Origin of the sequence: Solibacillus sp. FSL W7-1472 (genome assembly GCF_037969775.1) — a bacterium.
In the GTDB taxonomy this organism is placed as follows: domain Bacteria; phylum Bacillota; class Bacilli; order Bacillales_A; family Planococcaceae; genus Solibacillus; species Solibacillus silvestris.
Map to the genome: position 1 here is coordinate 3,632,501 of NZ_CP150208.1, position 57,671 is coordinate 3,690,171.

The 57,671-nt window shown below is 37.6% G+C and carries 58 protein-coding genes and 5 tRNA genes (2 of these 63 running past the window's edge); 10 read left to right on the plus strand and 53 right to left on the minus strand.

All coding sequences use genetic code 11. The annotated features are described in order from the left end of the window. The 17 genes from MKY07_RS18115 to acpS form a co-directional block, all read right to left on the minus strand. Positions 1-67, minus strand: a tRNA-Lys gene (locus MKY07_RS18115) (it extends 9 nt beyond the left edge of the window). Positions 68-71: 4 nt separating this feature from the next. Beyond that, positions 72-146: transfer RNA gene (locus MKY07_RS18120), tRNA-Gln, on the minus strand. Positions 147-150: 4 nt separating this feature from the next. Continuing rightward, positions 151-226, minus strand: a tRNA-Asp gene (locus MKY07_RS18125). Positions 227-256: 30 nt separating this feature from the next. Beyond that, positions 257-331, minus strand: a tRNA-Glu gene (locus MKY07_RS18130). Between the two features lie 5 nt (positions 332-336). Further along, positions 337-412, minus strand: a tRNA-Asn gene (locus MKY07_RS18135). Positions 413-606: 194 nt separating this feature from the next. After that, positions 607-1,074 (minus strand): SprT family protein, encoded by a 468-nt coding sequence (locus MKY07_RS18140; RefSeq protein ID WP_014822541.1) that lies wholly within the window; start codon positions 1,072-1,074, stop codon positions 607-609. A 74-nt stretch (positions 1,075-1,148) separates the two neighbouring features. Further along, positions 1,149-3,320 (minus strand): Tex family protein, encoded by a 2,172-nt coding sequence (locus MKY07_RS18145; protein WP_339263310.1) that lies wholly within the window; start codon positions 3,318-3,320, stop codon positions 1,149-1,151. Positions 3,321-3,447: 127 nt separating this feature from the next. Continuing rightward, a complete protein-coding gene (sigB, locus tag MKY07_RS18150; protein WP_008405769.1) occupies positions 3,448-4,233 on the minus strand; it encodes an RNA polymerase sigma factor SigB in 786 nt (261 codons plus the stop codon). After that, on the minus strand, positions 4,211-4,681 hold the full coding sequence (gene rsbW, locus MKY07_RS18155; RefSeq protein ID WP_014822539.1) for an anti-sigma B factor RsbW: 471 nt from the start codon (positions 4,679-4,681) through the stop codon (positions 4,211-4,213). Before rsbW ends, sigB begins: the two co-directional genes overlap by 23 nt. Next, complete coding sequence (locus MKY07_RS18160; RefSeq protein ID WP_014822538.1) at positions 4,681-5,013, minus strand: STAS domain-containing protein; 333 nt, start codon at positions 5,011-5,013, stop codon at positions 4,681-4,683. The genes rsbW and MKY07_RS18160 overlap by 1 nt, the downstream gene beginning before the upstream one ends. A 71-nt stretch (positions 5,014-5,084) precedes the next feature. Then, positions 5,085-6,080, minus strand: a complete 996-nt coding sequence (locus tag MKY07_RS18165) for a PP2C family protein-serine/threonine phosphatase (protein ID WP_339263311.1) — start codon at positions 6,078-6,080, stop codon at positions 5,085-5,087. Positions 6,081-6,093: 13 nt separating this feature from the next. Beyond that, positions 6,094-6,495, minus strand: coding sequence for an anti-sigma regulatory factor (locus MKY07_RS18170; protein ID WP_014822537.1), 402 nt, complete (start codon positions 6,493-6,495; stop codon positions 6,094-6,096). 274 nt (positions 6,496-6,769) lie between these two features. Continuing rightward, positions 6,770-7,120 (minus strand): type II toxin-antitoxin system PemK/MazF family toxin, encoded by a 351-nt coding sequence (locus MKY07_RS18175; RefSeq protein ID WP_008405778.1) that lies wholly within the window; start codon positions 7,118-7,120, stop codon positions 6,770-6,772. Between the two features lie 4 nt (positions 7,121-7,124). Next, entirely contained in the window at positions 7,125-7,412 is a 288-nt protein-coding gene (locus MKY07_RS18180; RefSeq protein ID WP_008405780.1) for a hypothetical protein, read from the minus strand. A 165-nt stretch (positions 7,413-7,577) separates the two neighbouring features. After that, positions 7,578-8,696, minus strand: a complete 1,119-nt coding sequence (alr, locus tag MKY07_RS18185; protein ID WP_014822536.1) for an alanine racemase — start codon at positions 8,694-8,696, stop codon at positions 7,578-7,580. A gap of 283 nt (positions 8,697-8,979) precedes the next feature. Further along, complete coding sequence (locus MKY07_RS18190; protein ID WP_339263312.1) at positions 8,980-9,972, minus strand: outer membrane lipoprotein carrier protein LolA; 993 nt, start codon at positions 9,970-9,972, stop codon at positions 8,980-8,982. A gap of 65 nt (positions 9,973-10,037) precedes the next feature. Continuing rightward, positions 10,038-10,391, minus strand: coding sequence for a holo-ACP synthase (acpS, locus tag MKY07_RS18195; RefSeq protein WP_008405783.1), 354 nt, complete (start codon positions 10,389-10,391; stop codon positions 10,038-10,040). A gap of 89 nt (positions 10,392-10,480) precedes the next feature. Here acpS and MKY07_RS18200 point away from each other — a divergent pair, with 89 nt between their 5' ends. Then, complete coding sequence (locus MKY07_RS18200; protein WP_008405784.1) at positions 10,481-11,104, plus strand: rhomboid family intramembrane serine protease; 624 nt, start codon at positions 10,481-10,483, stop codon at positions 11,102-11,104. Between the two features lie 40 nt (positions 11,105-11,144). Here the strand turns inward: MKY07_RS18200 and MKY07_RS18205 are convergent, their stop codons facing one another. From MKY07_RS18205 to MKY07_RS18235, 7 genes are all read right to left on the minus strand, one after another. Continuing rightward, on the minus strand, positions 11,145-12,629 hold the full coding sequence (locus tag MKY07_RS18205; RefSeq protein ID WP_339263313.1) for a PH domain-containing protein: 1,485 nt from the start codon (positions 12,627-12,629) through the stop codon (positions 11,145-11,147). Continuing rightward, on the minus strand, positions 12,622-13,101 hold the full coding sequence (locus MKY07_RS18210; RefSeq protein WP_008405786.1) for a PH domain-containing protein: 480 nt from the start codon (positions 13,099-13,101) through the stop codon (positions 12,622-12,624). Before MKY07_RS18210 ends, MKY07_RS18205 begins: the two co-directional genes overlap by 8 nt. A 227-nt stretch (positions 13,102-13,328) precedes the next feature. Continuing rightward, the gene (locus MKY07_RS18215) at positions 13,329-14,882 is read right to left on the minus strand and encodes a DEAD/DEAH box helicase (RefSeq protein ID WP_008405787.1); all 1,554 of its coding nucleotides are present in this window, start codon (positions 14,880-14,882) and stop codon (positions 13,329-13,331) included. 365 nt (positions 14,883-15,247) lie between these two features. Continuing rightward, entirely contained in the window at positions 15,248-15,943 is a 696-nt protein-coding gene (locus tag MKY07_RS18220; protein ID WP_014822533.1) for an alpha/beta fold hydrolase, read from the minus strand. A gap of 90 nt (positions 15,944-16,033) precedes the next feature. Then, positions 16,034-17,404, minus strand: a complete 1,371-nt coding sequence (gene murF, locus MKY07_RS18225; protein WP_014822532.1) for a UDP-N-acetylmuramoyl-tripeptide--D-alanyl-D-alanine ligase — start codon at positions 17,402-17,404, stop codon at positions 16,034-16,036. 12 nt (positions 17,405-17,416) lie between these two features. After that, complete coding sequence (locus MKY07_RS18230; RefSeq protein ID WP_014822531.1) at positions 17,417-18,490, minus strand: D-alanine--D-alanine ligase; 1,074 nt, start codon at positions 18,488-18,490, stop codon at positions 17,417-17,419. Between the two features lie 98 nt (positions 18,491-18,588). Continuing rightward, a complete protein-coding gene (locus tag MKY07_RS18235) occupies positions 18,589-19,338 on the minus strand; it encodes a hypothetical protein (protein WP_014822530.1) in 750 nt (249 codons plus the stop codon). 285 nt (positions 19,339-19,623) lie between these two features. Between MKY07_RS18235 and MKY07_RS18240 the strand changes: the two genes are divergently transcribed. Beyond that, a complete protein-coding gene (locus tag MKY07_RS18240; protein WP_014822529.1) occupies positions 19,624-20,814 on the plus strand; it encodes an FtsW/RodA/SpoVE family cell cycle protein in 1,191 nt (396 codons plus the stop codon). 94 nt (positions 20,815-20,908) lie between these two features. Here the strand turns inward: MKY07_RS18240 and MKY07_RS18245 are convergent, their stop codons facing one another. Next, a complete protein-coding gene (locus tag MKY07_RS18245) occupies positions 20,909-21,046 on the minus strand; it encodes an Lmo0850 family protein (protein ID WP_008405794.1) in 138 nt (45 codons plus the stop codon). A 481-nt stretch (positions 21,047-21,527) separates the two neighbouring features. Between MKY07_RS18245 and MKY07_RS18250 the strand changes: the two genes are divergently transcribed. Both MKY07_RS18250 and cls read left to right on the plus strand, forming a co-directional pair. Next, on the plus strand, positions 21,528-22,328 hold the full coding sequence (locus MKY07_RS18250) for a YwqG family protein (protein WP_339263314.1): 801 nt from the start codon (positions 21,528-21,530) through the stop codon (positions 22,326-22,328). An 81-nt stretch (positions 22,329-22,409) separates the two neighbouring features. Beyond that, complete coding sequence (cls, locus tag MKY07_RS18255; RefSeq protein WP_014822528.1) at positions 22,410-23,876, plus strand: cardiolipin synthase; 1,467 nt, start codon at positions 22,410-22,412, stop codon at positions 23,874-23,876. Positions 23,877-23,997: 121 nt separating this feature from the next. Here cls and MKY07_RS18260 read toward each other — a convergent pair whose 3' ends face one another. The 3 genes from MKY07_RS18260 to MKY07_RS18270 all read right to left on the minus strand — a co-directional run bounded on the left by MKY07_RS18260 (position 23,998) and on the right by MKY07_RS18270 (position 26,243). Beyond that, positions 23,998-24,879, minus strand: coding sequence for a M15 family metallopeptidase (locus tag MKY07_RS18260; RefSeq protein WP_339263315.1), 882 nt, complete (start codon positions 24,877-24,879; stop codon positions 23,998-24,000). A gap of 25 nt (positions 24,880-24,904) precedes the next feature. After that, positions 24,905-25,159 carry a hypothetical protein gene (locus tag MKY07_RS18265; RefSeq protein ID WP_008405800.1) on the minus strand — a complete coding sequence of 85 codons (255 nt, stop codon included), beginning with the start codon at positions 25,157-25,159 and terminating at the stop codon, positions 24,905-24,907. A gap of 289 nt (positions 25,160-25,448) precedes the next feature. Beyond that, on the minus strand, positions 25,449-26,243 hold the full coding sequence (locus MKY07_RS18270; protein WP_014822526.1) for a helix-turn-helix transcriptional regulator: 795 nt from the start codon (positions 26,241-26,243) through the stop codon (positions 25,449-25,451). Between the two features lie 588 nt (positions 26,244-26,831). Here MKY07_RS18270 and MKY07_RS18275 point away from each other — a divergent pair. Together MKY07_RS18275 and MKY07_RS18280 are read left to right on the plus strand one after the other, a co-directional pair. Continuing rightward, positions 26,832-27,482: a LytTR family DNA-binding domain-containing protein gene (locus MKY07_RS18275; RefSeq protein ID WP_008405802.1), complete on the plus strand. Its 651-nt coding sequence runs from the start codon at positions 26,832-26,834 to the stop codon at positions 27,480-27,482. Positions 27,483-27,815: 333 nt separating this feature from the next. After that, positions 27,816-29,336 (plus strand): succinate CoA transferase, encoded by a 1,521-nt coding sequence (locus tag MKY07_RS18280; RefSeq protein ID WP_339263316.1) that lies wholly within the window; start codon positions 27,816-27,818, stop codon positions 29,334-29,336. Positions 29,337-29,496: 160 nt separating this feature from the next. Here the strand turns inward: MKY07_RS18280 and MKY07_RS18285 are convergent, their stop codons facing one another. From MKY07_RS18285 to MKY07_RS18340, 12 genes are all read right to left on the minus strand, one after another. Next, positions 29,497-29,904 (minus strand): hypothetical protein, encoded by a 408-nt coding sequence (locus MKY07_RS18285; protein ID WP_008405804.1) that lies wholly within the window; start codon positions 29,902-29,904, stop codon positions 29,497-29,499. Positions 29,905-30,249: 345 nt separating this feature from the next. Continuing rightward, positions 30,250-30,531 carry a GNAT family N-acetyltransferase gene (locus tag MKY07_RS18290; protein WP_008405806.1) on the minus strand — a complete coding sequence of 94 codons (282 nt, stop codon included), beginning with the start codon at positions 30,529-30,531 and terminating at the stop codon, positions 30,250-30,252. Positions 30,532-30,627: 96 nt separating this feature from the next. Next, entirely contained in the window at positions 30,628-31,542 is a 915-nt protein-coding gene (locus MKY07_RS18295; RefSeq protein WP_008405807.1) for a DUF1002 domain-containing protein, read from the minus strand. A 119-nt stretch (positions 31,543-31,661) separates the two neighbouring features. Beyond that, positions 31,662-32,519: a S1-like domain-containing RNA-binding protein gene (locus MKY07_RS18300; RefSeq protein ID WP_014822524.1), complete on the minus strand. Its 858-nt coding sequence runs from the start codon at positions 32,517-32,519 to the stop codon at positions 31,662-31,664. A gap of 26 nt (positions 32,520-32,545) precedes the next feature. Beyond that, a complete protein-coding gene (gene mntR, locus MKY07_RS18305; protein WP_008405810.1) occupies positions 32,546-32,965 on the minus strand; it encodes a transcriptional regulator MntR in 420 nt (139 codons plus the stop codon). 307 nt (positions 32,966-33,272) lie between these two features. Next, the gene (locus MKY07_RS18310) at positions 33,273-33,554 is read right to left on the minus strand and encodes a late competence development ComFB family protein (RefSeq protein WP_014822522.1); all 282 of its coding nucleotides are present in this window, start codon (positions 33,552-33,554) and stop codon (positions 33,273-33,275) included. Between the two features lie 243 nt (positions 33,555-33,797). Then, positions 33,798-36,209 carry a penicillin acylase family protein gene (locus tag MKY07_RS18315; RefSeq protein WP_339263317.1) on the minus strand — a complete coding sequence of 804 codons (2,412 nt, stop codon included), beginning with the start codon at positions 36,207-36,209 and terminating at the stop codon, positions 33,798-33,800. Between the two features lie 74 nt (positions 36,210-36,283). Further along, positions 36,284-37,042 carry an exodeoxyribonuclease III gene (locus tag MKY07_RS18320; RefSeq protein WP_339263318.1) on the minus strand — a complete coding sequence of 253 codons (759 nt, stop codon included), beginning with the start codon at positions 37,040-37,042 and terminating at the stop codon, positions 36,284-36,286. A gap of 102 nt (positions 37,043-37,144) precedes the next feature. Next, complete coding sequence (gene murB, locus MKY07_RS18325) at positions 37,145-38,056, minus strand: UDP-N-acetylmuramate dehydrogenase (protein WP_014822519.1); 912 nt, start codon at positions 38,054-38,056, stop codon at positions 37,145-37,147. Positions 38,057-38,141: 85 nt separating this feature from the next. Continuing rightward, on the minus strand, positions 38,142-38,447 hold the full coding sequence (locus MKY07_RS18330; protein ID WP_008405817.1) for a helix-turn-helix domain-containing protein: 306 nt from the start codon (positions 38,445-38,447) through the stop codon (positions 38,142-38,144). Positions 38,448-38,645: 198 nt separating this feature from the next. After that, positions 38,646-39,284 carry an FMN-dependent NADH-azoreductase gene (locus MKY07_RS18335; protein ID WP_008405818.1) on the minus strand — a complete coding sequence of 213 codons (639 nt, stop codon included), beginning with the start codon at positions 39,282-39,284 and terminating at the stop codon, positions 38,646-38,648. A 202-nt stretch (positions 39,285-39,486) separates the two neighbouring features. After that, positions 39,487-40,191: a DsbA family oxidoreductase gene (locus MKY07_RS18340; RefSeq protein ID WP_339263319.1), complete on the minus strand. Its 705-nt coding sequence runs from the start codon at positions 40,189-40,191 to the stop codon at positions 39,487-39,489. 160 nt (positions 40,192-40,351) lie between these two features. Here MKY07_RS18340 and MKY07_RS18345 point away from each other — a divergent pair, with 160 nt between their 5' ends. Further along, entirely contained in the window at positions 40,352-41,728 is a 1,377-nt protein-coding gene (locus MKY07_RS18345) for an FAD-dependent oxidoreductase (RefSeq protein ID WP_339263320.1), read from the plus strand. Positions 41,729-41,749: 21 nt separating this feature from the next. On the opposite strand, the gene MKY07_RS18350 is transcribed toward MKY07_RS18345, so the two are convergent. From MKY07_RS18350 to MKY07_RS18360, 3 genes are all read right to left on the minus strand, one after another. Beyond that, a complete protein-coding gene (locus tag MKY07_RS18350) occupies positions 41,750-42,676 on the minus strand; it encodes a manganese-dependent inorganic pyrophosphatase (protein ID WP_008405822.1) in 927 nt (308 codons plus the stop codon). A 133-nt stretch (positions 42,677-42,809) separates the two neighbouring features. Beyond that, complete coding sequence (locus MKY07_RS18355) at positions 42,810-43,667, minus strand: MurR/RpiR family transcriptional regulator (RefSeq protein WP_339263321.1); 858 nt, start codon at positions 43,665-43,667, stop codon at positions 42,810-42,812. A 340-nt stretch (positions 43,668-44,007) separates the two neighbouring features. Then, entirely contained in the window at positions 44,008-45,240 is a 1,233-nt protein-coding gene (locus tag MKY07_RS18360) for an MFS transporter (RefSeq protein ID WP_008405826.1), read from the minus strand. A gap of 209 nt (positions 45,241-45,449) precedes the next feature. On the opposite strand from MKY07_RS18360, the gene thrC reads away from it, so the two are divergent. The 3 genes from thrC to MKY07_RS18375 all read left to right on the plus strand — a co-directional run bounded on the left by thrC (position 45,450) and on the right by MKY07_RS18375 (position 48,219). Next, positions 45,450-46,508, plus strand: coding sequence for a threonine synthase (gene thrC, locus MKY07_RS18365; protein ID WP_339263322.1), 1,059 nt, complete (start codon positions 45,450-45,452; stop codon positions 46,506-46,508). Further along, entirely contained in the window at positions 46,505-47,404 is a 900-nt protein-coding gene (gene thrB, locus MKY07_RS18370) for a homoserine kinase (protein WP_339263323.1), read from the plus strand. Before thrC ends, thrB begins: the two co-directional genes overlap by 4 nt. 167 nt (positions 47,405-47,571) lie before the next feature. Further along, on the plus strand, positions 47,572-48,219 hold the full coding sequence (locus MKY07_RS18375) for an NAD(P)H-binding protein (RefSeq protein WP_008405832.1): 648 nt from the start codon (positions 47,572-47,574) through the stop codon (positions 48,217-48,219). 85 nt (positions 48,220-48,304) lie between these two features. Here the strand turns inward: MKY07_RS18375 and zupT are convergent, their stop codons facing one another. From zupT to MKY07_RS18425, 10 genes are all read right to left on the minus strand, one after another. Further along, positions 48,305-49,126, minus strand: a complete 822-nt coding sequence (zupT, locus tag MKY07_RS18380; protein WP_014822515.1) for a zinc transporter ZupT — start codon at positions 49,124-49,126, stop codon at positions 48,305-48,307. Positions 49,127-49,273: 147 nt separating this feature from the next. Next, positions 49,274-49,867, minus strand: a complete 594-nt coding sequence (locus MKY07_RS18385) for a phosphatase PAP2 family protein (RefSeq protein WP_339263324.1) — start codon at positions 49,865-49,867, stop codon at positions 49,274-49,276. Positions 49,868-49,986: 119 nt separating this feature from the next. Next, positions 49,987-50,319: an antibiotic biosynthesis monooxygenase gene (locus tag MKY07_RS18390; RefSeq protein ID WP_008405838.1), complete on the minus strand. Its 333-nt coding sequence runs from the start codon at positions 50,317-50,319 to the stop codon at positions 49,987-49,989. A 64-nt stretch (positions 50,320-50,383) separates the two neighbouring features. After that, positions 50,384-51,421: a siderophore ABC transporter substrate-binding protein gene (locus MKY07_RS18395; RefSeq protein WP_008405840.1), complete on the minus strand. Its 1,038-nt coding sequence runs from the start codon at positions 51,419-51,421 to the stop codon at positions 50,384-50,386. Between the two features lie 184 nt (positions 51,422-51,605). After that, entirely contained in the window at positions 51,606-52,373 is a 768-nt protein-coding gene (locus MKY07_RS18400) for an ABC transporter ATP-binding protein (RefSeq protein ID WP_008405841.1), read from the minus strand. After that, complete coding sequence (locus tag MKY07_RS18405; RefSeq protein WP_008405842.1) at positions 52,370-53,326, minus strand: iron chelate uptake ABC transporter family permease subunit; 957 nt, start codon at positions 53,324-53,326, stop codon at positions 52,370-52,372. The genes MKY07_RS18400 and MKY07_RS18405 overlap by 4 nt, the downstream gene beginning before the upstream one ends. Continuing rightward, positions 53,313-54,269, minus strand: coding sequence for an ABC transporter permease (locus MKY07_RS18410; RefSeq protein ID WP_008405843.1), 957 nt, complete (start codon positions 54,267-54,269; stop codon positions 53,313-53,315). Before MKY07_RS18410 ends, MKY07_RS18405 begins: the two co-directional genes overlap by 14 nt. A 277-nt stretch (positions 54,270-54,546) precedes the next feature. After that, positions 54,547-55,656, minus strand: a complete 1,110-nt coding sequence (menC, locus tag MKY07_RS18415; protein ID WP_339263325.1) for an o-succinylbenzoate synthase — start codon at positions 55,654-55,656, stop codon at positions 54,547-54,549. Between the two features lie 50 nt (positions 55,657-55,706). Continuing rightward, positions 55,707-56,540, minus strand: a complete 834-nt coding sequence (locus MKY07_RS18420; RefSeq protein WP_008405845.1) for a GNAT family N-acetyltransferase — start codon at positions 56,538-56,540, stop codon at positions 55,707-55,709. Positions 56,541-56,940: 400 nt separating this feature from the next. Further along, positions 56,941-57,671, minus strand: the final stretch of a protein-coding gene (locus tag MKY07_RS18425) for a peptide MFS transporter (RefSeq protein ID WP_008405846.1). The gene runs 754 nt beyond the window's last position; only the last 731 of its 1,485 coding nucleotides appear in the window; its start codon lies beyond the right edge, outside the window — the gene reads right to left on this strand; its stop codon occupies positions 56,941-56,943.

Genomic DNA, 57,671 nt, shown 5'->3' on the forward strand with positions numbered 1-57,671 from the left:
ATGAAGGACTCGAACCTTCGACCCTCTGATTAAAAGTCAGATGCTCTACCAACTGAGCTAATGGCTCTAAATGGCTGGGGTACCTGGATTCGAACCAGGGCATGACGGAATCAAAATCCGTTGCCTTACCGCTTGGCTATACCCCAAAAATGGCGGTCCCGACCGGGATCGAACCGGCGATCTCCTGCGTGACAGGCAGGCATGTTAACCGCTACACCACGGGACCATTAGTAAATCTTCATTATTAAAATATAAGTGGTGACCCGTACGGGATTCGAACCCGTGTTACCGCCGTGAAAGGGCGGTGTCTTAACCACTTGACCAACGGGCCACTAATGGCTCCGAAGGCAGGACTCGAACCTGCGACCTGCCGGTTAACAGCCGGATGCTCTACCAACTGAGCTACTTCGGAATAATTACTTCGTTGCGACATCATCTTGTCGACTTTTACTATTATAGAGAGCGATTTCCGTTTCGTCAACACTTTTCCTTAAAAAAATTTAAGAAAAAATCTCTTCCTATATATAGAGCAAAAAACATTCCCTTTAAAAAATAACATAAATACTGTATACCTTTAATCATTCATTTTTAAACATCATTTTCAAATTATTTTTCGCTTCGAAGAAATTTAATTTTCCCTTTACAAATACTGCAACAATATTTTTTTATATCCATTTTTCTTTTTCTCTTATATATTTGTCCGCAATTCGTACAACTGTATATATGTATTGTCTTTTGCACCGGCATTTCTTTAGGCTGTTCCAAAGTAGAACAAAAACGTGGTGCTCCAACTTTTTTCAATAAATTCCGAAAATCTGCATCTCCATGCCTATAACCCATACCTAAAATATGAAGATGATAATGGCAAAGTTCATGTAAAATAATTCCCCTTAACTCCTCTAGTCCGAACTGGTCATATAGTTTTTTATTAAGTTCAATATTGTGACTGTTTAACATATACCGTCCGCCCGTCGTTTTCAACCGACTATTAAAATAAGCTTTATGAATAAACGGTCGGTCAAAAAATTCATTTGATAATTGCTCAACTAACTTTTGTGCCTGTTCGTCCGTCATATGCTCCCCCCCTTAAATTAATAAAAAGCGCATATCAGCTATGCGCTTTTTATTATAATTGAAAATCATGTTCTTTACACGCTAAGCTGATTTTCAGGAGTTAACATCGTTAAAGAAATACGACCTTTGTTAGCTTCTACTTTTTCTACCCAAACTGTCACAATATCTCCCAGCGAAACAACATCTAATGGATGTTTAACACGCCCCTTTTGCAATTTGGAAATATGGACAAGTCCATCCTGCTTAACCCCGATATCGACAAACGCTCCAAAATCAACGACATTCCGAACTGTCCCCTGCAGTTCCATCCCGACTTGCAAGTCATCCATTTGAAGTACATCGGTTTTCAATAACGGTTGCGGGAAAGCATCACGAGGGTCACGGGTAGGTTTCATTAGTGTATCGACAATATCTTTCAACGTAACTTCCCCTACATCCAATTTCTCACCTAATGTTTTTAAATTTAACTTGCTGATTTCTTCTTCAGCTTTCGCTGTTCCGACATCCTTTTTCGTTAATCCTGCTGCCTCTAATACAGCTTCAGCTAATTTATAACTTTCGGGATGGATACCTGTAGCATCTAACGGATTTTTAGCATCTGCAATACGCAAGAAACCAACTGCCTGCTCGTATGTTTTAGCACCTAATCGCGGGATTTTTTTCAGTTGGGCACGAGATGTAAATTGGCCGTTTTCACTACGCATTATCACAATATTTTCTGCAACAGTTTTTGAGAGTCCAGATACATATTGTAAAAGGGAGGCCGAAGCTGTATTTACATCTACCCCAACTTGGTTTACCGCTGTTTCCACAATAAATGTCAGTGATTCTGCGAGCTGCTTTTGGGATACATCATGCTGATACTGCCCTACACCGACAGCTTTCGGGTCAATTTTAACAAGCTCGGATAATGGGTCTTGCAAACGACGGGCAATCGATACAGCACTCCGTTGTTCCACCTGTAAATCCGGAAACTCCGATCGCGCCACTTCAGAAGCCGAGTATACGGAAGCCCCAGCCTCGTTGACAATAACATATGCAATGTTTCCATCTGCTTCTTTCAGTAGTTCTGCAATAAATTGCTCTGTTTCTCGTGATGCTGTCCCATTACCAATTGCAATAATACTAATCGGATATTTTTTTAATAATGCCTTTACTGTCGCTTTCGCTTTTGAAGGATCCGACGTAGTGTGGGGATAAATAACACCAACCTCAATCATCTTACCTGTCTCATCCACTACCGCCAATTTACAGCCGGTTCTGTATGCAGGATCTACACCAAGTACCATTTTACCGCGCATTGGAGGCTGTAATAATAAGTTGCGGAGATTTTCTGAGAAAATATGAATTGCCTGTGTTTCTGCTTTTGATGATAGTTCTGCGCGCAGCTCATTTTCAATAGATGGTTTAATTAAACGTTTATAGCTATCTGCAACTGCCAATTTCACTTCGTTGACAGATGGACCTACATAATTTCTAGGTATAAAATGATTTTCCATTTGAGTTGTCGCTTTATCAATCGGAACTTCAATCGTTGCACGAATCACTTCTTCCTTTTCACCGCGGTTTACCGCCAGTATACGGTGGGGTGCAATTCGATGAACAGGTTCTTCATATTCGTAATACATTTCAAATACTTGTTTTTCATCTTTTTCCGCATTTTTTAATGTTGTGACAAGCTTGCCTTCTCGCCAAGATAGTGTGCGTAATTTTTCACGAATTGCGGCATCATCCGCAAATCGCTCTGCTAAAATATCGCGTGCGCCCGCCAATGCTTCTTCAATCGAAGTAACACCTTGTTCTTCGTTTAAATAAGGAGTTGCCATTTGCTCCATCGTCCGCTTTGTATACTTTAAAAGCTCTTCAGCTAACGGTTCCAAGCCACGTTCTTTTGCAATCGTTGCTTTTGTACGACGCTTTTGTTTAAATGGTCGGTACAAATCTTCCACACGCTGTAAAACAGTTGATGCTTGAATAGCAGTTTGTAGTTCTTCCGTTAATTTACCTTGCTCATCGATTAAACGCAGCACTTCCTCTTTCCGTGTTTCGAGCTGCTGTATGTAATGGTAGCGGTCTTCCACTGCTTTTATTTGAACTTCATCAAGAGAACCTGTCATTTCTTTTCGGTAACGGGCGATAAAAGGTACTGTGTTACCTTCTTCCAGTAGCCCAATAACTGCTTTTGCTTGCTTTGGCTCTACTTTTGCATCTTTCGCGATTATTTGTAACATTTTTTGTTGATCCATTATGCCACTCCTTTGAATTTAAAACTTTCTTTTAGTGTACCATTCCATTTGTATTGTTTCCCAAAAAAAGCGATGAATTTATGCATGAAAAAGAGCCTACTAATCTATATTAGTAGACTCTTAAACTTTATAACGAGACGCCGCCGCTTGCTGTGATGGCATCTTGTAATTTTTTAATGGCTTTACGTTGAATTCGCGAAACGTGCATTTGGGATATACCGAGTCTCTCCCCGGCTTCCTTTTGACTAAGCTGTTCCAAATATGTTAACTGGATAATTTGTCGCTCACGTTCATTTAATACATTCATCGCATCAGCTACAATCATTCTGCGGTTTGTCACTTCATAGCCTGTATCTTCTCGACCCACTACATCAAATAACGTTACCGTACTGCCATCAGAATCCGATTCGATTGAATGATCCATCGATAGTGCCTGATAGCTTCGTCCCATCTCCATCGCTTCCAATACGTCCTCATCCTGTACTTCTAAATATGTCGCAATTTCAGTAATAGATGGGGAACGTTGTAAGGACGTCGTTAATGCTTCGACAGCCGCCTTGATTCTAGGTCCCAATTCTTTAATACGTCTCGGAACATGCACGTCCCAAGTTTTATCACGTAAAAAACGTTTTATTTCACCTACGATTGTCGGAACAGCAAACGCCTCGAAACTTCTGCCAAAAGAAGGGTCAAATCGTCGGATCGCACCTAATAAACCAAGCATCCCTACTTGTACAATATCATCATAATAAGATTTACCATGTGAATATTTGCGTGCAATCGACTCGACTAACTGCTGATAATGGAGCACAAGGTTAGTTTGTGATTCTTCACAGCCGCTCGCCTGATATTCTGCAATCCAATTTAGCACTTCTTCTTTTGATGTATTTTTAGGTAGTGATTCTTTCGACATTCCCTTTCACCTGCTCTCTCGAGACATACTTTGTCATGAAAACAGTGACGCCACCTTCGTTATTTAATTTCACTTCGTCCATTAAAGTCTCCATTAAATAAATCCCTAATCCACCTTCACGTAATAGTGCTACGTTTTCATTTTCATGATATGGACCAACTTTTGATTTAATCTCTTCAAAGTTAAAGCTGACACCGTAATCTGCAACCATTATTTCGATCTTGTCCTCAAATAACGCACAGCCGATCACAACTTCTCCTTCCTCGTTTGCTTTATAAGCATGGTGTACAACATTTGTCACCGCTTCACTTGTAGCAATTTTTAAGTCCTCAATTTCATCATAAGTAAACCCAACTCGCATCGCTAATCCTGAAATTGTTAGCCGGATTACACTTACATATTGCGATTTGGCAGGCACTCGAATTTCAATATAGTCAAATGCTCTCATCATTTCAACTCCAATTCCTCATCAATCTCAATACTCATTAATTCACTTAAACCTGTAATTTCAAACAATCTAACCAAACGATTCGATAAGTTGACTAATTTTAATGATGCATTTTCTCTCGTAACTTTTTTATAAAATGCAACAAATATTCCTAATCCTGTACTGTCCATATAATTTACTTTTGATAAATCTAATTCGATTTTTCGGCCTTCCACAATTTGAACAGTCTCTAACTCTTCGCGTAAAATCGGGGCTGTATACGTATCAATTTCACCCTCGATATAGCCTTTTAATACGTTTCCATCTTCTCTAAATTGAACATTAACATTCATTATTAGACACCTCCATCTATAAACCTAATTACTTTTCCCCAATGTACAGGAGTTCAAACATAATTATTTATTTATTTTTTAAAAATAACAACCGTAAAATCATCTTCTAATTCAAAATCCGGCAAGTTTTTCAAATAGGTGTACATTTCCTCACACATTTTCTGAGCTGAAAGATGGTTACAGCTTAATGCCAAATTCTTAATCACATCCCGTGGATCCAGCTCTCCTTGCTTGCGAAAATCCGTTACCCCATCTGTAATCATAATGATAAAATCATTATCCTCCAAATGAATATCATACTGTGGATACGTAACTTCCGGCATGACACCTAACAATAAACCTTTTGACTCCAAATCAAAGAAAGTGTTTTTACGAGCATTATAATATATAGCAGGTTCATGTCCAGCTGACCCATATGTAAATTTGCTTTCTTTAATATTATATGTCCCGTAAAACATCGAGACAAACATACTATCATCAACACTTTTTTCAATAATGCGGTTTAACACTTCCAAAATGTATGATGGATCTTTCGTTGCATACTCAAGTGTATCTAGCCCGTACTTAACCATCGACATACAAAGGGCTGCTGGTACACCTTTTCCGACAACATCTGTCACTGCTACACTAACAACTGAGTTATTGTTGTTTAGAAAGTGAACATAATCACCATTCATTTTGCGGATTGGTACAGATAGCATCCCAATATCAATCTGATTCAACATGGGTACTGTTGTTCTGAGAATCATATTCTGAATTTTTGTAGCAACATTCATCTCCATACGCAGTTCTTCTTGCTGTTCCAGTAAACTTTGATGCTCCTTTAAAGTTAAACCAAAGTGTACCATAATCTCAATTAGAAAATCATAGCTATGCGAAATATCTTCTGGTAGATCTGGATAAATTTTCTCTATCGCATATTTGTGGATATTGATTACTTCTTCTGGAGCTACTTTTTTTTGGATTAACTGTCGAATGAAATTTTGGCCTATATACAAATTTCGCTCAGTTTGGTTGGCCAAAAAATCCGATAATATTTTTTGATATTGAGTTTGCAGCTCTTTCAAATTTTATCACATCCTACTTTACCCATTTTTCGATAACTATTGTCGTACCGTTCCCTACATTGGATTGGATGTCCATTGTATCCATTAGTCTCTTGACTCCTGGCAGACCCGCTCCAAGCCCGCCTGAAGTAGAATAGCCGTCTTCCATCACCTTTTTCAAATTACTAATTCCTGGTCCTTTATCTGCCGCTATTATGCGAAGGCCAACTTTCTCTTCATTACTAATACGCTCTATCGTGACTTCCCCGGATCGGGCATATAAATAAATATTTCGAGCCAGTTCGCTTATCGCCGTCGTAATTCGAGCCTGATCTACCGCGCCAAAGCCAATTGCTTTCGCCTCATTACGTCCAAGTTGGCGTGCAGCTACAATATCCCATTCTGTTACAATCTCTACGGTAGATTTCGCATTCATCATAGTGCCCCCAATTTCCTACTTTTTCTTTCTATGGAGTTAACGTACAGTATCAATTTTTTGAATTATTAATCTTTTACATTATACCATATGTTATCCTTGTAGTTTAGTTGGATATAAATTTTAAACCATTTTTTTGATATATTTATAATTTTAAGGAAACTACCACAATATTGCATGATTACAGTTTACTATTTACCTCAAAATTATAAGGTACTTTGATTTGTAATAATAAAAAACACCGAAACGAAATGTTTCGATGTTTTTTTATGTATTAAAATTTTACGAGTCCTAAACTAATATTAAGAGCTATATCTACTTCTTGCATTAGTTTCGCATCTAGCTGAGTAATACGATCTGTTAATCGTGATTTATCAATTGTACGCAATTGTTCAAGCAAAATTACCGAATCACGCTCAAAACCATACTTTTTCGCATCGATTTCAACATGTGTAGGTAACTTTGCTTTTTGAATTTGCGCAGTTATTGCAGCTATTATGACGGTTGGACTAAAGCGATTTCCAATATCATTTTGAATAATAAGAACGGGTCTAGTCCCGCCCTGTTCTGACCCTACCACAGGTGATAGGTCAGCAAAAAAAACGTCTCCACGTTTTACAATCAAATTGTCATCCCCCGCTTACGAGACGCTCCACCATATGTTCCGCTTCATACTCTGCATGCAAGCACTCACTGCAAATTGTCAGATTAATTTGCGACATTTCCACATAGCCCTTTATTAAAGCTTCCCGTATTTGATTTGGTTGCATATGCTTTGTATAATTTTGAGTCGCCAAATACGCCATCATATAACCATTCTCAGTATTACGCCCAAACGTTCTTTCGAATTGCGTTACTAGCTCATTTGGTATGTCAATTACTACTTCTTCTACTTCTACTAATTCCTTCGCGTACAAAACAAGCACCTCCACCGAACATCCCATTTCCCATTCATTCTATCATTGATTGACTACAATGAAAAGACAGGAAAATTAAAAAACTGACAATTCTCGCAATAAATGAATAAATTTGGACATACTTGTTTTGTATATTTGAAGTTTTTTTTAGTAATATTACATCGATTATTTATATACCCTAGGAACTCTAGCTGTAATTACACATGGCACTTCGTAATTAATTGTTTGGAGTTTATGAGCCCAATCATCTATTGTGATTTCCTCTTGCTGTTGGCAGCCTATTAGTACAACTTCTTCTCCAACATTATATGCTTCCGGGAGTAAAATCATACTCTGATCCATACAAATTCTGCCGACAATTTTCGCTCTTTTTCCTCCAACAAGCACTTCTTGGCCAGAAAGCTTTCGGATCATACCATCTGCATAGCCGATCGGTATTGTTCCGATGTAGCAATCCTCTTCTGCAGTATATGTTGCCCCATAGCCTACCGATTGACCAGCTTGCATTTTTTTAATATGTACAAGTTCTGTCTGCAAGGAAAAGGCTGGCTTAATCGGAAAAGGTAATTTTGTGCCTACATAACTTGAAGGCAATAATCCGTACATGGAAATGCCGAAACGTACCGCATCATAATGCAAAGAAGGATCTTTCACTAATGCGGTCGCTGTATTGGCAACATGAACAAGACGAGGCTTTTGTGGCAGTGCACCTAAAAAGTCCTTGAATAGGGTAGCCTGATTGTCAAAGTACATCGAATCTTCTTCATCTGCAGTAGCAAAGTGCGTAAATATTCCATCCACTAAAAAATCATCGGAAGAATTAATCATTGTATACAATTCCATTAGTTCTTCTTTAGTGGAAACACCGATACGCCCCATGCCCGAATCAACTTTAATATGAAGTCTCAGCTGATTCAACAGTGGTGTATATTGCTGTGCAAGCTGCAACCATTCTGTTGAAAATACAGTAAGAATAATATTTTCAGCTGATGCAAACGGAATAAAAGTATGTGGTGAAGCACCTAAAACTAAAATATCAATATCCTTAAAATTTTCTCTAATATGTACTGCTTCGTCCGGTGTTGCGACAGCAAGCATTGTTGCACCTGCCTCAATTGCCGTTTTTGCAACTTCGACATCTCCATGACCATAAGCATTTGCCTTTACTACAGCAATTATTTGGATTTTCGGTCCTATATAGTTTTGTAGTGAAGAAATGTTATGTGTGATTGCTTGAAGATCAATTACTGCTTTTGTTGGTCTGTAATAAATTGGAGTATTCATTTCGATTTTTACCCTCTTTTTATAAGTTTAAACTTACTGTTATTTATGTAATTTTGAGTAAATCATTTTTAAATCCGTATACGAAAAGAAATCATCTTGCGCTTGTATACGCAAGATGTCTCTTCTTAAATATAACCATAAAATACAATTTAAAAACAAGTTTAGAATTATATTTTTTTAAAACCCGATTAGTTCCGGCCCAACACGATGTTAGTCACACATGGTTTGTCACAGGATGTGATGTTTTTAGCTTAGTGGGGGATGAGCCCCCACTGATTGACGTTTACTTCATACTACTTTCCTGCACACTTGCAGCTACTTCCAGTAATTCATCCTTCGTTAATTTTGTGGAAGCGATAAAGAAGGTCATGCCATCTTTGTCCCATTGAATTGAGTTATCAGTAATAGCCCCTATTGTATAGCCTAAATCCGCCGGGTCCCCAGATACAGGCAATATTGTTTCATCGGATTGAATCGGCTGCTGCATTAGTGTAAATGGCTTTTCCCCTTCGAATGTCAAAATAACTCGTGTGTTTCCATCTTCCTGCACTTCAAACTCATCTGTCAGCTTAGTATGTGCCCAGTCGATCGTTGGGTAATATACACTAAACTCTGTGTCCACCACTTCTGCTGATGCGGCTTTCTTTTCCTCTTTTTCAGAGAATTTCTCTACCGCGTACTCTTCTGCAGTATGCTTCACACCTAATTTAATGTCGGCAAATGTAATCACGACTTGTTCTTGTAAAGATTCATCCATCACACTTACTTTTGTCGGAAGCATCGTTTTCTTATCAACTACAATTTGCTGTACCGGCAGTGCTGTTTGGTCTACATTTCGTGTTGCTACTTCAAAAGTATAGCTTGCATCATCTTCAGTCATTACCGCTTTTGAATCTGACACTAAATCATCTGCTAATGCCCCAATTATATACGCCTGACTATTTTGCTTCGGCCATTCACTTTGGAATTTATGCGTTTTACGTAATGATGGCGTGACAACAAATACACCTTCTTCATTTCGGACGATTAACTGTTGTTCTGACTCACCTTTTGGATTAACTGCAACCCGATAAAAATCTGGTTTTGTATGCCAAACTTTCACATCGTAAATACGTGGTTCTGCGCCTGTCCGAACTTCCATCGAAGCACTTAATTCATAACCTTTTGCGTCATTCCACTTCTTGTTGACATCCTCAATCACTTCATCCTTTGTAGCTTTTCCACACGCCGCCAAAAAGAGACAACAAACGACAACTACTAGCAGTCGGAGTTTCAAAGATTCACCCTTTCGATTATCTATTTCGATAAATTACTATATGAGCCAAGGTGTGCATGTATGTATTATTGCATTAAGATTACTTGAGCAGCTGCTGTCGTCCTTGTATGAGTAATGGAAATGAACCCGTTCACCTGTTCACCATCAAAGTATAAAACAGGTTTCCCTTGCTCTTCTTTTAAAATTTCTATTTGATGAAGTTCACAGCCCTTACCAATTCCTGTGCCATTCGCTTTTGAATAAGCTTCCTTTGCAGCAAAGCGACCTGCCAGAAATTCCACTTTACGTGAGTCCGATAATGTATTAAAAACGGCAAGTTCCCTTTCCGTTAAAATTCGTTGTGCAAATTTCGCCGAACGTCCTATCATTTTTTCAATTCGATCCAATTCTACTAAATCTAATCCAATCCCTTTAATCATTTAATAGCTCTCCCTTTCTTTTCCTCATTACTCCAATGTATAATAAATAAAATACGTTTTATTTTGTATCGACTTAATTGAGGTGGAACATGTTTATTCGTAGAGAAAATTTTAAACAGTACATTACGTTATATCCGGTCGTATCATCAATTATAGCAATTAATTTAATTGTTTTCGTCCTAACATTAATCCCGGGATTCGGCGAAGAATTACTTTATGCCGGTATGAGCGTCAATGGACTCATTGCAGCCGGTGAATGGTGGCGCATTATCACGTCCATGTTTTTACATGCAGGTTTTATGCACGTTCTTTTTAATATGTTCTCCCTATTTTTATTTGGTCCGGAGCTCGAGAAAATCGCCGGCAAAATGCGATTTTTAACAATTTACTTTTTAGCCGGAATTTTTGGTGTTGCTGCCACTTACGCAACACAAGATGCCTATTATGCCAGCGTAGGGGCAAGTGGAGCACTTTATGGAATTTTCGGTGCGTTCGGAGCACTTGTTTATTACACGAGACATTTATTCCCGCAGTTGAGACAAATTATATTGCCGTTAATTGTGATTAGTATTATTATGACATTTTTAACACCAAATATTAATATTGCTGCACATTTAGGCGGTTTAGTTACCGGCTTTATTTTAGGGGTTGTTTACTTTAACCCTAAAAATATGGGGCGCTGGCGCAAACAGTCCATTAAACGGGTAAAATAAAAACAGGATCCGCGAAAGTAATTTTCGCGGACCCTGTTTTTTAATGTTCATACCATGTCAGTATTTTTTCCACTTCCCGTTGCTCCACATGACGTGCAGTCGCTGAAGCTCCGGCTATACCTGACATCACTATAATTTTTACAGATCCTATATTTCGCCGCTTTTGGAAATACGTTTGACTTCCTTGCGTAATTTGCACACGTTTCTTTAAAGCATAAAACGTTACACGACTTACAAGGCGCGATACAATCGTAATTTGCTGATCTTTCACCGTAAATCCGGTCGTCTTAAATTGCCATCTTCCAAGTAGAATAATCGGAACGACCAGCAATAATGACAGCAGTCCATATGGGTAAAAGAAGTAAGAAACTGCGCCGATTAACGGAACTAACCATACAAAATCAATCCGATAAAAAAAAGGCTGTGCTTTTTTCGGCGGCTGAACAATTTGGTTAACTTGAAAATCATATTCAGGAAACAGTTCTGCCAAAGGTGCAAATACTTCTTTTTTTGCAATTAGCGGAAATAAAATGATTTTCTTATCATTTTCCCCGCTAAATCCTCCACCAGCACTTTCTACCGCAACAGAAGCTAAGCCAAGCAGTTGCTGGAAAGGGTTTTCTGCCAGTTTAATTGCCTGCACCCGGTTTAACGGAATTGTCACACGTTTTTTTTCGATTAATCCTCGTGTAATAATTAACCGATCATGCTGCTTGCACACCGTAAAGTTATAATAATTTAAAAAGGTCAAGCCGACAGAAACTCCCCATGCCAGTATAAGTGCAAGAGCGATTAAAATCATAACGACTATATAGCCGTATTCCACTAAAAATGCCAACTCATCATAAATCAAGTCAAAAGGGATAAATTCCGCAAATTGGGAAAGGACAGCAAAGACGCCGGCAAGTACTACTCCCACACCGCTGGAAGTCGTCGCTAACAATAACAGCTCCGGTACTTTCATTTTGTGTAATATAACTGATGCCGGCTCTGGCTCTTCCTCTTCAGCTACTTGTACCAGGTCACTTTCAACCGGCAGTTTTTGTTTCGTTTTCGCCTTTTTCATTTGAATTTCTACTTCATCTGCCGCAGCTTTCGTTACCGCTGTCAACTCCGCTTCCGGTTTACCATCTTTACTTCCCGCCGTTTCCACTTGTACTTGTACAAGCTTGAACAACCGGTGAAAAATACCTTCTTTATAATTCAGGTTTTGAATGCGCTCAAATGGAATGTAGCGCTTTTTCTTTATAAACAGACCGTATTCCACACGGAGTTCACTATCTTCAAACCAATATACAAATGTCCACCACTTAATCAAACCGCTCACTACCGTTACCGATAAGACGATTACTAAAATAAAGAGTGGAATCATTTCGCTGAAAAATGTTTCGCTTCGATAATCCAAATTAATATTAAAGCCGTTCGCCGCAACAATGATAATGATTGGGATAAGGAGATCTTTCAATGCTTTTACTACATTGATGATTGCCGTTACAGGATGAAGTTTATATTTCTCTTTAGACATCATCTTCCGCCACCCTTGCAAGTTCAGAGATTTTTGTCCTCAATTCATCGGCGTCCTCAACTTTCAGCATAGGAATCGTATGTACTGTAGCCGCCGAAGAAATCGATATATTCGCTAACATGTATTTCTTTAATATCGGTCCCTGCTCTGTATCCACATGTTGAACACGCACCATCGGTATTAGTGTCCGTTTTACGACAAACAGGCCACTTTGAATTTCAATTTCCTGTTCTCGTACTTCATATCTCCAAATTCTCCAACGAATGCTCGGAAATACAATAACCGAAAATGCGATCGATAAGATAACCAGCGCTATGGCAATCCACATAATCCACTGCGGCCAATCAAATCGGACTGTTAAAAATACAATACCACCTGTTAAAAGAGCGATAATAAAAGTTTGAATGATTCCATATAATCGCCACACAGTTTGCGCTTTTTTAGGTAACTGAAACTTTGGTTGTTCTCTCACTTGCCCTACACCTCTTTCTCTACAGTATGCTATACGTATTAACCGTTTAAATGTTTCATTCTGCTCTAACCATTATGAAAAAACAATCCCCTTACCCTCATAGTATAGTTAATTGGTAAATTTGTTAAATAATTTATAAAGATTTTATTTCCCGGAAAATATATTTATATAAAATTTTCCACAAAAAAACACACCAACAAGAAAAATGTTGGTGTGTTTGAATAAGATTAGTCTTCACGACGTGGACGTGGACGACGATCACGAGAACCTTCGCGACGAGCACCGCCTTCACGACGACCTCCATCACGACTTCCGCTACCAGAACGGCTTCCGCCTCCGCCACCTTCACGACGGCGATCTCCTCCGCGACGGTCACCACCGCCACGGTTGCCACCACCACGGTTACGGTCATTACCGCCACGGCCACGGCCTCCGCCACCTTGTGAACGGTCACGACGCATTGGTAATGGACGCTCTTCCGATAATGATACTGGTGTAGCATCAGGTTCTTTAGTAATTGATTTAAGAGCAGCTGCTACTAAGTCAAGTGCATCGTTATTTTCCAATAACTTAGCTGCTAACTCACGGTAAGTACCTAAATCATTATTTTGAACTAATTCCACCAATGATTGCATTGCATCTTCTTGTAAGCCTACTAATGCTTCTTCAGATGATGGTGGACGTAAAGGAGTCATACGTTTTTTCGTAGTTTCTTCTACGATGCGTAAGTAACCCATTTCACGAGGTGTTACGAAAGTTACTGCAACACCAGATTTACCTGCACGGCCTGTACGACCAATACGGTGAACGTATGATTCTGGATCTTGTGGAATGTCAAAGTTGTAAACATGCGTTACACCTGAAATATCCAATCCACGAGCTGCAACGTCTGTTGCGATTAAAATATCGATTTTACCTTCTTTAAACTGACGTAAAACAGAAATACGTTTTGCTTGAGATAAATCACCGTGGATACCTTCCGCTAAGAAGCCACGTAAACCTAAAGCTTGGCTTAACTCATCAACACGGCGTTTCGTACGACCGAAGATAATTGCTAATTCTGGTTTTTGTGAATCCAATAGACGAGATAAAGCATCGAATTTTTCGCGCTCTGTTGCTTTTACGAAGAATTGTTCAATGTTTTCCATTGTTAATTCTTTCGCTTTAATTTTTACGATTTCAGGATCTTTCATGAATGTCTCTGCAATTTTACGGATTGCTGGAGGCATTGTCGCTGAGAATAGTAATGTTTGGCGATCTGATGGTACGTTTTCTAAAATCGCATTAATATCATCGATGAAGCCCATGTTTAACATTTCGTCCGCTTCGTCTAAAACTAAAGTTTGCACTTCGTCTAAACGTAATGTACGACGGTTAATATGGTCTTGAATACGACCCGGTGTACCTACAATAATTTGAGGTTTGTTTTTTAATGCGCGGATTTGACGGCCAATTTCTTGACCTCCGTAAACTGATAATAATTTTACGCGCTTGTCATAACCTAATTTATAAAGTTCTTCTGAAACTTGGATTGCTAATTCGCGAGTCGGAGCAATTACCAAAGCTTGGATATTTGGATTTTTTGGATCGATTTTCTCGATTAAAGGAATACCAAATGCAGCTGTTTTACCAGTACCTGTTTGTGCTTGGCCTAAAACATCACGGCCAGCCATTGCAAACGTAACTGTTCCTTCTTGGATTGGTGTTGCTTCTTCAAACCCCATACGCTTAATAGAACGTAATGTCGATTCACTAATGTTTAATTCTGAAAAATTTGTCAAACTCTTCATTCTCCTTTTTCCTGTATAAGTTGACAAATGGTTACATTTTCAGATGAAATGGCGGCAAATTTTCGAGCCATTGTATGTGGAACGTTTCCGTTACTTAAAAATTCTCTCTGCTTCATATGCAGAGTCTCTTATATGAAAAGGAAAGCCCGGTCATTGCCGAGCGGTTCAATTCTACTGTTTCTAATTGGGTAATGCTCGTGTAAAAATAGAATAAAACCGTTTATCAAAAAAAAGTACTCTTCACCCATAAGTCTGAAGAGTCTTCGCACAAAATGTATCCATTGCTTTTATTAGTCTAACATGGGTTGTAACGGTATGCAATGATATTGCTTTGTATCAAAATAGTCAGATATTTATTACTCCATTAAAAATTGATACACTTGATCAAACCATTGCTCACAATCATCACTGTAACAAATATGATGTTTTCCACAATCTGAAATATACATTTGCTTTTGTTGCGACTGAATTTGTTGAAATAAAATATGTGCGGTTGCACTTGGTACAATACCATCCAGCTCCCCTTGTACGATAAAGGTAGGACAGTGAATGTTTTTTATATACGGTTCCGTTTTTTTCACGACCTTCATAAATTCAATCGTCGCTGATAACGGAACATTTTTAAATTTAAATTTGTACCGTGCAAACAATTCATTTTCTTCTAACTTATTGTGCACCATATCCTGGGCAATCGCTCGAACATCTTTTACTAACTGAGTAGGACTCACATACTTGGCTGCAGCACTTAGGAGTACCAACTTTTTTACTGGGTAACGTATAGATAAGTACATCGCAATGACACCACCCATTGAAAAGCCGACGACAATGACTTCATCTACTTGCTTTTTCAACTGCCGATATGCGATTTCCGCTTCCATCATCCAATGTTCTGCTTTATAGCCTTTCATTGCCAAATTTTCTGCATCACCGTGGCCTGAAAATGTCGGAATACTTACGACCCAATCTATTCGTTGCTCTATATAATGTGCAAATGGCTGTACTTCATACGGTCCGCCTGAAAATCCGTGTAAAAATAGAACGCCGATTTTCATTAGTTCACCTGCTTCCATGAGCTGTTAGTAATTATAATAATCGACAATTTGAGCAGAAAAAAGCTTTTGCACTAAAAAAACGAGCTAGCACTAGGCTAACTCGATTGAATGGATAATTTTCTCCAACTTCATTCCACGGGAACCTTTAACTAAAAGGATGGACTCGTTTGTTGCATGAGATTGGATCTTTTCGATAATCGGTGCGTACTCATTCTCGGAATACACTAAATGTTCAGCATCAAAAGTCTCTTGCAGTTTATTATATAGCCACTTCATACGAGGGCCGTATAAGCAAACATAGCTTATTTCTTCAGGATGAATATGTCCTGCAATTCCTTCATGCATCTTCTTTTCCTCGTTTCCGAGCTCAAGCATATCACCCAGTACAAGCCACTTTTCATTACGGATAGTCGTTTGCTCGACAAATTGGATTGCTGCATGCATCGATGTTGGCGCTGCATTATATGCATCATTAATAAATAATAAATCACCGACGGGAACAAGCTGCATCCGCATATCTGTTAAAACTACTTTCTTTAATGCTTCGCGGATTTGTTCATCAGTCAAACCTAATGATTTACTCACAAGCATTGCACTTAAAGTATTCTTTACTTGGTGTTCCCCTAAAACTGAAATAAAGAAATCACCTTGTATTAATCCCTCTACATGGAAGCTGCTTCCTTGTGCTGTCGCTTTAATTTGCGACGCTGCCAAATTCAGTTCCTGGCTAAAGCCAAATGCCTGTGTTTTTAAATGCGGTGTTTTGGCAACTAAGTTTTGAAGTAACGGCTCATCACCGTCATAAAAGAGAATCCCTTCTTCAGACAACCCTTTTACAATTTCAAACTTCGCCTTCGCAATTCCTTCCCGCGATCCTAAATCTTGCATATGTGCTTCACCGATATTTGTAATAATGGCATAATGTGGTCGTGCAAGATTAGTTAAAAATTCAATCTCACCGAAACCGCTCATCCCCATTTCCAATACGGAAACTTCCGTGTCCTCATCAAGCTGTAAAATCGTGATCGGCAAACCGAGCTGATTATTAAAATTCCCGATTGTTTTTTGTACTTTAAAGTAAGGAGAAAGAGCACCCGCCAAAATATCTTTTGACGAAGTTTTACCGTTTGAGCCGGTAATCCCGATAAATGTCGCTTGATGCTCATTACGGTAACACTCTGCCATTTTTTGAAGTGCAAGCTCTGGGTCTTCCACGAAAATTAATGGCAAATGTGCCGGGGGATTCGGCTCGTCGATCATCCATAAAGAAGCTGCCGCACCTTTTTCAAATGCCTGCTCGACAAATCGGTGTCCATTAACGGCTTCTCCGCGGAAAGGAATAAATAAATCCCCTTTCGTAATTGTCCGTGTATCAATGGAGACACCTGTGACAATTGTTTCAGGAAATGACTGATTTTCTATCGTTAACCATTCTGCAATTTGCTGTAAACTTTTTTTCACTTTTTATCCCACTCAATCTCTGTTGTATTGAAGCTGTTGTTTTTCTGTATAACGTTCCACCGCAAAATCAATCAGCTCTTTAATTAACTGCGGATATGTTACATCTGTATGCTGCCACAGTAACGGATACATGCTGACCGGTGTGAATCCTGGCATCGTATTTACTTCATTAATGTAAATTTCGTTGTTTTCAGTTACGAAGAAATCCGCGCGTACTAACCCGGCTCCGTCAATTGCTTTGAATGCTCTTTTCGCCATATCAACCAAGTTTGTATAGACATCGTTTTGTAATGGTGCCGGAATAATTAATGCCGTCGAGCCATCTTTATATTTTGAATCATAATCATAAAACTCAGTCATCGGCTTAATCTCACCCGCTACTGAAACATTTGGTGTATCATTTCCTAACACAGCAAGCTCAATTTCACGTGCAGTGACGCCCTGTTCAATTACAATTTTGCGGTCATATTGGAGTGCAAATTGAACAGCTTTTTCTAGTTCCGCTGCATTTGTCGCTTTGCTAATCCCTACACTTGATCCTAAGTTAGCTGGCTTAACGAACATTGGATAACCTAAAGATTGTTCGCATCTTTTGATCCAAGCTTCTTTTTCCCGCTCCCATTCACTTCGAATAAAGTATTCATAAGGCAATTGCGGCAATTTTGCCATTTCAAACAACTGTTTCATAACTACCTTATCCATACCTGCTGCAGAGCCAAGAACACCGTTCCCTACATAAGGAATATTCAGTACTTCCAAAAAGCCCTGTACTGTTCCGTCTTCACCGTTCGTCCCATGCAGTAAAGGGAAGATTACATCAAATGGACTTTCCATATGTTTTGCAATGAATTGCGTAATATTATTTTCAGAATGGTCTGATGCTGTTGTAAATTGCAATTGTTCAATCGTTTGAGCGGGTTCTGTTAACTGAGGTCCAACACGCCATTCCCCCTTCAATGTAATAAAAATCGGGAAAACGTCAAACTCATTAAAATCCAATGCTTGTGTTACTGCCTTTGCAGTTGAAAGTGATACTTCATGCTCGGCTGACTTACCACCATATAATAAACCAATTCTTTTTTTCATTTTTTTGACCTCCAGTTTTCACTAACCTTATTTTATCACGAATACACAAAACGCTGAAATCGGATAAAAAACACCCACTGCCCTGTTCGCTGTGAGTGTCAACTAATTTGTATTAATTCATCATAGCCTTGTTTTAATATTTCATCTAAATCGTCCCAAACTTCATCCGGATAATCATAATCACTCAGCAGTCTAATTTCGATTCCATAATGGGAATTTGGTTTATCTAGTTTATATAATGACAGCAATGCGCCTTCCTTAACAAAAGGCCGATATTGTCTTAATGTAGAAGGATCGATTGTCGGCGAGTTGTTTTTACTCTTTCTTCTCCAAAAGCTTCCAACACCTTCTTTATCTCTTATCATTCGATTAAATAGATTCGAAACAAGTATTTCAGAATCGCCTATAAAACGATAATATACTTTAGTCATTTTGTCAGTTACAGAAGAGTAATAAGCATAGCGATTTTGCAATTTGCTGAAAAAGGGCGATGCAAGCGGTTCACGCTTATGACTTAAATACAGAAGCTCTGCTTGTTCAAGGGGAGTTAATGTATTAATATTTTTCTCTGTCGTAAAATCTACCCAGCACAAATCTTTCTTTAAGTCGCTTTCCTTTTTTAGGAAATCGCGCATATCATCATTTGTTACAAAATCAAATTGTGTATGCATATTAAAAGAGCCGTTGTCGTACGCGTGCTTTAATAACAGAACATTTTTTACGGGCTCGACCGAAACCATAAATTCCTTCAGTGTAAGACCACTATAAATAACAAAATGTTCGACATCGTTCATATGAATATATAAATGATGCATAAAATCTTCAGCAGATTTCAGTTTCTTCGCCACGATTTGCACGCCCCTTTAATATGAATAATATGATTATTATATGACTTCTCATTCAAATTTGAAACATTTTCTCACCTGTTTCGTCCAACTTTTAAATTAGTCTTACTAAAGTAATTTTTATAAGAATATGATAAAGTAAATAAAGCTTAAAACATTCTAGCTATTCGTGTTAAATATTTCCTATACGGAATCGCTACGAAAAGTTGGGACAACATAAGAACCTTCAATTTGTTGGTATCTTCTGGCCCTTTAGTGGGCTAAATTTAATAATTTAAGGTGAAATGAATGGATACAAACAATTATAATTTCAATAAACGGTTCGACTGGCCGCTTACAATTATTTTAATCTTATTTTTAGGTGTGAGTCTACTTGCCATTGCCTCTGCCCAGACTTCTGGCCAATATGGCGAGAACTATGTGCCTAAACAAATCCTGAACTATGCAATTTTTGCCTTTATCGTAGCATTTGTCATGTACTTTGACCCAGACCAATATAAAAAGCTGGCATGGCCACTTTACGGTTTTGGTATCTTACTGCTAATCGCAATTGTTGTTATTCCAACATCTACCGGCATAACAGTTGAACGAAACGGTGCAAAAAGCTGGTTCCAAACACCGATTGGTAATATTCAACCCGCCGAATTTATGAAGACGTTTTTCATTTTAGCTACTGCCTTTTTAATTAGTAAGCACAATGAAACTTACCAGATTAAAACGATTAAAACCGATTTATTGCTGCTCGGCAAAATTGGGTTAACGTTGGCAGTACCGCTTGGCTTCATTATGATGCAGCCAGATTTAGGCTCTGCTCTAGTATTTTTTGCTATTACTGCAGCACTTGTGATCGTGGCAGGTGTCACTTGGAAAATTGTTTTACCGTTGTTTGGCGGAGCAGCAGTTATAGGCGGGTCGTTATTATGGATGGCACTGTATATGCAGGACTTCCTGGAAAAGACATTTGGATTCCAGCCATACCAATTCGCCCGTATTTATTCATGGATCAATCCATACGAATATGCGACATCAGACGGCTATCATTTAATAACTTCACTAAATGCAATTGGCTCCGGTGAGGTTTTCGGTAAAGGGTTCATGGCGCGTGAAGTTTATGTTGCCGAAAATCATACAGACTTTATCTTTGCTGTAATTGGCGAAGAATGGGGCTTTATCGGTGCAAGCGCTGTTATTTGTCTCTATTTCCTGTTAATTTATCACTTAACGAAAATGACATTATTGTTAAAAGATCCATTCTGTACTTATGTATGTGCAGGGATTATCGCCATGATTACATTCCATGTATTCGAAAACATCGGCATGACGATACAATTACTGCCAATTACCGGTATTCCGTTACCTTTCATTAGCTATGGAGGTAGTTCGATGATGGGGAATGCCTTAGCGATCGGTCTTGTATATAGTATGAAGTTTCATTACCGAACATATATGTTTACAACAAATGATCCCGACAATGAATAAAACAAAAGGACCCGTGCATACCACGGGTCCTTTTCTTATTGCTTCATATGAAAATAACGGATGACGAGCAAGGTTTCAACACACCTTACTTTCATTAATTTTGCGCTTGTGGAGTTTGTGTTGGTGGTGTTAAAACTTTTAAAAGCTCAAGACGAGATTTCGTAACTGTCGCCGTAACACCTAATTTTGATAAGTTTGTAACAATACGCTTTAAATCAATCTCTTTCGCCATTTGATTACACCTCAAACTTTCCTTTGTTAATATATATAACGATTTTTCATGTTAAAAGTTTCAATTTAATAAGGTCAGACCTTCTAATACTTCATATATTACCACGTAAAATCTTATTTTTCTTTCCTGTTTTGTGACAAATCTAAAACATAATTAATCTTAACCTTTTTTAAGCAATAATAAACTTATTTAAATTTATTTAAGAAAATTATTCCTAAGTAAGTTTTATAATTACTTTTGAAATAAATTACATAAACTTCTCGAATACATGTTATTTAATAATTTCATTTTCCACGTGTAGTTAAAAGGGATTGTATTGTATCCCCAACCATGTTTAACAAAAATTACAAATGGAAATATTGTAAAATATCATAACCATTTTTGTGAAGTAAAACCGATTAGGAATAAACAAATTTTCGTTCATACGACCTTTTAAGTTAGTCATTTCACATAGATGTTACTTCAGTAGGAGGAACTTCAAATGTCACATATAGAAAAAAACATTTATATTCCAAAAGAATTGACCCATTATCATACGAGTTTAAGTCACTCAGCTGAACAAGCTGCCATTTTGAACCCGGTGAAACAACCTTCATTTTTGCATGAAAGCAAATTTGCCGGGCTTCCGTTTCTAACAAACAAAATGGAACATCCAAAAGACAATCAAAATCGCTATATGCTATTTTTGGCACAGCTTAATTTTGCGGAAATCCAGCTGGATCACCCATTTCCACAAGACGGTATATTACAATTTTATATTCCCCAACAATGTTATGAAAAGGAAAAGTTTCATTCGGAATGCCGTTATTTTAAAGTACAATATATACCTTATCAAGGTCACTATAATGAATTTATTCATGATTTCACCTATTTAGAAGATGTAAACTTCAGCAGTTTCCCAATTCAGGAGGAAATGAAGCTTATTCCTAAATCACAATTTGAACCGGTATCGGCAATGGATTACAGATTAAATAATTATTTCAAACCTGAAATTATGGATGCACCTATTACACTGGATGACCGTTCATTTCAGGATGTATATTTGGAAAGTTATTTAGCTGCAGAACATAAAATTGGGGGCTATCCATATTTTATCCATCAGGATTTCAGAAAAACATCGCCCTATTTACAGCACTATGACACATTATTACTGCAAATCGTTTCAAACGATGAACAAAATATTATGTGGGGAGATAGCGGTATTATCAGCTTCTTCATCAACTCCGAAAAATTAGCGCAATGCGATTTCTCGGATATTTACTTCCATGTTGAGGAATACTAAACGTTAAGAAGCACTCGCTTGAAGTGTTTCTTTTTTTGTTTTGCTTCCATAGGCTATAATGATAAGAAAGAAGGAAAGTAGGTGAATCTTTTGAGCGCAATTACACAAAGTTCCATTTTAGTACCACTTATTATGTTTATAAATATTCTTTTTGCCCTGACTGTCATTTTTTTAGAGCGCAAAAAGCCTTCATCGACTTGGGCATGGTTGCTCGTTCTTTTTTTCTTACCGTTTGTCGGATTTTTCCTCTATTTATTATTAGGTAGACAATTGAGAAAAAAACACTTATTCCGTTGGGATGGAAGAAAAGATATCGGAATTGAACAACTGATCAGTTATCAAATTGAAGCAATCGAGAATAATGAACTGGAGCTACGTGTAGAACATATTAAAAGTTATAATCATCTCATTTATATGAATTTAAAAACAAACAACGCTGTCCTGACACAAGATAACGATGTAAAAATTTTCGTTGACGGCAGTGACAAGTTCGAAGCACTTATCAATGATATTTCACATGCGAAAAACCATATTCATATTCAATACTATATTTTCAAACTGGATAATTTGGGCCAACGCATTGTAAATGCTTTAATCAAAAAGGCTAAACAAGGTGTAAAAGTAAGAGTACTATTTGATGAAATGGGCTCACGCGGAGTTCGGAAGCGGCATTTTAAAGAGCTGATCGAAGCTGGCGGTGAAGTAGAAGTGTTCTTCCCTTCGATCTTACCTCTCATCAATCCACGGTTAAACTTTAGAAATCATAGAAAAATTTCCATAATAGACGGGCGTATCGGCTATATCGGGGGATTTAATGTTGGGGACGAATATTTAAGTTTATCGGATCGTTTCGGCTACTGGCGGGATACCCATCTGCGTATTGAAGGGAGTGCTGTCCATCCATTACAGACTCGCTTCATTTTGGACTGGAATCAGGCAAGCGCCAAAAATGATATTTGTTATGCGGAGCGTTACTTTCCGATTATCCCTCAAAAAGGAACGGCCGCTCTCCAAATTATTTCTAGTGGACCGGATACAGAATGGGAAGTAATTAAAAACAACTACTTGCATTTAATTACGAATGCAAAAAAATACGTGTACATACAGTCCCCGTATTTCATTCCAGATGAATCGTTTTTTGACGCTATTCGAATCGCTGCCTTATCCGGAATCGATGTACGGATTATGATTCCAAATAAACCTGACCATTTGTTTGTCTATTGGGCGACTTATTCATATGTAGGGCCACTCGTTGAGGCGGGAGCCAAGGTGTATCATTATGAGAAAGGCTTTATTCATGCAAAGATGATTGTTGTAGATGATGAGATTGCTTCAGTTGGCACTGCAAACATTGATGTGCGGAGCTTTAGTTTAAACTTTGAAGTGAACGCTCTTCTTTATGACAGATTATTGGCTCACCGCCTTGCTGAAATATTTGAAAGTGATATATTAGACTGCTCCGAGCTCACATTTGAACTGTATAAAAACCGTTCCAATTTTATTAAATTCAAAGAATCCATTTCCCGTTTATTATCACCGATATTATAAGGGAATGGAAATAAGCGGAAAGGTAGATCAGGTGAACTGATATTCCTTTTACACACAGTAAAAAACCAATTTCCTCCTTGCGAGAAAATTGGTTTTTTCGTTTATATTCCAGCTTCAAGTATCATTGTATTCCTAAATATTCTTCCAGCGTTACACCTGCTTCATAAACTTTTGCGGCTAGTTCGCCTTCTAAATAACGGAAATGCCATGATTCATGCATGAAACCTGTAATATCTTCTTTTCCTTTTGGATAACGTAAAATGAAGCCGTATTTATGAGCATTTTGTGCTAACCATTGTCCCGCTTCAGTTTGGCCGAATTCATTTGTCAGCCACAGCTCTTCACGGCCTTTTTCCCCAATATCAAAAGCGAGGCCAGTCTGATGCTCGGAATACCCAGGTCTTGCACTATAGCGATCAGCTGCTTCCTTTCCGTCTCTCTTTACATAACGATCATATAGCGTTTTTTGATAATCGTAAGAACGGAAACCACTAAATGCAACAAGCTCTAGTCCATCTTCCATTGCAGCCTTTGCCATCTTTTCAAAAGCTGCTCGTGCTTTAGGATCTTCTCCTTTATTGTAGGTAGCAGGTAGTGGATTTTTCTTGTTCGCGATTAAAACCCCCTTCACAAATGTAGGTTCTGTCGCAGGCTTTTGGCCAACAATATATCCATTTTCAAGCTCCACTTCTTCCGTAACAGGAGCTTCTTTAGCAGGTTGCTGATTTGGCTGCTCACCGGAATTTGTCGGAGGCTTCTCGCCGTTTTTATCTGAAGAAGGCAGATCAGCACCATTTCCTTCTTGTTGCTTCAATGGTTCTTCGGTTTCATTTGTTTTATTTTGTGTCTCTACATTTTCAACTTCGTTTGGTTTAACAGATTTTTCTTCTGTTTGCGCTATTTCAAATTTATAATAAATAGATCCTAAAATCGCGATTAAAATAATAATTGAAATGGATACAATCATTGCGATCGGACTTTTTCTGTTTGCTTTTCTGTTCATTCCATTTCGCCTTCTTTTTCTATTTTTATCCTGTGACAATAACAAATAAAACAATAATCGATAAAACCGCAAAGATCATCGACATCTTCTGCATCCATTTTGCTTCTTTTTCATGCCCCTTTTCTTTAAAGGTACGTGAACGGAAAAAATTCGTAAACGTAAACATGATTGTCATTGCTAAAATAGCTGCTTCCATATTTTGTTTCACAATAAAAAATAGTGCCGTTAAACTAGCTCCTGCCACTAATACGAGTGATATCGCTCTTTCATATTTTTTCATTATTCTCTCCTTACATGATGATTACGTTTTCTACTTCAGCAATCTAATTTTCAACCTTTGTTTAGTATAAAACTAGCTTAATTGATAATGCAATTTTGAAAATCTTCAAAGGTACAAATTTGTTTACAAATAAAAAACTCTACATGTAATAATATATACCATGCAGAGTTTTCATATAGTATTCTTTTTTTTCTGAAACTTTCAGCTAAACAAAGAATAAGGAAATTAAACTAACTTATCTGCCCAAAGTTTAAGGGACCATTATATATACACCATTCAACTTTGAATATTAAACACTTTCGTACGCTACTTCCGGAATTTCAAATCTGAAAAATTCATGATGCAGTTCATCACGGAAATGCTTAGGTGTTACACCTGTGTACTTCTTAAAAATTCTAGTGAAATAACTCTGATTGCAGAAATGAAATTGATCTGAAATTGATGTAATGCTTTTATTCGTATGACGTAAATAATATTGGGATTCCTCTACACGGCGGACATTTAAGTATTCCACTAAAGTAATTCCTACATGTTCACGGAAAATACGCGATAAATGACTCGTACTAATATGGAAGTTCGCTGCAATACTTTCAACTGTTAAATCATTTTCCAGCTCATCATTTATGTACATAATTACTTTGTTTACTGTTTGGTGACGGAACGTAGGCTGTTTTCGATCCGCAATAAAGTACACATAAAAATCGATTAAGTCATCTGCAAACTGCAGAAACTCGGCATCCTTCATCTTGTTTTCAATCATATCTGCACAAGCTAAATTGAAGGCAAATGCTTTTTTAGAAGGGACTTGATTATCTAAAAGCTTACGCGCAACAATTGATGATAACGTAACAAAGTATGAGCGCACTACTTTAATGACTTGTTTTCCGAAGCGTACGGATAATATGTCAATAATTTCGTGTAATGTCTTCTTTGCTTTGGCTACTTCTAAATGATAAACTTCAAAAATCAATCGAGATTCCAGAACAAAAAAATCTTCGATCCCAGCATATTGATTGATATTGTCAATCTCTTGAAAATACCGCTTTGAAATTGTTTCCGAGATTGAATATTGATGTAGTTGCATAAGTTACCCCATCTTTCTTCAGAATGACCTTCTATTACTTATTAGAAAGACAAGCCCAATACGAAATGTACAAGAAATTGTCATAATTCTGCAGAATGGTTATGTTCCTACATCAGCCAGGTCTGCATTTCATAATAAGTCATATCATTATATTAATCATAAGAAAATTCCATAGTAGAATTTCTTTTATTAAGCAAAGTAATTATTTATACAATTTAATATTTATACTATCTATAGTATGCTTTATTTCCCGCATAATAGTACATTTTATTAGTAACTATAGTGAATATTACCATATTATAAGTTTTCCTTTCAACCTAATTTTAACAATTACCCTAGGACAAAATTATTAGGTTACTTCCAATTATAGAAATAAAGGAAATTAAAAATTGCATATTTCGCTTAATCATACTCTTTTAGCATAGTAATTTTCACGCTATTTTTTCACTGAAACTTTTTGACAAAAATCCATTTTTAGATGTTCAAAAAATATTTTTCATTTTAAAAAATCTTCCCAACCCAATTTCTTTAAATATGTAGTAAAATAGTTCATAATTGTATAAAATGCTTATAAAGAGGTGTTATAAAGTGGATCCAAGACAAATAGAAGAAATTATGGAAGTCATTAAAGAGTTTTTCCCTGAAAATACATCAATTGCTATTTCAGATACAAATGAGTATTTATATTACCAGCCAAGTAAGAAAGTAGACTTAAAAATCAAACCAGGCGACCCGATTAAAGAAGGTTCAGCTGCATACAAAGCATTAACGTATGGCCAAAAAATCAATTCTTACATTGAATCGGACGTATTCGGAGTTCCTTATTATGGAATGAGTATTCCTCTCATCGAAGAAGGTGAAACAAAAGGTGCTATTACAGCAATCTTCCCTCAAAAACCTTCTCCATTTTTAACTAATTATATTACAGTAAAAATTGATGACTGCTGGTACCCAATTAAACATAATCAAGTAATTTATCTTGAGACTCAATTGCGTAAAACATTTGTAAAAACGATGCACCGTGAAGGATACCACCGCTTGAACTTAAGTGATTTGGAATTATTTTTAGCTCCTGATTCGTTCATCCGTTGCCACCGTTCTTATATTGTTAATATTGATTATATTGATGAAATCCAACCAGATTCACACTCAACTTTCCTGCTAATCATGAAAGACGGTACACGTATTCCTGTAAGCCAACGCTATGCAAGCTACTTCCGCCGTTCTTTAGGATTCTAAAATTGTTTAAAAGCGACTCGTACAAACGGGTCGCTTTTATTCTTTCTCCCTCTCCCTTGGCCTTTTTACCTATTCCCTTAATTTTAATTGTGCAAATTTGCTAATTAATCAACCAGCCAGATTTACATTCAATTCATTTTTATCTCTCTTTTACGTTAAATTTCTCTAATAAACACCTTTTAAGCGCTTTTATGTTGCGCGTGAAGTAAATGTGACAATTTGATGATAATATTAGCATAAATGCCGGTTTACTACCTGGTGAAAAACACAGAAAATTATAAAAGTTTTCTGTTTATCAAACGATTAAATAACTTATTAGGGGAGGATTTTTTAATGGATCCACGAGTTGAGAAACGTTTAGGTTTAAAACAATTAGTAGATAAAGTTGTATCTGCAGAAGAAGCTGCTGCTTTAATCCAAGATGGCACAGTGGTAGGGATGTCAGGTTTTACTCGTGCAGGTGATGCTAAAGTTGTACCAATGGCATTAGTAGAGCGTGCTAAAAATGAAAAATTCAAAATTGATGTATATACAGGGGCTTCATTAGGTCCTGAAGTTGATAACTACTTAGCTGCTGCTGGTGTTATTAACAAACGCGGTCCTTTCCAAGGGGATGCGGTAATGCGCGGTATGATTAACAAAGACCAAATTTCTTATGTAGACGCTCACCTATCTCACAATGCTGAGTTAGTGCGCCAAGGAGTTATCGGTCCAATTAAACACTTAATTTTAGAAGCTGTAGCAATTACAGAAGATGGACTAATTATCCCGTCAAACTCTGTAGGTAACTCACCAATCTTCGCTGAATATGCAGAGAATATTATTATCGAATTAAATATCTCTCATCCAGAAGCATTAATCGGTATTCATGATATTTACGTTCCAGGTGAACAAGGTAAGCGTGATGCTATTCCAATGACAAATGCTGAGCAACGTATTGGTGAAATTGGTATTCGTGTAGACTTAGATAAAATCCAAGCAATCGTTATTTCTGAAGAGCCAGACGCTCCTTCATTAATCGTTCCTCCAGATGAGGAAACACAGGACATGGCAAACATCTTATTAGACTTCTTCCGTTCTGAAATTAAAGCGGGCCGTTTAACTAATGAATTAATGCCATTACAATCAGGTGTAGGTTCTGTAGCAAACGCAGTATTAGACGGCTTTGCTAATGCAGAATTCGAAAACTTGGTAGTTGCTTCTGAAGTATTACAAGATGCAGTATTCAACTTAATTGATGCTGGTAAAGTACGCTTTGCTGCTGCAACTTCTATTACACTTACAGAAGAATTACAGAAAAAAGTATACGGCAACTTAGAAAAGTATGCTGATAAAATTTGCTTACGTCCACAAGAAATCTCTAACCACCCAGAGCTTATCCGTCGTTTGGGCTTAATCTCAATCAACACTGCTCTTGAGTTAGATATTTATGGTAACGTAAACTCTACACACGTTTCAGGAACTAAAATGATGAATGGTATCGGCGGTTCTGGTGACTTCGCACGTAACGCTCGTCTTGGTATCTTCGTAACGAAATCATACGCAAAAGGCGGCGCGATTTCTTCAATCGTACCAATGGTTTCTCACGTAGATCACACTGAGCACGATGTAGACGTAATCGTAACTGAACAAGGGATCGCAGATTTACGCGGACTTGCTCCAAAAGAGCGCGTAAAATTAATCATCGAAAACTGTGCACACCCAGATTTCAAAGAGCAGTTATGGGATTACTATAACCGCGCTTACGAAGCAACTGGCGGCGCGCATACTCCTCATATCTTAGAGGAAGCTCTATCTTGGCACGTAAATCTTGCTAAAAACAAAACAATGAAAAAAGAAACAGCTAACGCTTAATCTTTACACATGTTAAAGGGTTTGTCTGAAACGATTTAAAACGTTTCCGGACAAACCCTTTTTATCGTTTTGGTTCAAACATTATTAAACCCCCTCATCATCATAAAAAAAAGGAGGCTACTTTCCCGCCCACCTTGTTTTTTATAGTTCAGCTATTCGCTTATGCTCGTTTGTCCTGTTCATGATTGTAATAATTTGTTGTTGTTTGAGCGCCTTCTTCGACCATTTGGTTACCTTCTAGCGTATGGTCTGCAATCTCTCCAGCTGTCACTGCAACATCTTCCAGTGATTCCTCTTTGTAATCCTCTTTTCCAACAGAAGCCGATTTAGCCATATTTGTATCTAAATCTCCTGTTGATGACGGATGCGCGTTTTCATTACTATAACCAGCCGATTTGTCTTGAACTTTCTGCATTAGGCCTTGCACTCCACCGCTTTCATTCACTTTCCCTTTTGCTTTGTTTAAATAATCCATTGCTTTATCACGGTTTTCCTTTTTACTTAAAAATGAAGCAGCACCTGCTAATAATCCAGCAACTACAACGCCTTTACCTTTTAATTTAGCCATAATAATATTACCTCCCAATTCAAAATTTAATTTCACTTTTCATATAAATTAATATACCCTTCGAAATTCTTTTAAAACATTTGCTGTTATAGGATTAAAAAATACCTGAATTGGATAAATATATATAAATAAAATAAAAGGAGTGTTCAATATGTTTCAAAACAAAGAAATTACATATAAAGGTACGGAAATTTTTGCACTTCTCGGTGTCTCAGGAGTTATCACTGCTATGATTTCATTATTTGTAGGGTTTTAAACAACCATGATCGTAAATCTAAAGAAAGTTATAATTCCATAATAAAACACGATTTTCAAAAGAAATGAAAATCGTGTTTTTTTATATTGCTATACTTTTACATCGTCATACGCGTCGCTTTTTTGGAATGAAGAAACGACATATGAGCAAATGGCATTCATCTTGTAATTGTTTTCTCGTGCGTAGTCCGCAGCTGCATCTAAAAGCTTTTTGGCTACCCCTTGACCGCGCAGTACATCCGATACATACGTATGGTCCATATTCATGACACCATCACGTAAAACCCAAGTAATCTCAGCAACACGCTGACCATTCAACTCATATTCCAGAGCACCATAGTTGTTCCCTTTGTCTTTATAAATAAATTCCATATTTCTCCCTCCTTTTGTACTTCACAATATACCATAATTTGAATTTTCATTAAAAATAAAAGCACCCGTTAAGGAGTGCCTTCATTAAAAACTATTTTATTTGAACCAGGACGAAATTGTATCGATTAAATTATTGAAGAAATTTTTGACGCTTTGCCAAAATCCTTCATCCTCCAGTATTGCACCGAACTTCTCATCGAACTTTGCCGTTAAATCTGATAACTGTGAAGATAATTTACTGAAGTCAATATTCAGATTACTAATTCGGTCCATTAAATCAACTAAAAGCTGACGGTCTGCTTCACTCAAATTGATTTGCAGTTTATTCAGCTGTTCTTCAACAATTTGCTGAACCTCTTCTTTTGTTGCCGGTTTATTTTCTGCAATTGCTTTTTTAATTTCCGTTAATAGTTCCGCTACTTGTTCATCTGAAACACCTGCCGATTCGGCAAGTGATGTAGCAACGGATAATTCGTCATTTGCGACATCTGTACGTTCAATATCTAATGTCTCACCTGTTTTTACTTCATATGCTTTATATATACCGACTAATGCAGAGTGACCTGTTACTGGTTTCGGTGCTGCAATTTCTACAATCGCATCTTCAATACCTGCCGTTAACATGGCACTTGCATACATTTCCGATGTTACCTGTGTAATATTATCTGGTGTTACGATACTAATTGTAAGTCCCTTACCTGCATCTTGGCGTGTAATTTTAGCTGATGAAAACATGCGTGAACTAGGGTTACTATCTTTTATATATTTTGCTAAATCCTGTCCTGTAATCGTAATTTCATCTATTTCTGTCTCTTTATCTACACGCAATGCTATTTTCACTGTTTCTTTTTCATCAGCAGATAAATTACCTCCATAAACAACGATTGGTACGCCGAGCTTTTCATTGATTGGATTCTTTTGTTCTGTAGCAGCCGCAGAAGCAGACATTGGTAAAACAAAAGAAATCAGTAGCACAAATGCAGCAATAACAGCCATCCATTTTTGTTTCATTTATAAATCCCCCTTTACGAATGTATATGTTGTCCAATTTTACTATACATTCTTTAATTAATACGAATAAAAAAAGTAAAAGGTTTCATATACATTTCCCCTTTTACTTATAGTTGTATCTAAACGATTTCTGTCCAGCCGTCTTTTTGCGTAATTTTGCGCGCTTTCATTAAAGTACCTAGTGCACGCTTAAACGAACCTTTACTCATCTTGAACATTTCAGAAATTTCCTCTGGTGTTGACTTATCACCAAACGGCATTTTTCCGCCGACACTTTCCAAATATGCAAAGATTTTTTCCGCATCTTCCCCTAAACGCTCATGCTTTCGAGGTAAAAATGATCCGTTTAACGAGCCATCTTCCTTCACATCAATAATGCGCACCTGCACTTCTTGTCCTAAACGAGGCTCAGCCTTCATTTCAGATTCGTGTACGAAAATACGATGAGGGTTATCAACGCCTAATAAAAATGAACCTACCGGTAATAGACGGTATGGTCGAGCAGTAATATTTTTGTTGAACATGTCTTCCGCTGCGCCTTCATACATGTCATTAACTTTTTCTTCAGTAATTAGACGACCGAATAAATCACCGTTGCGATCTGTACGTAATGTAATATACAAATGATCTCCTGACTCTGGCCATACTTCTTCAATAGCCGGTAAATCTTCGGCACGCACTAATACTTCACGTGACGTACCAATATCACAAAAAGCACCTTCTTTTGTCACTTTTAACACACGTGCCCAACCGTAATCCGCTTCTGTAATATGAGGAATTGCCGTCGTTGCCTGAAGGTCTCCTCGGCGATCTGTATAAAGGAATACTTTTAAAACATCGCCAATCGCAATTGTTTCTGCTACATCTGATGCATTTAAAGGAATTTCCAAATCACCATTTGTTAAAATATAGCGTGACCCTTGTTCTTCCAATACCGTTAATTCCACTACTTGTCCTGATTTTATTAACTGATTCATCATATTCTCCTTTTTCTTGTCAATCATTACATACTATGATTTGATTTCATTTCTTCCAGCTTCTTTGTAATTTGAGGCTCTTCTTCTAAAAGCTGCACAAGATCAGCAATGCGATCAATGGAATTCCAGCTCAAGTGATGTTCAATACCTTCAACGTCTTCATATATACGTTCTTCATCGACCCCTATTAAACGCAAAAATTGTTCCAGCAAATCATGTCGCTGAACAAGTCTCTTTCCTAACTTTTGCCCTTTTGGCGTTAATGTTAAGCCTCTATATTTTTCATATATCAAATAGCCGTCTTTATCTAATTTCTGCACCATTTTTGTAACGGAGGAAGGTAGAACAGATAAAGCTTCCGCAATATCGGACACACGCGCATACCCTTTATGTTCAATTAGTAGATAAATTTGTTCAATGTGGTCCTCCATGCTAGGTGTTGGCATAGCTGTTCCCTCTCTTTCCAATTGCTCCTTTCAGTTTACTACAATTTCACGCAAAAAGTTAACTGAAAACAGTAAACACCGAAATATACATCCGCTTGGCTGCATAACAATTTGGTTCCGGTTACATAGGAAGCGGATTAGTCATCTGTTGCCGAAAATCGTGACAATTTTAAACTACGCAAAAATGGGTTAAAAGAAAAAGGCTATTGCAATTAGTATGCCCCTAATTGAATAACCTCTTCATTTTATCTTTTACAAAACTTGATCATAACTGCTTATATACATAAAAACGCATTGATATCATTACTTATAGATGCTTAGGATATTGTTTTACGATGTGAAGTGCACGAATAATTTGTTTGTTAATTTCCTCAAGATATTCCGGGGTGCTCATTTGTTTAAATACAGCATCTCTCGTCTCATCTGACGTAACATAACGAGCAGGCAATACATTTAAAACAATTGCATTCACATCCATCTCACATTGTTCACAATGGCAAAATGTTTGATATTCAACGCCATGCAGCAGAAAACTAACAAGCCCTTTTACAATTTCCTCTGTAACATTTATTAATTTAATACCTGACATTGTATCTTTCGCCTCATTTATATAACTAGATTGTCTTCTTTAATCATATAACGCGAAGTAATATAACTCAAACATTTTTATTAGCATATGTGACTATTTTACTTTAATTTTATATTTTCAACTCTATATTTTAACTCATTCCAATATCAATACTGCACTACTTTTCTCCTTTTATTAGCATATAAAATTTAAAGCAACATTTAAAAATCCTCCCTTTTGAAAAAGGGAGGATCATTCAAACTTCTATTCAGCTTTTAAAATTAACTCGTAACCATGGTCGATATCGCCATTGATTTTTGTTTTATGATAGCGGCCGTAAACCCAGTTTGACGTTTGGTTGTCATACCATTTAGATTTCACATGTCCGCTCTGCCCTGGACCAACAATATGATATGCTGATTTTAAATTATCCAAATCAGCTACAAAGCGCCATGATGCCCCGTGATTTACATTCCCGCTGCCATCTTCAGAAGCTGCTTGTACGGTAACACTAGAACCGCCAACCGGTAGTTTTTCAGGGTTGACATAGTCCGCTAAAAAGTCGGATGCGCTTGCTAATGGATGATCGAATGTGAGCTGATTATAGCTGCCCCATTTCCATTTTGAAACCGACGTCCCAAATTTACCTTTAATTTTTGTAATTGCATCCTCGAATGCAGTGTAAACGAATTTATCCAGTCCGCCTTCTTCTGTAATCCAGACACCCGGATTACCTGCATATGCATCACGCAGCATCTGGTCGGTAATTTGCGATTTAGCTGGCATTAATTTATAAACATCTTCAGGCATTGCATCCTGGAATAATGCCTTTTCCATATTTTCAATTAAGAAATGGTATACAAGTGGTGCACCTTGGTCTTTATCATCGTAGTACTCCCACTCTTCCAGAAGTGTTATGACATTCTTGTATTTGCCATCTTTATCTTGAGCTTTAATCGTTTCAAGTAAGTCTGGTAAAAATTCTTGGGCATGCAAATTCTTTTTATCCATTTGCATCCCTTTCATTTCTGCAACAGACAGCTTTAATAATTCACCTGTTTCCTCATCATACATCGGTGTTTGAATCATCTCTACGATTCGCTCATATCGATAAGGCTGTGCCCAAAGATTTGAAATATGGTAAGGGTATTCCTCGCCTACAACTTGATTATTTGCTGTTGCAATAAACCCTTCTTCCGGATTAATAACAGTTGGCAGCTCATCAAACGGGATATAGCTTTCCCAACCGTATTCCGAAGAGTTACCTGGCACTGGCAATGCACCTGTACCTTGTTTACGGATTGGTACTAGTCCATTTGCTTTGTATGCAATTGTTCCATCAGTTGAAGCAAACACAAAGTTTTGCGCCGGTGCTTTAAAGTCCTCTAACGCAACTTCAAACTCTTCCCAATCTGTCGCTTTATTGAAACCTAATACTGCTTTTAGTTCCTGTGTTGATTGTAATGCTGTCCACTGCATAGAGAACTGCTCTTTCATCTTTGTATCTTTAAGCATAATGTTGGAAATAATTGGACCATGGCGTGTTTCCACAACTTCAAAGTCCACCGTTTCACCGTCTTTTACTTTGATTGGCTCTTGTCGAACAGTTGCCTCTTCCCACTCGCCGTCATATTCAAATTGATACGGGTTTTCCGGGTTGGGTGTTTCAATATATATATCTTGCACATCTGGGTTCACATTCGTTACGCCCCATGCAATTTGTTCGTTATGCCCAAGAATAATTCCAGGGATCCCTGCAAAAATTACACCACTTACATTTTGTTCTGGTGATTGCAAATGCATTTGATACCATACAGACGGGGTGCTTAATCCTAGATGCGGATCATCTGCAAGCAATGGCTTACCTGACTTTGTCAGCTCGCCACTTACAACCCAGTTATTACTGCCGTTATGTTCTGATGGTAAATAATCTGTTGGAATAGCACTTGCAATATCTGTTTCCAGATTTAAATTCGCTTCAATAATTGATTGTGCGTTTTCTGGATACTCTACAAATAATTCTTCAGCTTGTTCTTGTGTATAGTTTTGCATTGCCCATGAACGGAATACTTGCTGATTCCAGTTTCCACCTAAGTCATATGCCATATATTTTCCGATTGTTAATGAATCAATCGGTGTCCATGCTTCAGGTTTATACCCAAGTAGTTTGAATTCATATGAAAGTTTGCTTGTATCTTTTACTTCATCGATAAAAGCATTTACACCTTCTGTATACCACTCCAGGATTTGTTTTGACTGGGCATCATAATCATCCCATGATTGTTCCGCAGCATGACGTAAACTAAATGTCCGGAAAAACTTATCTGTATTTACTGCAGATTCACCTACGACTTCAGCTAATGTACCACTTGCTTGGCGGCGCGCTAAATCCATTTGGAATAAACGATCCTGCGCCTGTACATAGCCTTGTGCACGGTAAAGATCCGCATCAGACTTGGCAACAATGTGCGGTACTCCTACACCATCTCTCGTAACTTCTACATCCTCATCTAAAATGGAGACAGCAAGCTCACCTTCAATGACAGGTTTAGAATTTGATACGTATAAGTGCAATCCTGCTACCGCTGCACCACCTACAATAATTAAAATCCCAACTGCCCAAATGACAATGTTAATAAATTTGCGTCCTTTTGACTTTTTCGCCTGTTGCGCCATAAATTCCACCTCTTTTTTTCGTTTTTTACAAAGCAATATGCTGTAAAAGTTCTATCTCTATTAGTCTATTCATCTTACACCGTTTTTAATTTTAATACGATAGGGCAATGATCGCTACCTAAAATTTCTGAATGTATAGATGCTTCCTCTATTTTTTCAACTAGTCGGTCAGAGATAATAAAGTAGTCGATGCGCCAGCCGATATTTCGCTCACGTACTTTCGCCATGTAACTCCACCATGTAAAGTGGTCGGTTACATCCGGATGGAAATGACGAAACGTATCTGTAAACCCACTTGCGAGTAAGTCTGTCATCTTTCCGCGCTCTTCATATGTAAATCCGGAATTACCGATATTGGATTTCACATTTTTAATATCCAGTTCACTATGGGCAACATTTAAATCTCCACAATAAATGACGGGCTTTTTCGCATCAAGTTCCTTTAAATATATTCTCATTCGGTCTTCCCAAAGCAGCCGTTCCTCCAAACGAGTTAAATCTCTTTTTGCATTAGGTGTGTATGTATTCACTAAATAAAAGTTTTCATACTCCAATGTAAGGATTCGGCCTTCATCTGCCGCAATTTCATTTTCAATGCCGTAATAGACAGCTAACGGCTCGTGTTTCGTAAATACCGCTGTACCGGAGTAGCCTTTTTTCACTGCTGAATGCCAATATTGATAGTATCCTTCTAGTTGGAGATCAATTTGTCCTACCTGGCATTTTGTTTCTTGTAAACAGAAAAAGTCCGCATCCATTTTCCGAAAATAATCCAAAAACCCTTTATTCACACATGCACGTATCCCATTCACATTCCACGAAATAAATTTCATCTTTCTTACTCCTTTTATGTAACATATATTAAATTAACCATTAAAAAAAAGAGAACTCGCGCTAAATTAGCACGAGTTGGAATTTCACTTTATCTTTCAAGATTAGTCTTCACCGACGATTTTTACTTCCATTTCCAAATCGATATCAAACTTCTCTTTTACGACACGCTGTACCATTTGAATTGTATCGATATAGTCTTTTGCCGTAGCATTGTTTTTATTGACGATAAATCCTGCATGCTTTGTAGAAACCTCGGCCCCACCAACACCCTTACCTTGCAATTCACTATCCTGAATGAGCTTACCTGCAAAATAACCTGGTGGACGTTTAAATACACTGCCTGCTGAAGGATATTCGAGGGGTTGCTTCGATTCACGCTGGAATGTTAAATCAGCAATTTTTTCATCGATTTGCTGTTGATCGCCTTGCGCTAATTGGAACGTAGCTGACAGCACGAGATATCCTTTTTTTGCAATAATACTTTTACGGTAAGAAAGCTCCAGTTGTTCGTTGTTCAGCTCAAGAATCTTTCCTTCCGGTGTCAGTACTCTACAAGATGTGACGATATCTTTAACCTCACCACCGTAAGCGCCGGCATTCATCGCCATTGCTCCTCCGATCGAACCTGGAATACCGCATGCAAATTCAAACCCAGTTAAACTTTTAGCTGCAACTTGTTTTGACACTTCTTTAATCAATGCACCACTTTGCGCATAAACCGTATTACCTTCAATGCGAATTTCATCCAATAAGGCAAAATGCAGGACGATTCCACGGACACCACCATCACGAACGACCATATTAGACCCGTTCCCCAGCATGAGTAGCGGCACATTATTTTCATACGCATACTTAACGACAGCTGCTGCTTGCTCTTCTGTATTCGGCAGCACTAAAATATCTGCCTTACCGCCAAGTTTTGTCATCGTATATTTTTTTAGTGTTTCATTTATTTTTATATTAGTTGAAGGAATCCATTGTAATAAATCATTTTCCCACTGTTGAATTGTCATAAAAAACATTTTCCTTTCTTGTAAAGCTGACGTACTTTTTAAGTATCTGTTTTTATAACGCTTTTTACAAGTAAAACAACATGATTTATAACCAAGTTTTCGCCCAGATCTCAATTTCTCTAACAGTTTGTTCAAGGGAAAGCCCTTTATCTGTTAAATTATACTCTACACGAACCGGTACTTCTGAGTATACTTTACGTTCAACAATTCCTTCTTTTTCGAGTTCCTTTAAACGCTCCGACAATAAGCGTCCACTAATCGGCAATGCTGCTTCGATCGCATTGAAACGTTGAGGTCCTTCCAACAATTGATAAATAATTAAAGCTGTCCAGCGTTTCCCAACAAGCTCCATTGCTTTCGATAGACGCGGACATAGCGCTGATTCTTTCATTTTCTTCACCTCATATTCACTACTCTAAATCTAAATTTATTTAACTGCTACATATTATATTACCACTTCTCATTAATTACGAAAAGTAAGTAGCTTACTGCCAGGTTAATTTAAAATAATTGCAACTGCTCAATGACATAAAAAAGAAGGGAACTCACAACTTTGTGAATTACCCTTCTTTACTATATGAATAATAAATTATGCTGTTACTTTTGCTAAATTTTGCGCTGCAGCTTTTACTTTTTCTAGACCGTCAGCGATAATTTGTTCAGCGCCCGCTGGATTTGAAGCATGACCTTCGATAATAACTTCATCGATTTTTTCCATGCCATATACGCCACCAATAACTGCATTAATATAATTTACTGACATTTCTGATGCGTTTGCTTGTGGTGTTGAGTAAATACCGCCACGAGCGTTTAATACGATATATTTTTTATCCGTCATTAAGCTTACTAATTGACCTTGTTCGTTATATTTAAATGAATAGCCAGCACCGTATGTGTAATCAATGAATGATTGTAATGCAGCTGGGATTGTTAAGTTCCATAATGGGAATGCAAATACTACTACATCAGCAGCTGTTAATGCTTCACGAGACTTATTGAAAGCAGCTAAAGAACCTTCTTGGATTGCTGATAATTCTTCGCCTGCTTGTGCTTTACCGAAAGCGTTGAATAATTCTTGACCGAAATATGGCATATTCTCTTCAAATACGTCAAAAGTTGTTACGTTTAAACCTTCATTATTCGCTACTTCAGCAATGAATGTTTCATACATTTTTGTTGATACGCCATCTGGGCGGTTATTCGCTTTTACTACTAATACGTTTGTCATTTTCATTCTCCCTAATATTTTTAATATTATTTATTTTTGCAATTTTATCTTGTTTTAAAGTATCTCAAATTCGAGGTACTTTTATATAATAAAAGAACAACCTAAAAAAATCAATTAGATTGTTCTCATACTTTAGTCTGAATTCCCATTTCGGTTTTATATAAAAATACGAATCTAGGTAAATTCACTCGTTTTATTGCTTTTAAATATCACAAGAATCATCGGTACACGCAGCCCCGTCTACACCTTGCATTTTTAAAGGCTTACGTAAACCCATTTCCTGTGCTGCCTTTTCGATTGTTTGCTCAAACACTTCCTGTGGCTGTGCACCTGAAATACCGTACTTATTATCAATAACAAAGAAAGGTACGCCTCGTACACCAAGATTTTGAGCAACCGCAATATCTTGCTCAACTTGCCCCAAATACTCATTGCTCTCGATCACTTGTCGTGCTTTTTCAGCCGATAACCCGACTTCTTCTGCTAATGTCAGTAACACATCAGTTTGCCCGATTGCTTCACCTTCTAAAAAGTAGGCTTTTAACACACGCTCGGTGAACTCTTTTTCTTTTCCTTCTGTTTCAGCCCATTTCGCTAAACGGTGCGCTTTTACAGTGTTAGCACTTTTCATTTCATCAAAATTGTACTCAAGCCCTACTTCTTTGGCACGTGCTGTAACATTTGCTGTCATCTTCTTCACTTCATCTAATGAAATCTGGTATTTTCGTGACAATTCTTCATAGACAGAGCTTGTTGTATCAACTGGTGTGGAAGGATCCAATAAATAGCTTTTATATGCTACTTCAATCGCATCTCCATACCCAAGTTCATCTAATGCGATTTCTAACTGTTTTTTGCCGATATAGCAAAAAGGACATACATAATCAGACCATACTTCGATTTTCATGCTCATCACTCTCCTTGTCTTGTATTGTAGCGAGCAATTATTCAAAAGTACAATGTTTGAAACTCTCTACTCCCCACTAGTTGCGTAATGACTTAATTTGTAGCATAACTGAATAAATCAATGCCAAATACCCAATGCTAAAAAATAAAAAGGTGATATTTTGAAAAAATCTCTATGGCTTCCAACACATTCAGAATTTTCTGCTCCAACACTTCAAGAATCGATTAACTGCGATATCTGTATTATCGGTGGGGGGATTAGCGGTATTTATACAGCCTATTCACTTGCTAAAGAGGGGCTGCAAGTTGTGCTAATTGAAGCAATGCCTCAGTTTTCACAAGGTACAACAGGCTATTCTACAGGGAAATTAACAGTACAGCATAATGTCATTTACTCAAAACTTAATGAAGAAGACGGGAAAATTTACTACGAGGCAAATAAACAGGCTATCGAACAAGCTGTTTCCGAAAGTAGCACCAGCTTTACCCGAGCTACTTCTTATGTTTATACAGCTACCCCTCAAGGAAAAGAGCAGCTTTTAAACGAGGCGGAAAGCTATAAAAAAATTGGGATTCCATTTGTTGCTACAAAGGACATCGAACTTTCGGTTCCTGTAGAACTTGCGCTCGGCATTAAAAATGAAGGTCAGATCAATCCTGTCGAGTTCACAAATACGTATGTTCATTTAGCAAGAAAACATGGAGCACAACTTTATTTAAATACGCGAGTCACTAAATTAGAAATGTCCAAAAATTGTCTTCATACAAGCAATGACCATACTGTCCATTATAAAAAGCTAATTTTATGTACACATTACCCGATTGAATCAATCCGTCAGCTTTATTCGATGAAGCTGCAAATTAAACGGTCCTACTTAACTGCAACAAAATATTCACAACTGTTAGAAGGGCAATATTTAAGCGTTGATGCTCAAAGCCGTACAATTCGAACGGCACTTATCGATAATCAGCCGTACTTTATCTATGGCGGGCAATCGCATACAGCAGGGTCCACAAGTGATACAGACCCGTTTTACGATACATTGCAGCATGAACTAACAACAGATTTTGAACTTCCTCCATATGAATATGGCTGGAGTGCCCAGGATATTATGACTGCAGACCAAATTCCTTACATCGGCCAGCTTTCCCCAAGCGATGACAGTTTGTATATTGCAACGGGTTTCAATAAATGGGGGCTTTCCTCATCGCTTGTTGCAGGAACATTGCTTACAGATCTTATTAAAAGAATTGCAAACCCGGCAGCTGCTTTATTCTCACCGGACCGTTCGAATTTCGGAAAGACTTTTTACTTTATGCTGCAAACGGGCGGAATGATCGGAAAAGAGCTTGTAAAAGGCTATATCGACAGACCGGATGCGCCTAAGTGTACACACCTCGGCTGTAAAACAAGATGGAATGTAGCTGATGATACATGGGATTGTCCATGTCATGGATCCCGGTACAACGCAAAAGGCGAAGTCATCGAAGGCCCTGCCGTCTATCCGTTAAAAATGAAAAAATCCGGTAACTCTTAAAAGAGTTACCGGGTTTATTTTTTATTTTAAGTTTTCCGTTAATACTGGAACGATTTGTTTTTTTCGTGATACAACGCCAGGCAAGCTGATGCGACCGTTGACAATTGTTGCACCAAAGGCTTTCGCTGCTTCTTCGGCAACTTGTCCAGCTGCTACTGCTGTTGAATCATTGTTTAAAATATCCGTTACAACGAAGAAGAATAAATCAAGGCCGTTATCCGCAATATTTTTGTTCAATAAGTTTTCAAGCTCTTCTTGGCGACCAAGAACGTCCTCGATATCCACTGCGTTTACTTGGGCAACCGTCGCTTTATATTCACCAAATTCAAAGCCTTTTGCATCCAATGACAATAAATCTTCCAATGACTTATCTGAAAGGTCCGCACCTGCTTTTAGCATAGCTAAACCATATTGTGCAGTATCAACATTTGCAATGGCTGCCAATTCTTCACCAGCTTTTACATCTTGCTCTGTGCATGTCGGTGATTTGAATAATAATGTATCTGAAATAATTGCAGAAAGCATTAAACCCGCAATATTAGCCGGAATTTCCACATTATTTTCTTTAAATAATTTATTTAAAATTGTCGCTGTACAACCTACAGGCTCCGCACGGAAATAGAGCGGATCAGCTGTTGTAAAGTTCGCAATACGGTGATGATCGATTACTTCCGTGATTTGTACGTCTTCAATTCCATCTGCCGATTGCTGGAACTCATTGTGGTCCACCAAAATTACATGTGCCGCTTCGTCTTTTACGTTCGCAATTAGACGCGGTGCTTCAAAGTTGAATTTTTCCAGTGCATACTTTGTTTCATTATTTAATTCTCCAAGACGAACTGCTTCTGCATCCACACCTAATTGTTGTTTTAAGTATGCATAAACAATTGCTGAAGTAATTGTATCTGTATCTGGATTTTTATGTCCGAAAACTAATGTTTTACTCATGAGTGAGCCTCCTATTTAATTGCTTTTCGCTCTTCATTTTAACATAACGTTCATAAAGTGAAAAACAGAAGATTTGCCAATATTACATAGCAAAAAGTAAAACTGTAGGGGCTATGGGTTAGCCCTTACAGTTTTAGCTGATTGCTATAAAATTCGATGTATTCAAAGCGCTTTTTGTGTTTTTAGTATACTGCTCATATTGTTTCGGGTTTTGATCTACCATCGATTCCACTAATATATGTAAAAGAGAGAAAACCGCAATTGTACATGTGATTCCGGATTCTTTTGTATTAGGAACGATGAGTACGGGGTTAGCCGGTTCCTCTTGAGTAGTAAGCTCTTTATTGCGGATTGCGACAATTTTCACATTTTTTCTTTTAGCAATCTCTACTATTGTCGCCATATCTTCATATTCTTCATCAAGCGATATAATGAAAAGCAAGGAGTCTTCATCCATATATGCAACCTGCTGTGCAATTTTGTCTGCCTCATGGGGAATAAAATGAACGTGGTCTCGTAACCTATTGACATTGCTGTACATCCAAAATGCAACTGGTGTCGATTGTCTGAAACCTAAAAAGTGGATTTTTTTTGCTGTATGTAATAATTGCACAACTTCTTCAACATCCTGCTCTTTTAGTTGGTTGAAAGTTTTTGAAATGTTGGCGATATCTTTTTTTACAATGTCTGCCCCAATGTGATTTCGGATTTTTTTAACAGGCATCGCTTGTTTAACTTCGCTTGCTTCACCTTTCTCCATTAAATGTTCCTTCAGTTTATCTTGGAGCTCACTAAAACCTGCTAAATCCATTGAATAGCAAAATCTTATTACAGTCGATTCACTTACATCCGCTAATCTTCCTACTTCGGAGGCGGTATTTGTCCACACAATATTCGGATTATCCATTACAAACTGAGCAACTTTCCGCTGCCCCTTAGAAAGGCGAATAAACTTCTTTTTAATATTTTCACAAATAGTCAAATTCTCCATCTCCCTTTCTTCTATTTTTCCAATAAAATGCTTTCTCACTCACTAATGTAACTTTACGTGCACTAAATTCTTAATAATAAAAAATACATTATCATGAATAATAATAGAATTCAACGAGTTTTCTGAAAAAACTTTAGCATACTAAAGAATATAAAATTTCAAATAGAAAATTGACATACTTTTGTAAAATATATAGTTTATAAAAGAACTATTATTAAAAATCCTGTTAAGCGCATTCACATATTAGGTATTTTTTTACATATTAAAAGAACCTGCACTTTTTTAATAGCACAGGTCCTTATTATTTATTATACTCTATGGATTGCCATTCGGCGTTTAACTATTGTAATTCTGTTTGCTTCGTTTCTTTACCTAAAAAAATAACCGCTAATACACCAATAACGATGGCTACACAGAAAATAGCGAAAATAAAGCTAATATCATAACCTTTTGTCAGCAGTGTCCCCACTAATAACGGACCGAAAATACCTCCAACTCGACCTATTGCTGCCGCCATACCAGCTCCCGTTCCACGTACGATTGCCGGATATTGCTCAGGTGTATAGGCATATAAAGCACCCCATGCTCCCAAGTTAAAGAATGAAAGCAACATACCCGAAATTAATAATGTTTCGATCGTTTCTGCACCACCGAACACAAAGGCACTTGCTGCAGTACCTAATAAATATGTAACTAATACAAATTTCCGCCCAAACTTTTCGATAAACCAAGCAGCTGTAAAATAACCTGGTAATTGGGCTAAAGTCATAATTAATACATATTTAAAACTTGATATTAAATCAAATCCTTTGCCAACCATTACACTTGGTAACCATAAAAACATGCCATAATATGAAAATACAACTGCAAACCATAAAACCCAAAGCATTAGTGTAGAACGTGCATACTTTTTCTCCCATAATGTTGCGATATTTTGAAATACTGAACGTTTTTTCGATTCCTCTTTTACCCTGAACTGTGGAGAGTCCGGTAATTTCATTCTTATATAAATTGCATAAAGTGCAGGAATTGCCGTAATTAATAATGCAACTCGCCAGCCTTCTAGTGGCCAAAATTCAGCCGGTATAACGAAATAGGCAATAAGCGCAGCAATTAGCCAGCCTCCAGCCCAAAAACTTTCAAGTAAAACAACAACTCTTCCGCGTTCTTCAGCTTTTACGCTTTCAGATACAAGTGTCGAAGCAACCGGTAATTCCCCGCCAAGCCCCATTCCAACAAAGAAACGTAATATTAAAAAGAGCGTTAACGTTGTCGTAAAAGCGGATAATCCACTCGCAACGGAGAAAATTATTAATGTCCACATAAAAATTTGTTTACGCCCAACTTTATCTGCAAGTACACCAAATAACACCGCACCTACTGCCATACCGATGGAGTTTACACTTGCAATCCAACCCATTTGACTACTATTCAATCCCCAGTCAACCGCAAGTGCTGCAATGATAAAGGATAGTATTCCAACATCCATTGCATCGAACATCCATCCAACCCCTGCTATACGTAAAAGTTTATTACGTGATAAGGGCTTTTGTTCATTTGTTCCCACTGACATTACTTTCCCACCTTCCATGTGTCTTTACACCTGACTTAACAACATTATTATAATACATTTCTTTCTTAAAAGTGACAACATTTTTTTTACTTAACAAATTGTTCCGACAATTTAACAATTCCTATTGAAATAAGAAACACATAGGTATAAAATGTCTTGTATACAAAAACAAATGTTCACCTAGCGAGAACAGAAGGAGTTTATTATCTATGTGGAAAGGTCTTATCGAAGAATATAAACAGTACCTACCTGTTACTGAAAATACACCTGCTTTATCACTAAATGAAGGAAATACACCACTAATCCCGTTAGTAAATTTATCAAAAGAGCTCGGAATTGAGTTATACGGAAAAATCGAAGGCGCTAACCCAACCGGATCTTTTAAAGACCGTGGTATGGTATTTGCTGTTGCAAAAGCAATTGAAGAAGGTTCTAAAGTTGTTATTTGTGCATCTACAGGCAATACATCCGCTGCTGCAGCGGCATATGCGGCACGTGCAGGCATTCAGTCTATCGTTGTCATTCCAAAAGGCAAAGTAGCACTCGGAAAATTGGCACAAGCATGCATGTACGGTGCAAAGATTATTGAAATTGACGGTAACTTTGATGATGCATTAAATATTGTTCGCAAAATTGGGGAAAATACTCCTATCGCACTTGTTAACTCTGTAAACCCATATCGTATTGAAGGTCAAAAAACAGCTGCGTTTGAAATTGTCGACCAACTTGGTCAAGCACCTGACTACTTATGTATTCCTGTAGGAAACGCAGGGAATATTACAGCTTACTGGAAAGGCTTTAAAGAATATAATGAAGCAAAACAAAGCGGTCTTCCTAAAATGTATGGGTTTGAAGCAGAAGGTGCCGCTGCAATCGTGCAGGGTGCTCCCATTGCAAATCCGGAAACAGTAGCAACAGCGATTCGTATCGGAAATCCAGCAAGCTGGAAGTTCGCTGAAACAGCTCGTGATGAGTCAGGCGGTCTAATTGATGCTGTAACAGATGAAGAAATTTTAGAAGCTTATAAACTAATTGCCAACAAAGAGGGGATTTTTGTGGAGCCGGGTTCAGCTGCTTCATTAGCTGGTGTCATTAAATCTGTAAAAGCCGATAAAATTGCTGCAGGCAGTCGTGTTGTTACAATCTTTACTGGAAACGGCTTAAAAGATCCGGATACAGCGATGAATGTTTCAACTGTTGACCTTGTTTCTTTACAAAATGATGAGCAGGAAATCCGTAATTATATCGAGGGCGTATTTAGTCTATGAGTAAAAAGTGGCAAATCAAAGTTCCTGGCAGTACAGCAAATTTAGGCCCTGGATTTGATTCCATTGGCCTTGGACTATCACTCTATTTAACATTGGATGTCACATTACAAGATGAGTGGGAATTTATGCATATTGGTGACAATGTGCCTTCTGATACGACAGTCGACACACATTTAATTTATACAATTGCACAACAGGTAGCACAGCAATATAATACAACGCTGCCTCCATGTAAAGTTGAGATGACCAGCGAGCTTCCCCTTGCTCGTGGTATTGGCAGCAGCGCGGCAGCAATCGTGGGTGCTATTGAATTAGCCAATATTTTAGGGGATCTGAAATTATCGCAACAAGATAAGCTGAACATTTCATCTCAAATTGAAGGACATCCTGATAACGCAACCGCTTCGGTATTGGGCGGGTTGACGATTTCCTCAATGGACGAAGCCGGAATTGTCGACACACTACATATTCAGAAAATGGATGCAGCATTCGTTGTATTTATCCCGAATATCGAACTTAAAACAGCAGCATCACGCGGTGTTTTACCGGAGCACCTGAAACGTAGCTATGCAGTGCGTGCGAGCGCCAATGCGAATATGCTAGCAGCTTCCCTGATTGCAAAGGATTATGAGCGAATCGGACGTTATATGGAAGCAGACCTTTTCCATGAACCTTTCCGAGCAAACCTTATTCCTACTTATAAAGAAATTCGCGAAGCAGCAAAAAGGGCCGGAGCATATGGAACTGCTTTAAGTGGTGCCGGACCAACATTAATCTCGATGATCCCGCTTGCTTTATCCGAACAGTTTACCTCCTCAATGCAACAACAGTTTCCGGAACACCAAGTTGTAGTGACAACTGCTTCACCATCCGGCTCCACTGTCACAGCTTATTAATAATAAAATTATAGATGAAGCTCTTTATAAGGGTATTTAATGTACGTTATTTCCATATACGAATAACGTACATTTTTTGTTTTTTCTATACAATTTTGTCTTTTATGCATAATTCCCCTTAAATTTGGGTATATTAATAAATCTACTGTTAGAAAGGGGTAATGTTTATGAAAATTGCAGTTATTGGGGCTGCTGGTAAGGCAGGAACTCATATTTTAAGAGAAGCAATAATGAGAAACTTTGATGTGACAGCGATTGTAAAAAATAGGGCAACAGTTCAAGAAGAAAATATTAACATCATTGAAAGCGACCTGTTTAATTTAACAGAGGAACAAATCGCTCCTTTCGATATCTTAATTAATGCTTTTGCTCCACTACCAGGGGAAGAACATTTACATGTTGATGCTGGTGAACATTTAATTTCCTTACTAGAAGGAACAGAGAAAAAGTTGTTCGTCATCGGGAGTTCAGGCTGCCTTTTTGTTGATCGCGAAAAAACAGTTCGCCTTATGGATCTCGAAGATTATCCGGAAGACCTTGCTGTCGCAGCAAAGGCTCAATTGCAGAATCTGCGTGATTTGGAAAGCTCTTCAATCCACTGGTCCTTTGCCATTCCATCGGCAATGTTCGATTCGGATGGACCGCGTACCGGCCACTATATTAAGGGTGAAGAGAAAATTTTAGTAAACTCACAATTTAACAGTTATATCAGTTATGCTGATTTTGCTGTCGCATTGCTCGATGAAATTGAAAAAAATGAATACCCAAATACAACATTTACTGTTGCATCTGAAAATGTAACAGCAGCATCTTAATAAATAGCGCCGAAGCTTTTGGCCTCGACACGAAAAAAAGCCAGCATGTTCCCAATAGGAGATGCTGGGTTTTTTTGTGGAGAAATTAAGTTAACATCACTAAACTGATCGCCATAACTGCCATACCTGCTATTAATCCATAAATTGAAGAATGGGCTTCATCATATTTTTTAGCAGCCGGCAGCAGCTCATCAATCGAAATAAATACCATAATACCTGCAACACCAGCAAAAACAATACCGAACAATGTATCTGTCATAAATTGCATTAGTACTAAGTAGGCAATAAACGCACCGAGCGGCTCTGATAAACCAGAGGCGAACGACCATTTAAATGCCTTCATACGCTTCCCTGTTGCATAAAAGATAGGAATAGCTACCGCAATACCTTCGGGAATATTATGAATGGCTACAGCAATTGCTATCGCTACTCCGACATTCGGGTCCTGCAATACCGCCATAAATGTCGCAATACCTTCCGGAAAGTTATGAATCGCGATTGCTAACGCTGTAAATAAACCCATTTTCATTAACCGGTCTGCTTCTACATCTTCATTTCCGATTAATTGAGCCTTTTGTACATCTTCTACAGACTTTACTTCATGCGGGTTTCTACCCTTTGGAATAAACCGGTCGATTAAGGCAATTAAAAGCATCCCCCCGAAAAAGCCGATGATTGTGTACCAATACCCTACTGTCTCCCCATGAACGTTAACTAAAGCGTCTTTCGCTTTTACAAAAATCTCTACAAGTGATACATAAATCATAACACCTGCTGAAAAGCCTAATGCAACTGAAAGAAACCTTTTATTTGTGCGTGTTGTAAAAAATGCGATCAAGCTGCCAATACCTGTAGCAAGCCCTGCAAATAATGTTAAGCCTAACGCTAATAATACATTCTCATCCATACAATTCTCCTTCTTTATAATCTTTTCTCATATTATACGCACAATGTTTCCTATGTGCAACTTTTTTTAAGCGGGAAACATCTTGTGAGGGTAACCAAACCAAATACTAAAAAAAGGGATTCCTATTCATCAGGAATCCCAATACTACTATTTATTCTTTTTTGACTCATACCATAATACGCATAGGACAAACCAAGTATACCCGATACTCCACCCTGCTATAACATCCGTTGCATAGTGGCGACCTTCCGCTATACGTGATAAACCTATAAAAAAAATAAGGACTAGCATTACACTGTATGTAATAAATTTCCAACTTTTATTTTTCAGCCATTTCGAAATCAAATATGCGAGCGTTAAAAAGAACATTACACTGATTTGCGCATGTCCTGAAGGAAAGCTAAATGAAGTAAGCTGATCTTCAATTTCCGGACGTGGTCGTGAAAAAATACGCTTTAAAAGCTGATTCAGCCCATTTCCAACCCCAACTGTAAGAAGCACAAAGAGCACACCGCGAAAATCTTTTTTAAAGATTGCCAAATACAGCAAGATAATAACGGTTGCAACTATGACAAACTTTATTTCTCCTAAATAATGAAATAAAATAATGAAATTATTACCAAATAATAAAGAGCGGATTTTCATATCAAATGCCTCGAAGCTTGGTATATCAAAATTCAGTGCAATAATAATAAACACCAGCAATGTAACGAATGCAAAAATCGAACCTTTCTTTTTCAAACGATAACCTACTTTCCTTATACGAACTGTTACTTCACTATTATTATATGTAGTATACAAAAAATAAAAATCCACTTCGCTAAAAAACTCTGCAAAGTAGATTCCCTCTTAACCATTCATTATTCTACAACTGTGTAATTTCCGTGCTCCATTGAAATAACGAAATCCGGTTTAGGTGGTTTACCGCCATGCTCTTTGATTTTCGCTTTGTGTCCCGCAATATGCTCCGGACTCTTCTCCCAGGCTTTCCATGCATCCTCCGATTCCCAACGAATAATCATTACAACTTCCTCTTCACCACGTCGCACATTTTTTACAAGCAGTTCACGGCCAATAAATCCTTCACGTTGTTCAAGCATCGTTGGACCTTGACCAGGTTTTTTGCTAAATCGCTCGATAATTTTAAGCGAATTGCCTTCTGTTACGATCCATTTGCGAATTTGTACGAACATTTTAATTCCCCTCTCTTTTAAAAAGGCACGCCTCTACTTGAGAGACATGCCTTCTTTAATTATATTATTTTAATTCGTTTAAGATTTCATCTAATTTTTCTGCTTCAGTTGTTACTCCGTTAGAAGAGAAGTACCAGTTTACGCCATCAAGGTAAACGATTTTGCCTTCTTTGTAAGCACGCGTTTGTTTGATGATATCGTTTTCGATGTCAGCTTTGATTGTTTCTACATCAGATGCTGTACGGTCGATGATTAATAATACTTCCGGGTCTACAGAAAGAATTGACTCATACGAAAAGTCAGAACCGTGTGATGAAGCTTTGATCTCAGTTGTTGATGGTTTAAAACCAAAGTCATTGTATACGTATGCGAAACGAGAATCTTCACCGTTGTCGAAACCAGAGATTTTTTTGTCGTTGTACATTGCTACTAATGCATTTTCATAGCCAGCTGCTTTTTCTTTTACAGCGTCAACTTTTTCTTGTAATGCAGCTTTTAACTCTTCAGCTTTTTCTTGTTTCCCGAAGATTTCAGCAGCTAAGTCAACTGATTCGTATACACCTTCAACATAGTTTGAGTTATCAGAACCGATGAATACTACGTTTGGTGTAATTTCTTTTAATTCTTCATAGAAAGAACCTTGACGACCTGAGATGAAGATTGCATCCGGGTTAGCAGCTGCTACTTTTTCGAAGTCGATCTGTTTTAAAGAACCAACATCAGTAATTGAATCATTTAAATATTTTTCTTTTAAATGCTCAGGGAAGTTACCTTTACCGCCGTTAGCAGCGATACCAACGATACCTTCAACACCTAATGCATCAAGTGTATCTAAGAAACCATAGTCAAATACTACGATGTTTTTTGGCATTTCTTCAAATGTTACATCTTCAAAAGTAAGGGATTTACCGTCTTCTGTTTCACTACCCGCTGATAATGGAGATACTGTCATTGGGAAAGCAGGGGCTTCCGTAGATGAAGTTGTTTCTTCTGTTTTAGCTGGTTCGTTCGCTTCATCTTTTGTAGATGTTTCTTCGTCTGAACCACAAGCTGCTAACATTAATGTTAATGCTGCTGCCGTTAAAAATTTCCACTTTTTCATTGTTACTTTTCCTCCTAAAATACCCTCAAGCGAGAGTGATAATCGTTTTCAATTAACTAACGTTAGTGTAAATCAACTGCCTATAGTTGTCAATGAATATTCTGAAACTAATATTCATTCTCAATTAAATTTACAAATTAAATACATAAGCGAGCAAAGCTTATGCATTTATCCGCATTTTTATTTAACTATGTGAATTAAAATATACACAAATACGACAGCCATCTTGTTCCTGCACCGGAATATGCATATCATATACTTCTCGTAATGCTTCAGAGTTAATAATCTCATTTGTTGGACCATCTTTTACAAGGCGTCCATCTTTCAATGCGACAATCCGATCTGAATATACTGAAGCAAAGTTAATATCATGTAAAACAATTACTACTGTTTTGCCTAACTCATCAACAAGCTTGCGTAAAATTTTCATAATTTGAACAGAGTGCTTCATATCCAAGTTGTTTAAAGGCTCATCCAGTAAAATATATTCTGTATCCTGAGCGATTACCATCGAGATAAAAGCACGTTGCTTTTGACCACCTGATAATTCATCCAAAAACTTATGTTCCATTTCACCAAGTGTCATATATTCAATTGCACGGTCGATATGCTGCTCATCTTCTGGAGTCAAACGACCTTTCGAATATGGATAACGGCCAAATGATACAAGCTCACGAACTGTTAAACGCACATTTAAATGATTTGACTGACGTAAAATAGCAACGCGTTTCGCAAAATCATTGGACTTCATTTTTTTAACATCACTTTGATCTAAAAATACTTCACCTGTATCTGCATCAAGCAACCGGCTTACCATTGATAATAATGTAGATTTACCTGCTCCATTCGGTCCGATAAACGAAGTAATTGCTTTCGGCTGAATAGTTAATGATACATCCTCAACAACCGGTTTTTTTCCAAAGCTTTTAGAAAGCCCTTTAATTTCAATCATCCTGCTTTCCTACTTTCCTTCAGTATTAGGTAAATAAAGTAAAGTCCACCGACAAAGTTAATAATAACGCTGATCGTTGTACTTAACTGGAATACATGCAGTACTAAGAACTGCCCACCGACAAGTGCAATAATACTAATTAAACTCGCACCCACTATTAAAACCGAATGCTTGTACGTAGCAAAAAACTGATATGCCAAGTTAGAAACGATTAACCCTAAAAATGTAATCGGACCAACAAGCGCAGTAGATGTTGCAATTAAAACTGAAGATAAAATTAATACTTTCAATACTATTCTATCATAATTTACACCTAAGTTTATCGCATTCTCCCGACCTAGTGACATGACATCTAAATCTCGCAATAAACGGTAACCGTAGATAAATGAAGCCCCTAAAATAATGACAGCAATGAATAGCAGCTCTGTTTTCACATTCATGAAACTAGCGAACAGACGTGTCTGTAAGCTTTCATATTCTACCGGGTCAATTATTACTTGTAAAAACGTTACAAAACTGCCGAGCAATGTTCCGATTATCATTCCGGCAAGTAAAAGCAGGAAAATCGGATGTTTATCTGCCCTGAACAAGAAACGGTATAAAATCAGTGCGAAAATTACCATCGCCAAAATTGATAAACCAAAGTTTAAATAACGACTTACTACAAAGATTGACGCAGATCCTGCAAAGAAGAAAATAACCGTTTGCACTACTTCATACATCGAATCGACGCCCATCATAGATGGTGTCAGTAAACGGTTATGTGTAACCGTCTGAAATGTAACGGTCGCATATGCAATCGCCGTTCCTGTAATTACCATTGCGGCTATTCGCTCTAATCGCTTTGGAAAGGCATAACTGAAACCGCCCTGAATATTGTAAAAAGCAAATAACGCAATACATACCAGTGCGATAATTGCTAAGAAAATCAACTTCGTACTATTTTTTCGCATATGCTTTCCCCCTAAATAACATTACTAAGAAGATCGCACTGCCGATTACCGCAACCGTTGTGTTTACGGGAATTTCAAACGGGTATACAATTAAACGACTTAAAATATCACACATTAATAGGAATGCTGCACCTAAGAAGATTGTATGCGGAATTGTTTTACGTAAATTGTCTCCCATATATAATGAAACCAAGTTCGGTACGATTAATCCTAGGAAAGGTATAATCCCTACCGTTAAGACAACTGTAGTGGAAATAATCGCTACTAGTACTAAACCAAGATTCAATACGGTACGATAGCTTAAGCCAAGATTTTTGGCGAAATCTTCACCCATGCCAGCAACTGTAAACTTATTGGCATATAAATACGCAAGGAAAATTGCAGGCACCGCTACATAAAGCAATTCATAGCGACCTGATACAACAAGTGTAAAACTTCCTAGAAAGAATGTATCTACACTTTGCAGCACATCCGCCTCATACGCAAGAAATGTTGAAATGGCACCAATAATATTCCCATACATAATCCCGATAAGAGGTACAAAAATAACGTCCTTGAATTTAATGCTTTCAAGAAGACGCATGAAAACCATCATACCGATCAGTGCAAATGTAAAACTGAATATAATTTTCTCCATATACCCAACACTTGTAAAAAATATCATTGATACAACAATACCTAGCTTTGCCGCATCAAGCGTACCAGACGTTGTCGGCGATACGAATTTGTTACGGCTTAAGCTTTGCATAATTAATCCTGAAATACCCATCCCTGCCCCAGCAAGTATAATTGCCATTAATCGCGGTACTCGACTCATTAAGAAAATTTGCATTTTATCTGAATCCCAATCCAATAAATCAGATGGCTTAATGTCGATAGCTCCGATAAACAATGATAAAAAGGACAGGACGATAGTCGCTACTACGAGCATCCAAAGTCTCATTTCATTCTCCCACTATTCTTTATATATTTTATACCTCTATATATTACGTAAATTCTAAATGAAAATGAGAATCATCTCTTTCCCTACATCATTATATAATTGCTAATAATGAAAATCAAACAGACAATTTATAATAAGTTATTTTAAAAGAAGAATAGACTGAAAAATGTACTTTTAGAGCGTTTCTCCGCTTTAATTACGCATCCTTTCTCTTTATTAATAGGAAGAAAATTCAAATTAAAAAAGACCACAATTATTAAAAATTGTGGCCTTACATTTATAATCGATATGTTTTTTTACTTACACTATACTTATTTAATGCTTCGCGATTCACATTATAGCCAAGCCCTTTTGACTTTGGAACAGTAATGTAGCCATCTGTAACGGTTACTTCAGGTTGAATAATATCTTCATGCCAATAACGTTCAGAAGCAGCAGTATCTCCAGGCATTATAAAGTTTGCAAGACTTGTCAGTGCAACATTTTGTGCGCGGCCGATACCCGCTTCCAGCATTCCTCCACACCACACAGGAATATTGTGTTCCATACAGTAGTCATGGATACGCTTTGCTTCGCTAATACCGCCAACTCGCGCAATTTTAATATTTATCACCCGACAGCTGCCAAGTTGAACCGCTTTTCTCGTGTCCTCTAATGAAGTAATACTCTCATCTAAACAAACCGGTGTCTTTATTTGTTTTTGCAATAGTGCATGATCGATGAGGTCATCATGCGCTAATGGCTGTTCAATCATCATTAAATTAAATGCATCCAACTCTTTTAAACGATCGACGTCATCTAATGTATACGCAGAATTTGCATCTGCCATTAAAGGAATTACCGGGAATGCCTGCCGAATTGTTCGGATTAGCTCAATATCTTTGCCTGGCTTAATTTTTACTTTAATTCGTTTATAGCCTTCATCCATAAACTGCTGAATTGTTTGGATCAGCTGTTCATCTGTAGGCTGTAAACCGATGCTGATTCCTACATCGATTTTTTCCCGGACTCCTCCAACAGCCGATGCCAACGATTGGTCCGTTAATTGAGCATAAATATCCCACACCGCTCCTTCAATCGATGCTTTCGCCATATTATTGCGTCGAATCGGACGGAATATTTCATACACGTCATCCGGATGCTTTAATTCTTTCCCAAGCAATGCAGGGATTAAAAAATCCTCCAATAAATGAAGCGAAGTTTTAAATGTTTCTTCTGTATAGGAAGGCTCCTCAAATGCAACCCCCTCGCCCCAACCGACTACACCACTTTCATCTGTCGCCTCAATAACTAAAAAACGCTTGTCTTGCATTGTACCTAAGCCTGTCGTAAATGGAGTTTTCATTCGCATCACTAGTTCATGAATTGTTACTTTTACTAATTTCATATTTGTTGCTCCTAATAATATTCAACCGCCGAATCATTCACTAATTGATGCTAAAGAGCAAATAATGAACGCTTTACAAGTAAGTAATGGCTAATATTATCATCTATTTTGTTTAAATAAATTATTTTATAATTTTGATCAAACATTGCTTGTAAAATGTGTCTTGTTTTATAGCGCCAATCTTCTGCTAAAGAGACACTTTCCACTTTGATTTTCTGGAAGTTCGTAGGGATTGGTAACAGATAGGCATCATGGATAAGTGACTCTTCTTTTTTGAATCTTTGCTCCGGATCCAATGTCGGAAGGCCTACCATATTTTCTTCCCAATTTACTACCGGCTTTGCTTCATCCAGTAATTCTTCCACTTTCGCATCCCAGCGCAAGTAATCATTATCTACAAGTTGCCATTCTACACAAAGACGATCTGTAGGTAATACTCGATTGAACGGATCTTCCATTTCTCCGTAGCAATTTTCTATATAAGTATCGCTGTAACTACGCAATTTTGAAAAGTTTAAAAATCCGCTGCGTGCTTCAAGAGGGTCAAATGTCCAGCGGCAAGTTCTATAACCGCGCTCTATAGCGATATCCTTTAAGTAATTTTTAAGAAGTTCTCCAACGCCTTGCTCACGATAATTACGTTTCACACCAATCATATGGGAATATAAGTATATATTCTCATCCATATATCCAGGGCAACTATAGTTAAAACCAATTATTTCATCATTTAAATATGCACCGAGTACAATCCCGCCATTGCGAATCGTCGCAATTGTCTGATGTACTGGAATGCTGCCGACAGCCCAAATTTCATGCTCTAGCTTACGTGCCTCTTCAATTTGTTCAATTGTCGTTAACTCTTTAATCATCACTGATTCTAACATAATTCTGCCTCCCCTATAGTTACTTTTCTTCATTCTTAAAAACGCCTTGCTTTACTTAGTTCTCTCCTCAATCATGCTATGTTACCATGATTTCTGAAAAAGATGTGTAACCATCGGGAATGTTCTACATATATCGGTTACCCGGTTATTTTCGACCAAATGTAGCGAATTTAACCCAAGCAGGTCTCTTTCGGCAAATGTTTTTGACAACTGCAGAAAGAAGTTAATGTGAAGAATCGATACTTCTATACTCAAAGATTTCTTAGCGCTTTGATAAGTATCATCCCAATCCCATTATATACCACATACTACCTTTTTAAGTAGTTAACTTTTATTATTCCTTATTGACCAAAAGAAAAAACCTTTATTCGCAGAATTTCTGCAAATAAAGGTTTGATAATTACTTAATACCGCGCATTGCTTTAGAGATGATAGGCGAGATTAGGAGGATAATAACACCTAATACCACCGATAAACCACCTAATACACCAAAGTAAGTTGTTTCAGATACCATTCCATAAACTCGAACTAACTGTGCGTTAATTGCTTGTGCAGCAGCTGAAGCTAAGAACCATAACGCCATTGTTTGTCCTGCGAATGCAGCTGGAGCTAATTTCGTTGTAGCTGATAGACCAACCGGTGACAGCAATAGCTCACCTAATACTAACAGGAAGATTGAGAATACAACCCAAAGTGGATTTACTAACGTATCTTCCGGAGTTAAAACGATTGCTGCGATCATTACGAAGAATGAAATACCTGCAAAGAATAAAGATAAAGCAAATTTCTTCGGAGTTGATGGTCCGCGATCCGCTAATTTCGTCCACATAATCGCAAACATTGGCGCTAGAACAATGATGAATAACGGGTTAAATGACTGGAACCATGCAGCTGGAATTTCAAAGCCCCATAAATTTAAATTTGTACGTGTATCAATGAATGTTGCAATAACTGTTGAAGATTGTTCAGCAATTGCCCAGAACATTACCGCACAGATAAATAGTGGGATATAAGCTAATAGACGAGATTTTTCGTCTGCATTTGTTTTTGGACTACGATACATATAAATAATAAATAGCGTAGGAATCATTACACCTAAGAATGTAATTAACAATGAGAAGTTTTCAATGC

Bases quoted from the DNA above. Each gene is read 5' to 3' on its own strand.
- MKY07_RS18280 (WP_339263316.1), top strand. From the start codon at position 27,816: ATGGATCCACGAGTTGAGAAACGTTTAGGTTTAAAACAATTAGTAGAT.
- MKY07_RS18390 (WP_008405838.1), bottom strand. From the start codon at position 50,319: ATGTTCGTACAAATTCGCAAATGGATCGTAACAGAAGGCAATTCGCTT.
- MKY07_RS18170 (WP_014822537.1), bottom strand. From the start codon at position 6,495: ATGAATGCGAAATCTACCGTAGAGATTGTAACAGAATGGGATATTGTA.
- acpS (WP_008405783.1), bottom strand. From the start codon at position 10,391: ATGATTAAAGGGATTGGATTAGATTTAGTAGAATTGGATCGAATTGAA.
- MKY07_RS18360 (WP_008405826.1), bottom strand. From the start codon at position 45,240: ATGTCAGTGGGAACAAATGAACAAAAGCCCTTATCACGTAATAAACTT.
- MKY07_RS18400 (WP_008405841.1), bottom strand. From the start codon at position 52,373: ATGATTGAAATTAAAGGGCTTTCTAAAAGCTTTGGAAAAAAACCGGTT.
- MKY07_RS18330 (WP_008405817.1), bottom strand. From the start codon at position 38,447: ATGAAAGAATCAGCGCTATGTCCGCGTCTATCGAAAGCAATGGAGCTT.
- mntR (WP_008405810.1), bottom strand. From the start codon at position 32,965: ATGCCAACACCTAGCATGGAGGACCACATTGAACAAATTTATCTACTA.
- MKY07_RS18300 (WP_014822524.1), bottom strand. From the start codon at position 32,519: ATGAATCAGTTAATAAAATCAGGACAAGTAGTGGAATTAACGGTATTG.
- MKY07_RS18290 (WP_008405806.1), bottom strand. From the start codon at position 30,531: ATGGAATTTATTTATAAAGACAAAGGGAACAACTATGGTGCTCTGGAA.
- MKY07_RS18310 (WP_014822522.1), bottom strand. From the start codon at position 33,554: ATGTCAGGTATTAAATTAATAAATGTTACAGAGGAAATTGTAAAAGGG.
- MKY07_RS18355 (WP_339263321.1), bottom strand. From the start codon at position 43,667: ATGGAGAATTTGACTATTTGTGAAAATATTAAAAAGAAGTTTATTCGC.
- alr (WP_014822536.1), bottom strand. From the start codon at position 8,696: ATGAATACTCCAATTTATTACAGACCAACAAAAGCAGTAATTGATCTT.
- thrC (WP_339263322.1), top strand. From the start codon at position 45,450: ATGTGGAAAGGTCTTATCGAAGAATATAAACAGTACCTACCTGTTACT.
- MKY07_RS18315 (WP_339263317.1), bottom strand. From the start codon at position 36,209: ATGGCGCAACAGGCGAAAAAGTCAAAAGGACGCAAATTTATTAACATT.
- MKY07_RS18265 (WP_008405800.1), bottom strand. From the start codon at position 25,159: ATGAAAAAATATGAAAGAGCGATATCACTCGTATTAGTGGCAGGAGCT.
- MKY07_RS18420 (WP_008405845.1), bottom strand. From the start codon at position 56,540: ATGTTAGAATCAGTGATGATTAAAGAGTTAACGACAATTGAACAAATT.
- MKY07_RS18160 (WP_014822538.1), bottom strand. From the start codon at position 5,013: ATGAATGTTAATGTTCAATTTAGAGAAGATGGAAACGTATTAAAAGGC.
- MKY07_RS18245 (WP_008405794.1), bottom strand. From the start codon at position 21,046: ATGGCGAAAGAGATTGATTTAAAGCGTATTGTTACAAACTTATCAAAA.
- MKY07_RS18405 (WP_008405842.1), bottom strand. From the start codon at position 53,326: ATGCGAAAAAATAGTACGAAGTTGATTTTCTTAGCAATTATCGCACTG.
- MKY07_RS18260 (WP_339263315.1), bottom strand. From the start codon at position 24,879: ATGAACAGAAAAGCAAACAGAAAAAGTCCGATCGCAATGATTGTATCC.
- MKY07_RS18145 (WP_339263310.1), bottom strand. From the start codon at position 3,320: ATGGATCAACAAAAAATGTTACAAATAATCGCGAAAGATGCAAAAGTA.
- thrB (WP_339263323.1), top strand. From the start codon at position 46,505: ATGAGTAAAAAGTGGCAAATCAAAGTTCCTGGCAGTACAGCAAATTTA.
- MKY07_RS18295 (WP_008405807.1), bottom strand. From the start codon at position 31,542: ATGAAACAAAAATGGATGGCTGTTATTGCTGCATTTGTGCTACTGATT.
- MKY07_RS18230 (WP_014822531.1), bottom strand. From the start codon at position 18,490: ATGAAAAAAAGAATTGGTTTATTATATGGTGGTAAGTCAGCCGAGCAT.
- MKY07_RS18240 (WP_014822529.1), top strand. From the start codon at position 19,624: ATGGATACAAACAATTATAATTTCAATAAACGGTTCGACTGGCCGCTT.
- MKY07_RS18220 (WP_014822533.1), bottom strand. From the start codon at position 15,943: ATGAAAATCGGCGTTCTATTTTTACACGGATTTTCAGGCGGACCGTAT.
- rsbW (WP_014822539.1), bottom strand. From the start codon at position 4,681: ATGAGAGCATTTGACTATATTGAAATTCGAGTGCCTGCCAAATCGCAA.
- MKY07_RS18200 (WP_008405784.1), top strand. From the start codon at position 10,481: ATGTTTATTCGTAGAGAAAATTTTAAACAGTACATTACGTTATATCCG.
- menC (WP_339263325.1), bottom strand. From the start codon at position 55,656: ATGAAATTAGTAAAAGTAACAATTCATGAACTAGTGATGCGAATGAAA.
- MKY07_RS18270 (WP_014822526.1), bottom strand. From the start codon at position 26,243: ATGCAACTACATCAATATTCAATCTCGGAAACAATTTCAAAGCGGTAT.
- MKY07_RS18350 (WP_008405822.1), bottom strand. From the start codon at position 42,676: ATGAGTAAAACATTAGTTTTCGGACATAAAAATCCAGATACAGATACA.
- MKY07_RS18140 (WP_014822541.1), bottom strand. From the start codon at position 1,074: ATGACGGACGAACAGGCACAAAAGTTAGTTGAGCAATTATCAAATGAA.
- MKY07_RS18250 (WP_339263314.1), top strand. From the start codon at position 21,528: ATGTCACATATAGAAAAAAACATTTATATTCCAAAAGAATTGACCCAT.
- sigB (WP_008405769.1), bottom strand. From the start codon at position 4,233: ATGTCGAAAGAATCACTACCTAAAAATACATCAAAAGAAGAAGTGCTA.
- MKY07_RS18375 (WP_008405832.1), top strand. From the start codon at position 47,572: ATGAAAATTGCAGTTATTGGGGCTGCTGGTAAGGCAGGAACTCATATT.
- MKY07_RS18205 (WP_339263313.1), bottom strand. From the start codon at position 12,629: ATGTCTAAAGAGAAATATAAACTTCATCCTGTAACGGCAATCATCAAT.
- MKY07_RS18340 (WP_339263319.1), bottom strand. From the start codon at position 40,191: ATGAAAATCGAAGTATGGTCTGATTATGTATGTCCTTTTTGCTATATC.
- murB (WP_014822519.1), bottom strand. From the start codon at position 38,056: ATGACAATTCAACAGTGGGAAAATGATTTATTACAATGGATTCCTTCA.
- MKY07_RS18410 (WP_008405843.1), bottom strand. From the start codon at position 54,269: ATGAGACTTTGGATGCTCGTAGTAGCGACTATCGTCCTGTCCTTTTTA.
- MKY07_RS18320 (WP_339263318.1), bottom strand. From the start codon at position 37,042: ATGAAATTTATTTCGTGGAATGTGAATGGGATACGTGCATGTGTGAAT.
- MKY07_RS18285 (WP_008405804.1), bottom strand. From the start codon at position 29,904: ATGGCTAAATTAAAAGGTAAAGGCGTTGTAGTTGCTGGATTATTAGCA.
- MKY07_RS18395 (WP_008405840.1), bottom strand. From the start codon at position 51,421: ATGAAAAAGTGGAAATTTTTAACGGCAGCAGCATTAACATTAATGTTA.
- MKY07_RS18335 (WP_008405818.1), bottom strand. From the start codon at position 39,284: ATGACAAACGTATTAGTAGTAAAAGCGAATAACCGCCCAGATGGCGTA.
- zupT (WP_014822515.1), bottom strand. From the start codon at position 49,126: ATGGATGAGAATGTATTATTAGCGTTAGGCTTAACATTATTTGCAGGG.